The organism is Armatimonadota bacterium (assembly GCA_036504095.1).
GTDB lineage: Bacteria > Armatimonadota > DTGP01 > JAKQQT01 > JAKQQT01 > DASXUL01.
The window spans coordinates 1-57,671 of the sequence record DASXVS010000024.1 but is presented as its reverse complement, the minus strand read 5'-3'; the positions used below and the strand labels follow the sequence as shown (position 1 = coordinate 57,671).

The following is a 57,671-nucleotide window of genomic DNA, read 5'->3' as shown; positions in this document are numbered from 1 at the left end:
GTAGACCACGACTCCCGCGATGACGCAAAGGATCATGTTCGCCACGGTGTAATTCCGCAGGATGTGCGCGGAAGACCGCATGATGGCCAGGGCGTCCCGTCGCCATTTACGCGGCACAAGGCTCACGAACTCCCGCTTCAAACCCCGGGATTCGAGGATGAAGTAAAACGCCAGGACCGGGATCAGCAGCAGGTCGATGATCACCACGACCCACTGCGCGCTCGTCTCAACCACTCCCGTCAGAAAGCGCGGAACGTTGTTGGTGATATTGCTGATGTCCAGTTGGCGGATGGCATCCTGTGCGCCCTGCGGAAGGCGGTAGTACACTTCCCGGGCCGCGTCCACCCAACCCTTCGACCTCATCACGCCCCGTTGGACCGCGCCGTACATGCCGGCCGTGTCCGAAAGGAACGGCGCAACCAGCAAACGATACGACCAGTAAAGCGCGAGACCCAGAAAGACGAAGAGGACCAGTGCAGCGACCGTTCGCCGCGCGGGTTTGGTGAGGCCCCACAGGGGGGGCCTCGAAAGATGGGCCACCGCGGGGTACATCACCAACGCAAGGAGGCTGGATACCAGAACGGTAACCCACACGAAGCGCGCGTGGTAGGCCAGATAGCCCAGGCTGCCGATCACCAGAAACCGAATGAGGACGCCCCAGATAAGGGAGAAAACGTCACGCGATTTCGGCAGGCGATGCTCCGACGTGAATGCGCCCGGCTTCCGATGCCTGTCAAGATCCAGCGCAGGCGCCGGTCGCTTGCAGGCGCGGGGTCTCTTCGTGTCGCGCCGCTGCCGCGGATTGCCCATGCTAGGTCTCCAGGCCGAAATGTCGGAACAACGCCTCGCGGATGCGCTCGGCAGCGTGGCCGTCACCGTAAGGGTTGCGCGCCTGGCTCATCTGCGCGTACGCCGTGTTGTCCGTCAGCAGCTTCAATGCGGCATCGCGGACGTCGGCGCGTTCCACACCGACCAGCTTTACCGTGCCGGCCGTCACGCCCTCCGGGCGCTCCGTGGTCCGCCGGACCACAAGCACGGGCTTGCCGAGGCTGGGCGCTTCTTCCTGCACGCCGCCGCTGTCCGTGATGATGAGCGTCGCCGCCTTCATCATAGCCACAAACGGGGCGTAATCCGGCGGTTCGGTGAGCGTCACGCGCTCCAGCCCCCCGAATACCTCCATAGCCACCTCCCGCACCTGCGGGTTGCGGTGCATCGGGTAAACCAGATCCACGTCCGGCAGCTTTTCAAGCACGTCGCGCAGGGCCATGAAGACCTGGCGCATCGGTTCACCCAGGTTCTCCCGGCGATGCGCTGTAAGAAGGATGGTACGTCGGCTGGACGGCGGAGCGTCGGGCACTTTGGCGGCGACGCTCAGCAGTGCGTCGATAACCGTGTTTCCCGTCACGAAAATGCGCTCGTCCGACACCCCGCTCTGGAGCAGGTTCCACCGGCTCAAATCAGTGGGCGCGAAGTGGAGGTCCGCGATCTGGCCGGTTAGGCGGCGCATCATCTCCTCGGGGAATGGATCGTACTTGTTATTGGTGCGAAGCCCCGCTTCCACGTGTCCGACGGCGACTTTGTGGTAGAAGGCGGCGAGCGACGCCGCGAAGACTGTGGTGGTGTCGCCTTGAACGAGGATGATGTCCGGCTTTTCACGCTCGATAACGGGATCCAAACCACTCAGCGCCCGCGTCGTGATCTGGCTCAGGGTCTGGCCGTGCGCCATGATGTTGAGGTCCACAGCCGGAACGATGTTGAAGACCGCGAGAACCTGATCCAGCATTTCGCGATGCTGGGCCGTCACCACGGTTCGAACCCGAACTAGCTTGGGGTAGCGCAGCAGTTCGCGGATGACGGGCGCCATCTTCACGGCCTCGGGGCGAGTACCGAAGATAGGCATCACGGTGAGGAGGGGGGACGGGGGATGGGGCATGGCGGATGGCGGATGGGGGATGTGGGATGGAGCTAGCGGGTCCGTGCGCATTCTAGTGATGATTCCGTTTCAGAGAATTACGAAGTGCGGATCGTTGCCGCGCTATCCAGTACGCTTCCATTAGACAGCAATCCCCTACCGCGGCAGCTTGTTCAGAGCGTCGCCCAACACGTAGATGATGCGGCTGACTGCCAGGGCGGCGCGCGCGGTGATGGTGGACCCGAACATCGTGCCGAACGACAGCATCAGCAGCCATCGTCCCAATTTGGCGGTGCCCGTGATGAATCTGCCTTTGTGCTCGAAGCTGAAGAAGAAATACGTCATCACTGCCACGAGAGTGACGAAGAACACGACGTTGTTCGCCGCTTCGATGCGGTTTGTGATCACCGTGTTGACGATGTCCTTGTCCATCAGCTTTGCGTAGGCCGGAACCGCTTTCGGCAAGAGAGGGCGGAAGGAGTCCGTGACCTGCGGGAAATAGGTGATGGCTACCTGCTGAATCTGCAACCCGGCGGCGAGTCCCATCAAAGTGCCGATAAGCATGCGCGCCATCCACGCCAGTTTGCTGGAATAGATCGTGAGGTAAAGCAGGCCGAGCAGGAACGGCACCATCCACCACCACTCGCCGCGGGTCATGGGGACCCACCAGTCGTTGATCAGGCTGTCCTGGAACAGGCGGGTGGCGCCGTAAGCGGCGCCGATGCCGAGAAACAGGTACTCGAACAGCCGATACGCCGGGTTTTCGCGCCAGAGCAGGCTGTAAATGGCGACCGTGCAAATGGCGCCAAACGTCACCTCAATGTGGTTGAATTGTTGAAGCGTCAGGTTTCCCAGGTTCATTGCGCCGCCTCCTTCCGGGTACGGCTTCGGAAGTAAGCAACGTTGCCAATCACGATGAGCAGCATGATGTAGGCGTCCAGGGCCGCGACGGAAGTCATCTGGCGTGTTCCCTTGTACGTGGTCGGGGCAATGCCGCGTTCTTTCAGCAGGGCCTCGTATTCAGCTGCGCCGAGGATGCCGCGCAGCAGGCCGGCCACCTGCCCGGATTTCACGAACGGATAAATGTCCGGAACCATAACGGATGTAGGCGCGAGCAGAAGCGGCTTCCGGTATTTGTCCGTGATCGCCGGCATCAACCAGAGATACGTTGCCGATGGCGATACGTCGATCACCAGGCCGATGTCGTGGTAGTCCTTGATGCCCTTCATCACGGGGATGTCCGCTAGCAGCGTGCCGCGGGAATCGTGACCGAACCAGCCGGGGATATCGCGGGGAAGCGATTGCAGGATGGGCAGGGTTGCCGGCTTGTAGCCCAGATTCACCCAGTCCACCCCATACGTCAACTGCTTGCCGCCGGGGTTCTTCGCGTTCAACTCGTTTGCGACGTCCTGGACTTCCGTATTGGCCAGTTCCTGGCCTGCCGGAGTGCCGGAGTTGAACGTGAATATGGCGAACTTCTTCCCAACAGTAAGCATATGCCGGACGACGGAAGCGGCTTGCGGTATCGACTCACCTTTGGTGTCAGGCGAAAAATTCGCGCACAGAAGTATGATGTTCTTGCCGTTCGACTGGTCCAGGTTCTGGATTCTGTTGAAGAAATTCAGCGAGTTCGGGTTCTTCGCCACGGGCAGCGGCACATTCATAAAGAGCGGCAGCGCCATCACCAGTAAGGCGATCAGGTACAGTATTCGTCTGTCGATGTTTCCCATAGTTTTCGGGGTAAAGGGTCTAGGGTCCAGGGGTTAGGGTTAAGGGCCTCTCATAGACCCTAGACCCTGTACCCTAGACCCTACGTTTTACATTTCCGCGTCAAAGAACTGGCCGCGTTCGAGGCTGAGCCAGATGCGCAGACTCGTGGCCATCAGACCAACGGCGATGCCGAAGAGCAGCGCGCGCTGCGCCGCCCCATTCAGCACCAGCAGGATCCACTCCGAGATCCGCTCCAGCTTCAGGAACGAGTACGGACTGTCCAGCGGGATGCTGCCTGTGATGAAGTGTGTTCCCAATGGTGTGAGGCCCAGCATCATGATCAACGCCGAACCCAGCAGCAGGATGGATTCAAAACTGCGTACCCGGAACGCGCGATAGGCGGCGCTCACGATGAAGAACGCCAGCAGCGAGAACATCGTGGAACCCAGCGCGTTGAATCCGCCGTTGTACACCACGTTGTACCACCCGGAGTACTGACCCATTCTCCCCGGAACAAAGTGCTCGGTAGCGGTGGACGCCGTCTGCGCCACCTTTTCCGAGACTCCCGGGTGGTAGTAGGTCAGCGCCCAAACCGTCACCATCGCGAAGAAGCCGAAGAAGAAGGCCAGCGCATACCACGATCCGGCGCGGCGGCGGAACAACGTCCGGCCGTTCACCCGGAAGAGGTTCACGATGCCCAGCAACAGGGCCAGGGCGAGGAAGATGCGCAGTGCGCTGCCGAGGGGCGCCATGAACGGGGTGAAAGGGTTGCCTGTGTCCTGTACCGACAACCCCAGCTTTTCCGCCGTTACCGGTGGGACATTGTCTCCTTCGCCGGCGGCCGGCTTCGGGGCCGGCGGCATCGTGAACGTCACACTGGCCGGCGCGTTGTTGCGCAGCACGGTTACCGGGACAATCTGGCCGGCGGCGGCGTTAGCAATGGCGGCGTTGAGTGCGTCGTGGTCAGGCGTCGCGGCTTTTCCCCACTTCAGGAACGTGTCACCCGGCTGAAAAGCCGCGCCCGGAGTGTTCGGGCCGGCCGAGGTCACCACGGCGCTGTAGTCCTTGCCATCGACCTTATGAACCGTCCGGCCGATGTAAACGTTGGCTGGGACGATGAATTCCAGCAGGTACAACAACCCGCCGGCAAAGGCGAGGACCATTGTGATCCGCTTCTTTACAGCGTTGGCGGTCGGGTGAATGAGCGCCATGATCGCCACAAAGACGACGATGGTGCCGATAACACACAGGGCCAGCTTCCAACCGTGCTGTGGCGTACTAAAAAACTGTAACATAGGCTGTATTCGGTATCCGTGCGCGTCCTAGGGTTTCGGGAACCAGTTGATTATCTGCTGAACCGTTGCGGCCTGCGGCGCGAGCGTGAGCATGATCGTCCCGATGATGATGAGGCACAGGAGGAGGATCTTGCCGCGATCCTGCCCGATGACGCTGCCCAGCAGAGTCGGTTCGCGCGTGAGGTATGCCGTGGTGGCGTAGTATTCCTCCGCCATGATTGTATAGTCGCACGAGACGATAAAGAATGGAAGCTGGGTGGTCGCCGGCGTGCCCGCGACTTGCATGGCGCCGATGCTCTGCCCGGCTTCGGACAAGATGAGCGCTTCGGCGTAGTAGTAGCCGAAGAAGAAGTTGCTGGCGACATTCTCGCGATACATAATGCCGGCCGCGGCGGAGGCGAACGTGAACTGCTGATCGCTCAGGAACCGGACGTCCTCGGCCTGGAAGAGTTCCGGCCTGCCTGCGCGCTGGTACGCGTCACGCATCATTTCCTCGCCAATGGCGTATAACTGAGCGTCGGCCACGGTAAGGATCAGGCGGGTTGCGTATCTTGCGGCGATGCGGGCCACGTGGCCGCAAACGGCGAGGGCCTGCAGCCCGTCGATATCGAAGCCGGACAACCCCGTGGCAAACAGCATCGGCTTGCCCATCTCGGCGGCGCGCCCGACCGCTTCCTCAATCGCCGAGAGGCCGGGAATGCGCCGTATGAACAGGCTCTTGCCGGCTCTTGCCGCGAAGATCGCGTGCAGGATCAGCCCGGCGAGGGCTAACAGCATGACGAATACGGTCGTAGTTGCGTGTTGCATCAGATTGGTTCCGAATTTCGGGTTTCGAGATCCTGGCGCGGGGGTCCGGGCTTCGCGTCGGGACGCGCGGACCGGGAGTCGCGGGATTCTTCGAGGCGGTTGATCAAACTATCGAGGGCCGCTTTGTCGCCCAGAAGCGAGGCATAGCGTTCCGCGGTGTCCAGCCCGGTGAACGCCCCGAAGAGAGGCGTCACGCTGTGAGCGGCCAGTCCGGCCATGTCGGCAAGGGGCCGGTTTATCTCAAGGAAGAGGATGGCAGGCGTTTCGAGGTGGTAGCGGCGGATGCGTTCGGCGATGATTCCCAGCGCACGCTCGCGTTCCTCGGGACTGAGAGTTTCCTCTTTCATGTCGCTTCTCGCTTCAGATGGCGGCGAACGGCCTCGATCACAGCGCCGTTATTGCCATCGGAAAATCGCAGCGTTACCCCGCGCATGCGCCCAAGCCGGGTATCGCGGGTGAACGGGCTCAAATGGATGCCGTCGGCGCCCATCCACGCGCCCTTCACGGAATCCCATGACATCTGGCGCATCTGCCACGCACAGCGGGTGAAGACGCCGGATTCCGTGACGCGATGGTGAATCGGGAAAAGCGCCTCGGCCACGGAGCCAAGCAGCGCGATGCTGCCGACCATCGCCATGAGCGGGCTGCCAAATGCCAGGAGCGCAATCCACCACGTGAGGGAGACGGCGGCGAACGCCGCGAGCGCCTTAAGGGGGTGCAATCGGGCGGGGTGGGCAGTCCATGAAAGGGTCGCGTCCACGGATGAATCACGCACGACCGCGCCGGCGCCGCTGACCCCATTTCGGGAGGTACGGGAGGGCGCGGCGACGGTGGCCGAGGAACCGGGTGAGCGCCGTGAATGCATGCACGCATTCTATGGCCGGGTGGGGATTGGTGTCAAGGACCGACCGCAGAGCGGCGATGCCGGTAACGTGTGTACGGGTGCGCTGGAATCTCTGCTAAAAGATCTCGAGGCAGGCAGCGGTCTTCTCCAATTCGAAATCAGCGATAGCCCGGGCCTGATCGCGGATGAGCTTGCAATCAGCATCAGTCGGTTGGTTGCCACACCGCAGCCAGATGACTTTCGCTGGAGAGCCATACAGTGCGGCCATGTCCGCAAAGTCCGAATCCTGCGACCCGATCGTTAAGCCGTTTGATTTGGCGAACTCCCAGACAGCGCGGTCATCTGCCTCACCCAGTCCAAGGCTTCGGACTTGATCGGAACCCGGATACACGTCCGCCAATCGAGAGCAGAGTTTGCAACTGAGATTCTGGTCGAACAGAAGTTTCACGGTGTGGCGGTCACCAGGCGACGTTCTCGATCGGCGGCGTAAGCCAGGCAGGCGAAGATGCCGTCCTCAGTCAACTCCGGGAAGTCACTCAGAATTTGCGCATGGCTCATACCGTTGGAAAGCCAGCCAAGCACGTCTGAAACTGCGATACGCATCCCACGTACACATGGCCTCCCGCCACGCTTGCCGGGCTCAATGGTTATGGTGTCCTGATAGTTCATAGGAGTGTCGACTCCATCACGGATGGCGCGAGATCAGTCTCCGCGTTAATCATATATGTAAACGCAAGGCGCGAGCGACGATAATTCCGGATCAGCGCTGCAGACTTCCTCACTCTGCGCCAACGGCATCGCCTGAGTCGTAATATACATGTTCTAGATTTCGGGACTGGCTATGGCCAGCCGCATTCCCGCTCCCCAGGAGAACACCCGGCATGAAATCCGTTGTTTGCTCGCTTGCCTGTGCCATCGTGGCGGCGGCTTTCGCTTGGGCCGCCCCCAATACCGGCGACGCGTGGTCCGGGCCCGCGTTTCTCGATTAGCCGGACGAGATCACGGCTTGGGCGCCGAATGCAATTCACGCCGTTATGCTGTGCATAGCGCGGCCATGGGAACCTCGGCGCGTTAGGATGAGCCCAGGGATGAACTTTCCCGTTTCATCGTGTCGTCAATTGTTCTGCCGGTAATCCAACGCAACACCCGGAGGAGACTATGATGCGCCGATACCCGCTCGCCCTATTCATCGCATGCACGGTTCCATTGAGCCCGTCGCACGCGCAGCCGCCCGCGGTCCCCAAGCCACCCATTGCCGCGGACCGTGTCTATTTCCCGAACGCGTTGGAGCGATACGCCGCGGGAAAGCCGGTTCCACTGGTTGCCGTCTCCCTCGGACCGGCCATGGGGCGCCCGCGGCCCGCGTTGAAACTGGAGGGCAAGACCTTCAAGCAAGCGTTGTACGCCATTGCCGACGCCTACTCCGATCGCCTCGATCCGGACCCGCCGCCAACCGCAAAGGCAACATATGACGCCGGCCACGAGACACTGATTCCCGTTGCGCTGGGGGGCATCTGGACCATCGGCCGTGAACACCAGTGGCAGATCAACGAGCAGCCCAATGTGCCGGACGTGCTCGATGCCGTTACGCCCATGGTGCTCCTACCGCACTGGATGCGCACGCTCAGCGACGACCAACTTCGGAAGGCCACGGCGTCCGGCTTGCGCTTCGATGACCTCGGCAAGGAGCAGCAAACCGTCCTTCGCGCGGCGTTTCGCGCTCCGACAAGGCTTTTCACCGCCACTCCGCCCCCAACTTACGGTTCCGCACCGGGCCGTACGCGCGATTTCGACGGCATCCTACCCATCGAGAAGTGCTCCTTCTGGCTTCATCTCGCTTTCGACGACATCTACTTGCCGTCCGAAGCTGGGCACACACCCCCGGATGAGATCTACATCTATGGGCTGGATAGATCCGGCAAGATGATGAGTGTGCCGGAGTTCCCCACCGCGCCGAGTGGCTACACGTTTCCGATCCTGACATCCGTGCCCGCCAAGCTGAAAGCGGGCGACCTCGTTTTCGATGACAAGTCGCTCGACGCCCCCATTGGGGTGTCCGGGGTCCTGAAGCTGGACAAGGCCGTGGAGACCGCGGCCAAGGCGACCGGCCTGGCCCTGCGCGTGGATCCGCGCTTCGCCGGGTACAACGTGATGTTCATCGGCGATGCGAAATTGCGCTGCGGGGACGTGCTCCGCGTGATGGCGTTTGACGTTCAGGGGGCATGGCGGCGCGTGGGAGACGCTATCCTCCTGACCTTCGATCGCGAACCGCTTGCGCCAACGCTCGCCCGATGGAAAGAGCAGATAGACACGCTGAATAAGGACCGCGACGCGCTTCTCAACAAGATGCTGAGCCCAAAACCGGACGATTCCACGTTCGAGGAACGCCTCCTCCACCTTCTGCAGACGGACCCGGACGGACCGCCCGGACCCGACGCAGACCAGATAAACGGGATGGTGGAGAAAGCAAAAGGTCCCAATGGTCCGGCAGTGATTGAGCGGATGAAATTCGCGGACCTGACATCAGAACAACAGGCAGACGTTTTGCAAAGGATGCGGTCGGGCCGAAACGGCGATAGCCCGGATCCGGACTCGCCCATCGGGCAGCAGTTGCTACAAAAGGCCGAGGTGATGGACTTCGTGGTCCGGGCAACCGTGGAGGTTCCCAATCTGGGCCGCTACAAAGTGCAGAGCCTGTCTACGCGCGTTTCACCCTCCAGTATCGCCTTCGCGACTGCCAGGAAGGCTGGAGATTTCGATCCACCCGCGGTGAAGCCGGATGAGCCGATCGTCCTGACAGCGAAGACCCGCGCCGTGGCGGTTCCACCACTGTCGCGCTCGGAATGGCCACGGCTGTTCGCGCAGATGAAGCGCAAGGGCCTGAACACGCTCTATCTGCCGGTCCTGTGGGATGGATACACGCTGTACCCCAGCAAGCAGTTCCCGCTTTTGCCGACGGCAAAGGAAAAGGACGTACTGGCGGATGTCCTCTCCCAGGCGGCCGCTCAGAAGGTGCGCGTGGTAGCGGTATTGCACACGCTGGCTTGGCGGCACCCCGGCGGTGGCGACCTGCACTGGCTGCGCAAGCGGCCGGAGTTGGTTGACACGGACTGGAGCGGCCAGGGGCGGCGCGAATGGACGAACGCGCACCTGGCTCACCTCGCCGAGCACAACACATGGGACTATGGCCGGCTGTTCGGGGACGACGCTTTTCTCTTTTCGGACATGGTAAAGCCCTCCGACTCAACGGTCAGGGCTCGATTGCTTGGCGTCCTGGACGAGTTAAAGGGATATCGTGGGTTGTCGGGCGTTGCTTTCGCCGAGTGGTCGCGCGTCTCCGTGCCCCACTATTTTTCCTCCAGCCCTGGGATGTTGCTCTATGGTCCGCCGGCGCTCGGTTTTGGCGTGCCGCAACGGGCCGCCTTCATAAAGGAACATAGCACCGATCCCGGCGACTTCGGCACGTCATACTACTCGCCCATCCGCATTCCCACGTTCTCGGAGTACATCGATCTGAACGCTCTGGACAACGCCTGGTCCACGGTCCGCATGAAGGAGGACGGGTCGTTGCTGAAGGACCTGATAGCAGCGTCCAGGAAGTCGTGGCCGGGCAGGGTACATTTGTTTTCAGCGCTTGAAATCCAGCGACAGGAAGAGATGGACGCCATCCCCACGGCGGATGTCGCCATCTGCGCTGGATTCATTCCGATGCTGCAGAACCCCTCGGCCTACGCCTGGCTCGCGGCCCTTCCGGATCTGACAAGCGGCCTTCCTGACGCCGATGGCAAGGTGCCGGACCGCCTGAGCAGCCTGGTGAGGAGTCTGAATCAGTTGGCGGACGTACAAGAGCGATCCGGTCGCGGGCCGGGTGCCGGCGTGGTGCTGGATTTCCGCGCTGCCCCAAGCCTCCTCTGGGATGGTTTGGCTCGCCTGGAGAACGCCAAACTGGGGATGACGGAAGCGGCAATAATTACTGAAGCGGTTGTGAAGCATTAGTCTCGGCCGCCGCACCGTCATGGAAGCCGAAAGCCCTCATCGTTTTGCCTCTACGCGAGCCCTATCAAGGCTTTGGTTGCCGATCCAACCGCTGATTTCCGCATTCCCGCTCCCCAGGAGAAGACCCGGCATGAAATCCGTTGTTTGCTCGCTTGCCTGTGCCATCGTGGCGGCGCCTTTCGCGCAGGGCGCCGCAGTTGCGGCGGAACCGTGGTCCGGTCCGGCGTTCCTGGACAAGTTCGATGAGATCACCGTCTGGATTCCGCAGGCCGCGAAGGTTGGGGACGTTGCCGGTCGCATCCGGGTGCGCGTCGCCGGCAAGGAGGCCGCGGTCAAGGAAGTCGTCGGCGCGCAGAAGGCCGGCACGGGGCGCGATCCCAACAAGGTTGTGGTGGTGGGGACAATCCAGGCGGCGCTCGGCGGCACGGAATGGGATCCGACCGGCGCCACCGGAGGCATGTTCCACTCGAGCGACAACGTCTTCGAACTGGTAGTGAAACTTCGCGCGGGTCACTACGAGTACAAGGTCGCCCGCGGGGGGAGTTGGGACGAGAATTACGGGGCCGGCTTTGCGGACCACGGCGCCAACATCCCGATCGATGTGCCTTCGGAGCGCATTGTCCGGTTTGTCGTAGATTTTGAGCACAGGACGATCCGGGATTCCATTAACAACCCGGCGGAGGTGGCTGCTCCGGATTCGCTGCCCGTCCTGATCAATGTGCCCGCTTCCGCGCAGGAGGCGGCCTACGAGTCATTCCATGTGATTCTTGCCGATCCGCTCAAACCGCAGGACGTGGCTGAGACGATGACTGTGCAGGTTGGTGACGATCCGGTGCGGCCGGTTTTCGCGCGCGAGGTCCTGTCCAACCCAATTTTCGACTATCGAGGCACGGATCTGGGCTCGCGGTGGTCGGCGGCCTGTACCACATTCAAGGTCTGGAGCCCCGTTTCGAAGCGCGCCGACCTGCTGCTGTTCGGCTCGGCGAAATCGCCGACTGCCAGGACCATCGCGATGAAGCGCTCTCCCGCGTGCGTGTGGTACGCCACAGTGCGCGGGGACCTTCACGGCGCGTATTACCAGTACAGTTTCGAGTCGCGCGGTGGCGAGCGAATCGCAGCGGACATCAACGGCTACGCGGCCAGTCCCGACGCGAAACGGTCCATTGTCGTAGATCTTTCCCGGACGAATCCCCCGGGGTGGCCCGGGAAGCGGCCATTTGCCGGCCGGAAGGCAACGGACGCCGTTGTGTACGAAGTGCACGTCCGCGACTACACGATTGATCCCCAAAGCGGTGTCAAGCCGGAGTGGCGCGGCAAATACCTTGGTATGGTTGAGAAGGGGTCCCGAATTCCCGGCACGGCTTTCCCGACGGGCCTCGATTACCTGAAGGGCCTCGGCGTTACCCACGTCCAGATTCTACCCATGCAGGATTTCAACCCGGCGCATTCCGAAATGTACGGCTGGGGTTACGAGACGACGCTCTTCAACGTTCCGGAAGAGCAATACGCCGTCCGTCGCGAGGATCCGCTGGCCGCCATCCGCGAAGCCAAGAGCATGTTCATCGGCTTCCACCGCGCCGGCCTCGGGGCGATCATGGACGTGGTGTACAACCACACAGTTCCCAGCGAGGGCGACCAGTCGGCGTTTTGGCAGACTGTGCCGTATTACTACTTCCGGACCAATGACCGTGGTGACGTGCTGAACGAGTCCGGCGTGGGCAACGCGATGAACGACGACCACCCGATGGTCCGCAAGTTCGTGCGCGACAGCCTGGTCTATTGGGCGCGCGAGTACCGCGTGGACGGATTTCGCTTCGATCTGCTGGGGATGTTCACGCCGGAAACCGTTCGCGATCTTGCGAAAGCGATCCGCGCGGTGAACCCCGATGCCGTTATCACGGGCGAGCCGTGGACCGGAGGCGGCCCGACGCGCTTCGGGAAGGGCGCTCAGCGTGGCACGCCGGTCGCGGTGTTCAACGACAATTTCCGTGGGACGGTACGCGGCGAACTGGATGGTCCGGCGCCGGGCTTCGCGATGGGCGGGCCTGTGAATCGGCGGTCGCTGGAGAACGCCGTGACCGGCGCGATCGACGATTTCGCCGATGCCCCGGCGGAGTCGCTGAACTATGTTTCGGCGCACGATAATATGACTTTCCGCGACAAGGTGGCGCTCAGTATGCCCGATGCGGACGCCGGGACGAGGGAGTCCGCTGTTCGGCTGGCGTACGCGGCGGTGCTTTTGTCGCAGGGCATTCCCTTCCTTGAAGGCGGGGTTGAAATCGGGCGCACCAAGCGGATGAGCAACAACTCCTACAACGGCGGCGACGCGTTGAACCGGTACGATTGGTCGCGCGCCCCCGAGTACGCGGAGATGCACGACTACTTGCGCGGGCTCATCGCCCTGCGGCGCGCCCATCCCGCCTTTCGCCTGTGGAGCAAGACGCAGGTGAAGACTGCCCTCACGTTCCTGCCGGTCGAGACTACGCCGCCCGGGACCGTCGCGTTCCGCCTGGACGGCTCAAAGGTGGGCGACCCGTGGAAGGAAATCCTGGTGGTGCTCCACGGCAGCCGGCAGAGGGATGACATCGAACTGCCCAGCGGGCAATGGTCGGTCGCCTTGGGTGGAAGCGGAGCCGGCTCCGGCCAACCGGGGTCGGTGCAGGGCAAGCTGAAGCTGGAACCGCTGACGGCGTATGTGCTGCAACGGTAGTGTTGCGTCAAGGTAGCATCCCCTGGTAGTGTCGGCGTCCTCGCCGACAATCGGCCCGCAGGGCCCGCCAGCGAATGGGGAGGCGCTCCGCGCCCGCCAGCGAATAGGGAGGCGCTCCGCGCCCGCCAGCGAATCGGGAGGCACTCCGCGCCGTTGTCGGCGAGGACGCCGACACTACCGTGGCAGAAACATAGACCGTCCTTTGACGGGACACCGGGTTCAGAGCCGTATATTGACGGGCGTACAACAGCCGACGTCCCAGTCTTGCCCGATCAACGCAGGCACGGCATTGGCCATTCGCGCGGCGCATCCCCTACCATCCGGTTGAGTGCGGAACATCCGCGCGGCGGCGCGCGTCCCATTACCGTGCATACATCGATTCCACAAGGGGGGAAATGCCATGATCTGTCCACATTGTAACCAGGAAATCCCGGATGAAGGGTTCGCCTGTCCCAAATGCGGCAAGGCTTTACCGCGCGACCGGACGACGATGTCCGGCGCCCGGCCCGCGCCGCCCACCGTGACGCCGGTGACCGCTTCCCGCCGGCCGTACGCGCTCGCCGGAGTGCTCGCCGCCATCGTCCTTGTGCTGGGCATCGTGCTGTTCATGGCGCTCCGCAAGCCGGTGACACAGGCGAACACCGCGCTCCCTCCCCCCCCTGGCCCGCCGGTAACCGCAGCGCCGACCCCGGCCGCGCCGCTTCCGGGCCCTCCTGTCACAGAAGCTCCGCGCGCCCAGCCGCCGAAGCTCGCGCCCGAAGACCCGAACAAGAAAGCGGTGGAGGCGTACCTGCAGAAGGTCTCCTACATCGAGAAGGAGCGCCAGCGAGTGGTGAACGACCTCACCGTCGCGCTGTTCGCCATGGAGCTGCTGAAGGCGGGCGTCGGCAATCCGGTGCCGGAATCCATGAATTGGGTTTGGGGCGATGATCCCAGCGTGGAAGCCGCCGCCAAGGAAAAGAGCAAGACTGAGACGCCCGACCAGGCGCAGCAGGCGATCGGTTCCTACGTGGGCAAACTCAAGGCGCTGGACGACCAGCTCAAGGCCACGACCCCGATCCCCGCGCCGGCGATGCCGTTTGCCCAATCGTATAACAGCGCTTTCTACGAATACGCCGGCGCGATGATCCAGATCGGCCAGATCATGCAACAGGCGAAGGCGGATCCGGGCCAGGCGCAGGCGCTCGCGGGACAGTTGAGCGGCATGAAGGGCAGTCTGGGCTCGCGGAAAGACCGCGCGCTCGCCGCGGCGGACCAGCAGCTCACCGTTCTCTGCCAGAAATACGGTATCCAGAAGCCGTTCGACGTGACGGACACGCCCGCCGGCGGCGTGACGGGGATGTGATGACGAAGCGTGGCAGCGTATGGGAGACCGCCAGCCACCGGTTGAAGACGGTGCCTATGCGGGCGATGTCGGCTGAAGCCGACGCACGGAGACACCCGGCAGTCGGCTTCAGCCGACATTCAGGCGCCCAGCCACCGAATTCATTCGGTGGAGCGGTTCCGCTCGCGGGAGGCGGCTAAGGTGAGCTCTATCACCGGCGCTACGCGTGTCTATGGCGTCACAGGGTGGCCTGTGGAACACAGCTTGTCGCCCGCCATGCACAATGCCGCGTTCGCCGCGCTGGGCATGGATGCCGTCTACGTGCCATTCCCCATCGCCCTGGAGGAGTTGGATTCCGCTGTTCGCGGCCTCTTTGCCGCGGGCCTCGGCGGTTTAAACGTCACCGTGCCCCACAAGGAATCGATGCTGGCCGTCGTGGACGATCTCTCACCCGTCGCCGCCGCCGTGGGCGCGGTGAACACCGTCTGGATGGACCGCGGGGTGCTCCGCGGCGACAACACGGACGTCGCCGGGCTTCTCCGGGCCCTCGCGCGCGACGGCGTTCGCCTGGATGGCCTCACCGTCATTATCGGCGCGGGCGGCGCGGCCCGCGCCGCCGTTCAGGCGGTGATGCTGGAGGGCGGCGAGGCGATCATCCTCAATCGGACGGTGGATCGCGCGGAGTCCCTCGCCGCGGCGGTCAACACGATGTGGGAGCAGGAGCGCGTCCAGGCCCACGCGCTCTACGAGCAGGACGCCCGGGACGCGGTTGAAGACGCGAACGTTGTCATCAACTGCACCACAGTGGGCCTACGAGACGCCGATGCCACCCCTTTCCCTTGGACTGCGCACCTTCCCAACGACTGCTATGTGTTCGACACGATCTATGTCCCCGCCGAAACGCGCCTCGTGCGCGAAGTGCGCGCGCGCGGGTGCCGGGCGCGCAACGGCCTGGCGATGCTGGTGGAACAGGGCGCGGAGAGTTTCCGCATCTGGACCGGCGAGGAACCCGATGTAACCGAGATGGAGATCGCGGCCGGGGGAGCGTTGAACGCGGCGGGTTGAACACCGGATTTCGCCGCCGGACGTTTGCCTGGCAACTACCGCTTGTTCCGATGCGTTACAATTGGGTAAACGCATGAACGGCGCGGCGGCGCCTTGAGAGGAACACGGATCGATGATTGTCATTATGAATACGGGCGCCCGGCCCGAAGAAGTGGAAGCGGTAAAGCAGGAGATCACGAATCTCGGCCTGCGGCCTTTTGAAAACCCCGGCGTTGAGCGCAAGGTTATCGCGGTTCTCGGCGAAGTCGGGATGGACAAGGCCGAACTGGCGAATCACTTCAACGCGATGCCGGGCGTGGATCGCGCCGAACTGATCAGCAATCCCTGGAAGCTGGCCAGCCGCACCTATCATCCCGAAGACTCCATCGTAATGATCGGCGAGGCGAAATTCGGCGGGGGATATTCCTCGGTGGCCGCCGGGCCGTGCAGCGTGGAATCGCTCCCTCAGATGCGGCTGAGCGCCGACATCGTCAAAGCCGCCGGCGCGCGTGCCCTCCGGGGCGGCGCCTTCAAACCCCGAACGTCCCCCTACGCGTTCCAGGGGATGGGGGAGGAAGGGCTCAAGATTCTGGCGGAAGTGCGCGCCGAAACCGGTATGCCCGTCGTCACCGAAGTGATGTCGGAGACCGAGGTGGAGCTGGTGGACCGCTACGCGGACTGCCTGCAGATAGGGGCGCGAAACGTGCAGAATTACGCCCTGCTGAAAGCCGTGGGGCAGACGCGCACGCCGGTGATGCTGAAACGCGGCTTCGGCACCAAGATCAAGGATTTCGTGATGAGCGCAGAATACCTGATGGCCGGCGGCAACACGCAAGTGATCATGGTGGAGCGCGGCATCCAGACCTTCGAGGATTCCTGCCGCAACACCACGGACATCAACGCCATCCCGGTGCTGAAGAGCCTTACCCACCTTCCCATCGTCCTCGACCCGAGCCACGCGACCGGCAAATCGGCATACGTTCCGGCCATCGCCCGGGCCGGCCTGGCCGCCGGCTGTGATGGCCTGCTGATAGAGGTCCACCCGGACCCCGCGCACGCCGCCTCCGATGGCGCGCAAAGCCTCAACGGGCCGGCGTTCCAGACGCTGATGGACCAGCTGCGGCGGATCGCCGACGCCGTGGACCGCAAACTGTAGCCTGCCGGGGCGAGGGGCCCCCCGTTGCCCCGCTCCGCCTGGATAACACCGCCCCTCTCGCCATAACCGCGCCCGCTGATGGACGTGGCATCCCTTGTGGAACCCGCGTCCGGCGCCTGTCGCCGCGGCTTTGGCGTTCAACCGTTGAAAAGCGTGTCGTGACGCGATACCATGGGAGCTAGATGCAATACCGTTCGGTGAAGGGACCTGCCACGCCGAGCCCCGTGGGATACATCCCACGGACGTGAGAGCGCGAAATGGCCTTAACGGAACGTTATTGGAGCTAGACGCGGGGTTGTCCTGGAGGCACGAATCATGAACGCAGCGCGGATATTGGCGGCCGGCGCCATCGCGGGGTTGATGACAGGCGGCGCGGCACGCGCAGGCACCGTTGCCCTGACCGGCCCCGCCAATGCGTCGCCCGGCGGGACGGTGACCGTCTCAGTTACGCTGACGCCGGACCTCAACAATGTGTACGCGCTGCAGGCGGCGCTCACCTACGATCCGGTCGTCCTGACCCTGCTGCCCACCCAGGACACATCGGCCCCCCAATCCTATTGGACCGGCGCATCCACGCCGTTTCCGGGCGAGACGATTCCCAGGGACGCGGACCTCTTCCGGATGAACCCCTCGCAGCTGGGCGTTGTCGTTTTCGGATATGTGAAAAACCCGTCGAATCCGGCCGGATCATCGTCGAAAGTTGTGCCGGCCACTGCGCTCCGCCTGAGTTTCGCCGTGGCCCCCGGCGCGACAGGATCGACGACCGTGCGATTGGCGCCCTATACCGTGAACGGCCGGAGCATGCCGGAGCTCATCCTCGGCGCGTCGGATGGCGCCCCGATCGACGCCGGCGTGGGCGTCCCGCTGGTCATCACGTTCCGCATGCCGGGCGACGTCAACGGTGACGGCGTCGTGGGCCTCGGGGACGTGGTGATGGCGCTCCAGCTTTCGGGGGGCGTGCAGTTGGGCACGGGCGATCGGTCGAGCATCGTCAACGGCGACGTGTCTCCGGCCGGGGCGCCGGACGGCAAGGTGAAGGTGGACGATGCGATCCGCATCCTGCGCTTCATCCACGGTTTCGAGACGACGCTCAACTAGGCGCCAGGTGTCGGGTGTCGGGTGCCGGAATCCCGGACCCGCGCAAACACCCCACCATCCTCTCTCCCCCCCGGCCCTCAGCCCTCAGCCCTCAGCCCTCAGCCCTCAGCCCTCAGCCCTCAGCCCCCAACCCTCAGCCCCCGGCCCTCAGCCCTCGGCCCTCAGCCCTAATACTGGGAACGCGCCCGTCGGGCGGCGCGTCTCTACGCTGTGGCTGTGTGGGAAGACGGCCCGAAACGGGTACACTGTGGCCATTTGCCGGCCAGGGCCGGGAGGCCCATGGACGATAAGGAGAGTTCACGCGCGGTCCGAACCGGTTCAAGCATGAAGTTCATGTTTGAAATGCAGAAAAACCATGTAGGATTTGGCGTGTGACGCTTGTATATTTTACTGATAACACAAAAAGGGACTTGGCGCGCGCCTCGGAGGGGGTGGAACCTGGTGCAACGGCTTCAGCCAACGGGAGTCTGAGCAGGCCGGGGACGCAATGCCAAAGCCCTGGAAGAGATAGCGGCGTCCTCGCGGCCAACGGCGGGGAGCGGGCCGTCTATCACGTGTAATCCGTAGCATCACATCTTCCCTTTAAAGGAGAGAGCAACCAATGAGAAAGTATGTTGTGCCGATCGTTGCCCTGTTGGGCATCGCTCTGCTCACACCCCAGTCGAACGCGGCCAACTTGATTATTAAGAGCCGCGCGGCTTCGGCCGGAACTAACGTGATCTTGCCGGTCGCGGCGACAGCCATCGGCGGCACCACTCAGCTTTGGGGCCTGGACTTCACACTGAATTTCGACACCACCAAAGTCGGCGTCGGAACTGATCCGGGCGGCAATGGCTCGGCGTTCAGCCCGTTCCCCGTCGGCACCGAAGTGCCGGTTGTTGTTTCCGGCACCACGTTCGTGGGCACCGGCGCCACCAACCCGAACCTCTATGTCGGTATCGTCCGCGGGACCAGCCCGTTCGTCACCACGGCGAACGCGGTAGGCCAGCCGACGAGCTCCATCGGCCTTCTCCGCCTGACCCTGGCCGCAACCGGCCCGGTTGCCGGTGAAGTGATTGACCTGGCCGGCCCGGCGACCTACAACGTCGCGAACACGGGTGACGGCAGCACGACCAACAGCCGTGCGGGCAACACAGGCGCCACGTCCGATGCCACCGCCGGCTCAGCGGTCGTTGCCGAACCGGTGACGGTTCTGGCCACCATGCCGGTCTCCGGCACCGTAATGTCTGTTCCTCTGCACAAGATCGCCGTTGCCCCCGCGGGCCCTGGTGATGTTGTTGCCGGCGGCGGCATCGCGGTCGGCGACATCGCCAAGCTGGCCAACGGCCTGCTCGGCAAGTCGGCCATGACTGACTACAACAAGATCGCTGGCGACGTTGCACCGAACGGCGCGGGCTATGTGCCGCACACCAACTACGGTGGCACGGCCGGCCTGTCCTATGGGGACGGCACCATCTCTGTCGGCGACGTGGCGCTTCTGGCGAAGATGAAACTCGGCACCGCCACTAACGCCCCGGTGAACGAGTGACCTCGTGCACCTTATTATCCAGGAGAAGACAACAATGACAAGCATCAAGACCCTAGTAACGGCTGGCTTGTTGCTGGCCGGGGCCGCAGTGGCGTTTGCCGGCACGGATGCCTCCGTGAAGGTGCTCCCCGCGGCTACGCGAACGGGTACCGCCACCCTGCAGATTGTGGGTGACCTTGGTACGAACGGCGCTACCCAGCTGACGGGCGTGGAAGTACATCTGAAGTACGACACCACTAAGGTCACTTTCGGAGCGTTCACGCCTGCGGCGGGCTCTGACTGGGCCAACCAGGGCACGAGTAACACCGGTGGCGAGTTCGCCATCATCCTGACCAGCGGCGGCTCGGCCGCCGGCCCGGTTGGCACCATCGCCGTCACGCTGACTGGCGGAGCTTCCACCCTGACCAAGACAGTCGCTTCGGCGGTTTCTGATCAGGACTACAACACGTACTACACTCCGGCGGACACCAAGGTATCGGTGTTCACCGGCGCGCTCCGCACCGGCCTCGGCGCCATCGCGGGCGCTCCGTCCACGGGCCCCGGCAAAGTCGTTGCCGTCGCCGCGGGCACTTCCCTCAAGCTCCTCAACGCCGCTGACTTGACGGACGTTGCCGGATTCACGGCTCCCGCCGTGGGTTCCGTCACCGGCCGCCCCGTCTTCGGTATGGTTGGTACGCAGGCCGTCCTCGCCGTTGGTGATGACGCCGGCAAACTGACCATCGTTGACGCCGGAACCGGCGCCTCCGTTGCCGCCCTTGCGCTTGGCGCCAAGGTCAGCACCCCCGCTATCGCGGCCGACGGCATCTACGCCGCCGTAACCGCGGCAACCGGCCCGGCCTCGGTCGTGAAGGTTGTTAGCGGCGCATCCAACCCGTTCGCAACGCTCACGGGTACCTCCATTCTCGGCGCCCCGGCGGTCTTCGGCGGCTACGTAGCCGTCGGCACCGACGCCGGCCTTGAGATCCTGCGCCCGGACGGTGTCCATCAGGCCACCGTGGGCACATCCACAACCATCTCCCCGGTCATCGCCAATGGCGGCCTCGGCCTTTCCGCCAATGCCACCGATCTCCTTCCGTTCAACGCAGTGACCGGCAACGGGTCGGCAACGGTTGCCCATGGCGCCGGCGCCGTTTCCGAAGCGTGGTGGGACGGTAACTCCGTGATCTTCGGTACTTCTACCGGCAAGATCCTCACCGTAGACGTGACGACCGGCGTGCCGACGCTGAGTGGCACCCCGCTGACAAGCGGTTCCGCCATCACAGCTCAGCCGATCAGCCTGGGTGGCGTGACCTATGCCCAGGACGTCGCCGGCACCGTTGTTAGCAGCAGTGCCCTTGAAGTCGCCCTCGGCTCGCCCAGCGCCAAGGCGCTGGCCGCAACCGGCCGCACCGCCGGCACCGACAGCGTTATCGCTGCCACCGCCGATGGTACTGTTGGCGCAATCGCGTTCTAAACCCTTACGGGCTTGGAATCAAAACGGTAGAGGGGACTCGGTCAATGACCGAGTCCCCTCTACCGTTTTTTGACATGAGTCATCCCGATTTGTGCTGGACCGTGAATGAACGTGTACGCTCGGTCCGGTCCGTGCGGGTGGCTTTGAACCGCACGGACCGCTTCCGCGGGCTGGGTCGGCGTGCCCTGAAGCGCGTGAAGGGCGTCTATTGCACGTGTATGCCGGCGCCTGATGTATGAAGACTCGGACGAAGCCACTGAAAGGGCCGGAGCCTTGCGTTCAGAGTGTGTGGAAGGCGCGGCACTGCACAGTATGAAGCCCGCTTTCGCGGGCTATCTTCGTTGCGGCCGGCGTTACGGGAGTACGGTGATGAGGCCATCGCGAACGAGCGAGAGAACGTGATCGTAGGTCACGTCGTCGGATGCATCGAAATCGATGACCTCGAGGCGGCACTCGCCCGGCGCAAGCGCCTTGAAGTGGATGTTGGCCATGTTGCCCCGGGCGCGGAAGGATCGCGCGGTGTATTGCACGATGACGAAGGTGTTCTCAAGGGACGCGCGGTTCGGCTTGTCGTTGAAGACGACCGTGGAGTCCTTCCAGTCGGCTGGCGCCGCGCTCAGCGGCCTGGCGATGTTGAAAGGACACCGAATCCAGACGTTTTCACCGCTGATATGTGCGTCTGACTGCTTATAGAACGGGACATCGAATTCCTGGCCCACGTGAACGGTCATGATGGGGAGAGCAAAGACCGCTCTGTTCGTGAGCGTTATTCGGCTGGCCTTCACGTACTGGTCAAGCCCGTCCAGCGGATCGAAATCCCGGAACAGCGGGGTGGCCGGCGGCAGGGGCGTGATATCTCTGACACGGCTCACCGGGTTGTCGTCAAACGGTTCGAAGTAGGTGTCGTATTGGATTTCGGGCTGGGCAGCGCTCGGCGAGGTCGGCGCGGGCGGCACAGGGGGTACGGCGGCGGTTTGGGCCATCGCCGGCGCCAGGACGCTGAACAGCCCCGCAGCGAGTGCGATGCGGGCAGGGGTAGTCATACTGAAGATCTCCCGTGATAGATAAGGTTAATGGTTTCCCGTGTTCATGACGCGGAATCCGCCGGTCACGTTCCGCGATGCCGTACCGGAAGACGCAGGAGTCTGCTTTACCTGCGCGGGTTTCCTGCCTCTATGATAGACATGGCGGCGGCCTCCAATACGCCGGCCGCGCCATACCAAACCCCATCGAGAGCGGAGAACAATACTGTGAGCAAGACCATCAACGCAGCCGTCATCGGCTACGGCGGCGCCTTCAATATGGGTCGCCTGCACCTGAACTGGATGAAAGCGGCCGGATTCACCCCCTATGCCGTCTGCGACCTCGATCCCGCCCGAACGGCTTCCGCCGGCGAGGATTTCCCCGGCATCAAGACGTTCACCGACTACCATCAGCTTCTGGCTGATCCGGACGTGCACCTCGCGGTCTGCATTTTGCCGCACAACCTCCACGGCAAGGTGAACCTGGACATCGTGTCGGCGGGCAAGCACTGTGTGTGCGAAAAGCCGTTCACCATCACCGTCGCCGAGGCGGACGCATGCATCGAGATGGCGAAGGCGAAGGGCGTCACGCTCTCCGTGTTTCACAACCGGCGCTACGATGGCGACCACCTGGCCATGATGGAGATCATCCGCAAGGGCGAGATCGGAGAGGTGTTCCACATCGAGGCAGGGATGGGGGGCTTTCACTTTCCCGGCGACTGGTGGCGCGCCGACAAGCAGATCAGCGGCGGAAACCTGTACGACTGGGGCGTGCACTTCCTCGACTGGGTGCTGGATCTGATCCCGGACCCCATCGAAAACGTGACCGGCTTCTTCCATAAGCGCGTGTGGGACAAAGTGTCCAACGAGGACCAGACCCAGGCCATCATCCGCTTCAAGTCCGGCAAGTACGCTGACGTCCGCATTTCTTCCATCGATGCGGCGCCGCGGGACAAATTCCGCATCCTCGGAACGAAGGGCGCCATCCAGATGAGCCACGAGTGGACCGGCGAGTTCACTCTACGGCGATACCTGGACGGCGAGCTCTGGGAGAAGAAGGTCAACTTCGAACGCAAGCACTATAAGGACGCCGGACAGGCGTACTATGACATGCTCGGGGCGCATCTCTTCGAGGGCGCTCCGCTGGCGGTGACCGCGGAAAGCGCCCGCCGCAACATCGCGGTCATCGAAGCGGCCGAGGCGTCCAGCAAGTCCCACCAGGCCGAACCCGTGGCGCACGAATAGCGAACAGGCTAAAAGTGACGGGTGTCAGGTGTCGGGAGCAACCCCGATCCCGATACCCGTCACCCAACTAGTGGGCGAATCGGGTACGCCGGGAGTAAAATGTCCCTGGCCGCGGTTGGCGGTTGGAGGACAAGTCTATGGAGCGGCTCACAACGTTCAGCCTGAATGTTCAAAATGATGGCCACCAGACGGTGGCCGCCGTGAAGGGCGAGGTTGATATAAGCAATGCGACCGAACTCGCGTTGCGGCTCGAAGGCGCGGCGAGACAGACGGACGGCGGCCTGACTGTCGACCTTTCAGATGTCAAGTATATGGATAGCAGCGGCTTGCGCTCGCTGATGGCGATCCACAACGCGCATCCCGACACACGGCTGGTCGTTCGTGACGGGTCACTGGTGGCAAGGGTGATTCGCGTCGCCGGCCTGTCCGACGTGTTCGAGGTTCTGGGGCGCGCGTGAAACAGGATCGGGGGAGCCCTTACGATGAACACACTAAGCGCTGATGCGACCAAGCGGCTCCTGATGATCCAATGGCTGGCGATGCTGGCCGCCGTTGGCGCTTACTACGGGCTTACGTATCTGGTCACCGGTGTTGCGCCGCCCCGCAACCCCCAGATGAAGACCGTGCTCAGTACTCTGGAGATACTGGCGGCGGTCGCGTTTGTCAGCGGCATCGTGCTTGAGGGCCTGTTGTTAGCGCGCGCCGCCAACCCCCAGAACGTCGTCACAAGCGGTATGGTGTCGGCTGCGTTCGGCGAGTCGATCGCCGTCTTCGGCCTGGTCTGGTTCTTCATGAGCCATGAACGTGTCTGGGAGTTCACCGCGGTCAGCGTTCTCTATTTTGTGCGCCTGTTCCTCAAACTGCCGGATTTCAGTGCCAGAATAGACACCCTTTCGCGGTAGGATCGGCATTTCACGAGTGTCACGGTACGACCGGCGTCCCGCCGGTTCCCGTCCCCAAAACCGGCGGGACGCCGGTCGTACCGCTAGAATACCCGTCTGAGCGCCTAGTGTGAGAGGCGGTCTATCTCTTCGGACAGGCGCTTGCGGAACGTCTCCGCGTCCGACGCCGCGATTGCGTCCACCTCTTGGCACAGCCACCGCCGAAGCGTGCCCGGCAGCCGCCGGTGGCGTTGAATCTCGGATTTCACCTGCCGCTTCGCGGTTGCCACGTCGTCCGAGGTCGCCGCGGCCGCTGCGTCTCGCAGAACATTTTGCAGCAGCGTCAGGCTGCCGCGGAATACCATTTCCATCCACTGCGTCATCTCTGTTCCTCCTTACCCCGGTCCGGCATCTCGGCCGGCGCCAGCCCCTGTTCCGCCAGAATCGCCGATTCCAGCAGCCATCGCATCGCGGCGACGGTCCTCTGCGCGCCGGCCTCTCCAAACACGGCTACCCCCGCGGCGGCCGCCAGCTGTATCAGCCGGTCCACCTCCGGCCGCCGCACCAGCGCACCCCAGGATTGCCGCCGCATCAATGAGCGGTTCGCGACATCATTTCGCCGATGACGCGGACCATCACCCCCGAGAAGACCCCCGTCACGAGCGTCAGGGCCGTCCCGAACACCCACAGAGCCACTTTCATCGCGCCACGCGCCTGCTCCAGGTCCCGGCCGGCGCCCTCCAGCCGGGCGTCCGCCGCCGCCACCCGCCCCTCGATGCAATTCCGCCATGCTGTCACCTCCGCGGTCCAGTCCTTCATCCACTGAGTGAGCACGGCGTGCGCGGTTGCCTGTTCCGCCACGGCCCGCGCCAGTTCCGCCTGCCCATCCCGCGCTTTCACGGCGTCTCGCGCGGTGCTCTCCTGAAGCGCCCTTACACCTTCTTCGAGCGCCGACAGAGCATCCGCGACCGATGATCTTGCTGCCATTCCGCACCTCCCCTCACACCTACAGGCCCGGCGGGCCCATCAGCAGACGCCTCGCGTTGGCCTCAAGGTGGCGGATACCGGTGCCGTAGCGCCGGGGCGCCGCCGGTTCGACGAGGTAGAAGACGCCGTCGACCACGTCCTTGATCAGCCATCGGTATCCCACCTCGGGATGGGCGCCGTCCAGCCAGATTCGGGCGCCCTCCGCTCGCATGTCGGCGAAGAGGGTCTTCACCGCGCTGTCGCCAAGCGGTTCCACGAAGGCGCGCGTCTCGAACTTCAGGGTCCACGTGGCGAGCAGCGGATCGAAGACTCCCTCAACGCCGCCAACCGCCTGCCACACACGAACTGTCGTCGTGAAATGCATACCGGCCTCCCGTGGGCTGAGACCCGACCACGGTAGGTCGTCCTCTATGCCCGACTCCGCGTCTCGGGCCTCAGCCCCGTTGCTTCAACCCTTGCCCCTACACCGTCCACCTCCGGTACGGCAGCAGCAGCCGACCGGCGGTTGTCTGAAGATTGCGAATCGTGTCACCGAACGCCCCACAGTCCGGGAATTCCTCCCGGGCGAGGCCGGTCACCTGCGTCTTCACCCCGTCGGAACGGTCCGCCTGGATTCGCGTGAGTATCTCGGCGGCGGACAGGCAGGCGGTGGCGCGCGCTATGTCCTCAGGCACCGCGGGGCCGTAGCCCCACATCCCGGCGATGGACACATTGCCGGCGCCCTCGGGTATGCGCGCTCCCGTGGCGATCCACAGGTAGGGCGGCCCGTCCAGCGGATAGGCCGTCGCCGATGGAATCGGCGATCCGTCCACAGTCACACCGTCCAGCCGGACCAGATCCGGCACGCGCAGCAGCAACCCGCCGGTGCCATCGATGTGTCGTTCGCTCGCCTCCGATGGCGGGGCGAACGTGCGCCGGCACCTCACATCCACCTCGGATGTGGCGGATGCAATCGCGGACGAAATCGCGCCGCTCTGGGCGGCCGCGTCGCCCAGAACCGTCAGATCCACTCCGGGGATCAGCCCTTTCACCGAATCCGCCTGGCAATAAGCCATCAAATGCCTCCTTAGTCAGGTGCCGGGTGCCGGGTGTCGGGTTTCCGTCTCCCGGCACCCGACACCTGACACCCGAGACCTAGACCGTGATTCCCGTGGTCACGACCATCGCGTCCGCTTCCTCGATCTTCACGTCCGCCGCGAGGTCGATCTGGTAGTACCGGACGCCACGTGAGATGACGTCCTTGCTGCCAACGTCGCGGCTCACACGCACGTCCGTCGCGAGGCCGATGATGAGGTTCCGTGGGTCGGTGAACACCAGGGCGCCGATCGGAACCGCGGGATCCTCGAGGATCGGGTAGCCGTATGGCGCCTTGCCGCCGGCGCCCAGCAGGATGAGGTCGCCGGAAGAGGCGACGTGATCGACGAGGGAGTCGTAGAAAGCGAATGCGGTGCGCGGGTGCATGATCCAGCGCAGTCCGTTGGCGGATGCGGTGGTCAGGTACTTGGTGGGCATCGCGGCGATGGCAGCCTTGAACTGCCCTTTGTCCATCGCCCCGCCGCTGATGGTTGAGCCTTCGATAACGTGCGCTGTTGTGGACGACTGCTTCAGCCACCCGTTGAGGGCGATGGTCAGCCAGTCGGTCGCCATGCCGACCGTGGCGCTGTTGCTGTGATTGGCCGCCACTGTGCCGTCAAAGCCGCGGATGAGGCTGCCGAACGAGCCTGTCGACCGCGACGCATAGAAGATCCGCTCGCTATCGATTTCCAGGACGCCGGACTCGGGATATCCGGCCGTGCTGGCCACGGAGATGCTCGTCGCGCTGGAGCTCAGTGCGGCCGAAAGGGTGGTGAGCGACGGCGCCACGGTGTTGCCGTTCCAGGCCAGGTCGTTGAGGTCAACGCCCACCTGTCGCGTCATCAGCGAGATGACCGTCTCCTCAAAGCGCTCACCCTCCATGTTGAAGCGGATGGCGTCCTCCGTGATCTCCCACGGAAGGGAGAGGTTCACGGCGTCCAGTTGGACCTGCGCGGCGGCCAGCGTGGCCATTCCGGCGACGGTCGTGCCTTCGGGACGCTTGCGGAGCAGGCGCGAGCCCACACCGATCTTGTCCACGTTCATCTTCCGTGCGCCCATCAGAACGCGGCGTGCGGCGGTGAGCATCGGCGTCGCCTCGAAGACCTGCTGCACGAACGCCTGGGCCTGGTCGGGATTCAGCACTCCTGTTGAAATGGTGGTCGTGCTGATCGCCTTGGTAATGGCTTCATTGTTGTTCACGGATTCTCCCCTTTCCGTCGCGCGGGCGCCTCGCCCGCTTCCGACGCTCGAAATGACTCTCTCAGATCACGCCGGCCCACAGGCCGCGTGCGGCACTCGGTGTGTCCTGCGACTGTCGCGGCGCGAAACCGGCCTCCACCGCGGCGAGTCGGCGTTCCAGTTCGGTGGCGGCGTCTCGGACGGCTGCCAGCGCCTGCTCGGCGTCGGATGTCCGCTTCTCGAGTTCCTCCATCCGCCCGCCTTCACGGGAACAAATGTTCTCTGTGGTGGCGGGCGACGCGCGACGCAGCAAACCGCCACGCTTGAAAATCACGAAGCGCCTCCCCGTCGCCGGTCGATCCACCAGCGACACTTCGTCCACCTCGATCTCGCTCAGTTCGTTCGGCATCTTTCCTCCTTTCGTGCCCCATACCGCGCTCATGTCTGACTCCCTCCCTCGTTGACGGGCGACCGTATGGCCCGGCCGCCCACGGAAAAGCCGGTCCACGCGCCTTCCTGCACGCGGCGCCAGGCGTCTTCACCCAACTGAACGCCCAGAACCCACGCTCCGGGCGCGAAATCCGCATCGTCGTTTCGTGCGATGAAGCTCTCCACCACGCGGCCCACTCCGCTGAATTGCTCGTGCATCCCACCCACCACGGCGCTTTCGGCGAGGAACCGGTGAGCCGCGGCCTCGATCTCCGGCGCGCGCACCACGTCGCCCTGCCCATCCACCTCGTCCGGCACGAGCACCTCCCCATATACGATTTGCTTTGGCATTTCCGCTTTCTCCGGATCTACCGCAGAGGACGCGGAGGACGCTGAGGAACGCAGAGTGTCCGATTTTGTCATCCTGAGCGCAGCGAAGGATCTCGACGTCGCGTTGAGATGTTTCGCTGCGCTCAACATGACATACGTGCATCCCTCCGTGCACCTCGGTGATCCTCCGTTTCCTCTGTGGTTATTTCGCAGCCGGGTACCCCAGCATGGCGCGCGCTTCCTCCACCGTCAGCACCGGTTGGCCGCCCACGAGTTTACTGGCCGTTTCGGCCAGGCTCACCGTATCGCGGAGATCCAGTTCCCTGAATCGGAACCGCAGGTCGGGCGCCAGGAAGTCGTCGCGGAGCAGACAGTCGAATATATGTTCTATCATGGTCTGCTGCGGTTCCACCACCTCCGACTTGAACGTCTCAGTCTCCTCGCGCCCGGATGCGTCGCCGAGGCGGCCCGCCTGGTTGATGCCGGCCTTGCTCATCGGCACGCGAAATGCCCGCACCTTGTTCTCGATGGCGAAGCGGCGGTAAGCCAGGAACGGCATCTCCTTCGTCGCCTGCTGCATCGGGATGAGCTCCATGCTCACGTTTTCACCCATCGTGGACGGGAGCGCCTCCATCACAACCATACCGTGATGCCGGTCCGCGCCCCGGTGCGCATCGCGCAGGAACGCGCGGATTTCGTCCATCGTCCCCTCGCTCAGCGTTCCGCCCTTCACCGCCAGCACGTAGTCCGGCATCATGCCGTTCTGGAAGAACGCGATGTTGCTGTCCTTCACGCTGGCGTCCGCCAGGATGTCCTTCGCCGCCAGATACGCCGGCGGGAGGCCGTAGTATCGGCTGTTGGGATTCGGCAGGCGGAAGGCGACGACCTCGTTCGCCCAGGCGCCTCCGTCCGTGCGGTGCCACGCTCCGGAAGTCCGAAGGGCGGCGCGGTCCTCGGCGCGAGGCGTGTACGGGTTGAACAGCGTGTAGCGATCGGACGACGTCCGCTGGCAGAAGCCGTCTCCGTTCCGGCGGCAGCGCATCTCGCGCGCCGGGACCCACCAGATCGCGGCCGGGCGGTCGCGACCGTCTCTGGCGACTTCGAGGTACGCGTTTCCGAGGAGGTTCAGGTCCAGGAACGCGAGGCGTAAGGCCTCGATCAGGGGGCGCTCGCGTGATCCCGTTTCGAAGAATGCGCGGGCAGTCTCGGTGTTTGCGCCGTCGCCCGTGATCTCCCAGCCTGTACCGCACGCCTTCGATGCGATGGCGTTGCAGCACAGGTAGACGTCCGGGTCCTCCTCATAGGTGCGCGCCAGGGCGGCCAGGTCGTATGGCGGCGCTTCGCACTCCATCCGGTCATAGGCAAACGTATCGGTTTTCTGCTGGCTCCGCGGCGGCGCCGGGATGCGTTTGGCTACTATTTGCGGCATCGCGGGACTCCTTTCAGGTGGCGAAGTTTTTTCGCCTCTACTTACTAGCCCGCGAGAAGGCCCTTTTGTCTGAACTATTTTCGCAAAAACGGCCTTTGACGCTTGAAAATGATTTTCCGGAGGCCCGAATCAACAGAATACAGGGATAGAAACGGCCTGGTTGCCAACCGCGCTACCGACCGCCTCAAGATAGTCGTTCGCTCGCTTTGTTGCATGCATCGAAAGGGGTTCGCGATGCGCATATCTTCTACCGTCCGGTTGCTCGTTGGCCTGTCCCTCCTGTTGGCCGCCCCCGCCCGTGCGGCGGTTGTCTACGTCAACAAGAACGCCTCCGCAACCGTCCACGACGGCAAATCGTGGGGTACAGCTTTCACCACGGTCCAGGCGGCGGTCAGCGCCGCTGCTGCTGGTGACGAGGCGTGGGTGGCGACGGGGACATACACGGAGAATATCATCGTTCCCGCGGCAACGTCGGTCTCGCTTTACGGCGGATTTGTGGGGTCTGAGGTCAGCCGTTCAGGCCGGAGTCTCGGCCCGGAAGCAACAATCCTGGATGGCAACTCCAGTGGTTCGGTGGTCGCAATTCGTTCCCCAGGTGTGACCATCGACGGTTTCACTATCCGAAATGGTGCGGTGGTTGTGGGCAACGTCGAGCCGATACTCAACTTCGGAGGTGGAATATCGTGCAACGCCGACCGCGTGGTCATCACGAACAACGTAATCACCAGGAATGCCGTGTATTCGGCGGGCCGCAATTCGTTCTGGAATCAAGCCGCATCGGGCGGAGGCGTTAACTGCACTGGAAATGATGCACTCATTGCTAACAACACTATCACGACGAACACAGCTGAATACGGCGGCGGCATTGAGTGTACTGTGAACAACGCTGTAATTGCGAATAATAAGATAACGTGGAATCGGGCCACTGGATATACCACACCTAACCCTATGAACCTTCCACAGTGGGGGACGACCACGGCATATGGCGGAGGCATGGATCTGTGGGGGACCAACGTCACCGTCCGAGGCAACGCGATTACCGACAACTCGATAGACGTGAACTACAACACCACCGCCGTTTCCGCAAGCGGCAGTGGCGGTGGAGCACGGTGCTCTGGAGCGGGGCTCATCTTCGTGGGCAATATCGTCGCACGCAACTCCGTCAGGGTGCTCCTATACGAGTTTCGCAGCCATTTGCCATACCCCAGTGGTTCCGCTAATGGTGGCGGTGTCTACACTACTTCTCCAACGGCGCTAATTGGGAACAACCTCGTCTATGACAACCGCGTGGTTGGCAACCTCACGAGCGCTGGCGGCGGAATCGACGCTGCCCAGGCCACAGTGTCGAACAACACGATCGTGGGCAATTCAGCGACATATGATACCGGTGCAGGCGCTAGTGGGGGCGCTCTGCGGGCCGCCGCGGGATCTGTGTTGGCAAACAACATCATCGCTGCAAATGGTGGGCCTCTGTCGCTATCGGGTGTCACGACTTCACGCAACGACATATTCGGCGAGGCATCCGCGCCCGGATCAACGGACATCATCGCAGACCCGCTGTTCATGGATCGCGCTAACGGCGACTTCCACCTCAAGGCCGGTTCCCCTTGCATCGACGCTGGTGACGACTCCGCTGTGTCTGCGGGAGAGACGGACCTGGACGGCAACCCCAGGATCCGAGGCGCGCACGTGGACATCGGGGCATATGAAGTCGTAGCGTCAACGACCAGCATCTCTCTTGGCGCGAACGCGGCGGCGCCACCCACGGCAATCGACGGCGTGGTCTACGTTGCCGGGGAGAACGGCAAGTTATACGCGTTGACCAGCCCCGATCTGAACACGATATCCGGCTTCCCAGTGGACATAAGTGCGACGGTGGGTACTCTCGTGCGGCTCAACTCCCGCCCGGCAGTTTACTACGGCAAAGCGGGTAAAGCCATCTACATGACCACAAACCTCGGTCACGTGGTGAAGTTGTGGCCGGACGGGAAGGTCGCCTGGACCACCACGTCTCTTAACGGCCCAACCATGTCCACTCCGGCCGTCACGCCGGACGGAAGCGTCTACGTGGACCTGGGGCTCGGCACAACCAATGCTGCCAGCTATCTGTTCAAGTTGGACGAGGTCACCGGGGACACGAAGTACGTCTCACCTTGCCTCGGCTCGTCACCGGCGACTGCCATCATCGACCGTTCCGCCGCCATCGACCCACGCTACGCCTACGTCAACGCAAGTGGTAACGTGCTTGGGTCGTTGGCGGTACTCAACCAGGACACCCTGACGGTCCGCGCCTCCTTCGCACCGGGCGAGGACGCGCTGGCGCCGTTCCTGAACGGCCAGAATATCTATGTCGCCACCAAAGGCGGCACCGTCTACAAGGTGAACGGCATCACGATGAGCGCGGACATGGCGTTTGGCACGCTTGGCTCCGTGAAGATGGGAGAGGCCGTCACCGCCGGCCCGTTCCTGAACGCTGGCTCAGTGTACGTGGGTTCCGCGACAGGCAAGGTCTGGAAGCTGGACGCGGCCACCGGATCGAAGAGCCTGTTCCTCGACGGCGGAACGAACGCCTCCATCACCGGGCTGCTGGCGACGCGAGGAGTGATGGCCTTCGGCACGGCAAACGGAACGCTACAGCAGGTCTCTTTGGCCAACCCCTCAACCAGGAGCATTGAAACCCTCACCGGTCCCCCGGCCGGCGGTCCCGTCTACGACGCGGTCCAGAACCGCTTCATCATCGCCACCACCGCCGGACAGCTGTACTCCGTGCCGGCTATCTGAGAAGGCTACAAGCAAACGAGAATCCGATGCATCATTGGCCCGTTGTTTACGACCCAAGCGGAGTCGAAAAAGCCATTGTGCTTCGACTCCGCTTGGGTCAAACTCAGGACCGGCTCTTCGTCGGTGCGCTCAGCATGCCTCACGCTGATCTACAGCCGGAAAGTCCATCACGGTCCCTACATTAGGGGGCTCTGTTCTATCGTTCGCCACACCTGGCTCTTGTCCTTTCGCCTGGTGTCGAGAACGATGGCCGAATTGGTCTTGTCGGACGAGGTCGAGACGAACAGCGCGGTCCCCTTGAGGCGAATCAGGTACGTTCCGCCAGGCTGCTTGAGGAACTCCCACAGTTGGGGCGCACCCTTCTTCAGAGGCTGTTGTACTAGTGCAACCCCTGCCTTAGGCGTTGAAGTCGGCTGAATGGTCTTCGCCGTGAAGAGGTTCCTCAGTTGGAAGGTATCGGCCGAAACCTTCTCGAACTTCCACGTCATGCACTTCCAATTGCTGTGATCATACAGAACGATCTTGTTGCCGTCGCTCGAACCGGCATCAAAGGGCCGGAGGTTCTTACCGGTCAACACGTTCTGAATCGCGAAACCGGTTTCTGCTGCCCTGGCCTGGGCATACCCGGCAATCGATAGCGCTACAACAGCGCTGATAGAGATGAAAAGCTTCGGGGACATTCGTTTCTCCTTACCAGATCGTCAGTGATGAATATAACAACCGCGCCAGGTTACGGCGCTTTTCGAGGGCATCCTCTGCGCAATCGCCGTTAGCGATACCAGCGATACCGAGGGCGTCGGAGTCGGTCAGTTCGGTCTCCTTGAAACACAGTCTGAATCGATAGTAATCCGTGGAGTCGGCGGGCAACCGAGCGCAGGCTGTTACGTCCGTTTGGGTCGACTTACGATGAGTTGCGCTCAGGCAGACAGAGCGTTCTCCGCGCTGGGCGCCACTCTTACGAAATGGCTATGTTCCCGCCCCCAAGCCCTTCCAGAACCAGCTTCGCCACCAGTGCGTTGCCGCGTTCGTTGAGGTGGACGCCGTCCGTGGTGAGCCAAAGCCGGATCTCGCCGGTTTCGCGACGGTGGTTGGCGATCTCGTCCAGAAAGGCCTGCTGCAATGGGATGTAGCGGCTTTCGGTCACCGCGGCGATATGCTCCAGCACCCCGTTGTAGTCGCGCAGGATGAGGTTGCCCTTGCTGTTGGCTTCCTCCTCGATGATCGTGGTGGAGAGGATGACCGGCATCACGCGATCGCCTTGCGCGGCCTCGACGATTGCCTGTATGTTCTGACGGAACGCCGGAAGCGCGATACGCCGAGGACCGCTGCCATCGGGATGAAACGCGTCGAATCCGTGCCATACGTCGTTGATTCCGCAGGAGATAGTCACCAGGTCCGGCCGGTGGCGCAGCACATCACGCGTGAATCGCGCGCGCATTTCGTTGGAACGATGCCCGCCGATGCCGGCGTTCACGACGTCGATCCCGCGGTCCGTCAGGGCGCTTCGGATGAGGGAAACGTAACCGCCGGGCTCTTCACCCTGCTCGGTGATGCTGTCGCCGAGGCAAACGATGCGGTGCGCGCCGCGCAGAAGATCGGGAAGTGGCATGGCTCTGGGTTCCTCCGGGGTAAAATGGGTTCAAAGGCATGCTGACGCCGTGCGCGGAAGGTGGTCAAGCCGACCTCCGGGTGGCGGCTGCCAAAGAGTCCGCCGCCGGACCGGGCGGCGGACAGCCGATCGGGGATCAATAGGTTCCGCAGATGAGGTCGGTTTTGCCGTATTTGTTCGTGCGCCAGTCCGCGTAGCTTGAATACTGCTGAGCGTGACCATCAAGCATCACGGAGATGGGGCGGCCCTTGAGAGCGAGGGTGCCGGCGTCCTTGCCCGCGTCCGGGGTGTGCCAGAATCCGAGTTCATACGCGAGCGGAATGTCGGTCGCTGTGGTTTTGGATCCCATTGAATCCACACTGGGCGGGCCGATCTTGCCGGCGTCGTTGGCGGTGCCGTGCTGCACCCCCAGTCGCGTATTGAACCAGTAGCTGCCGCCGCCGTGATACAGGTACCACGGTTTTCGGGGTGGCACGGCCTTCTTTCCGCCGTTGTCGTCAATGGCGATGGTGTATGCGCTGAAATACCCGGTGTCGCTGGGGCAGCGCCAGTGTTGAAATGACCCGCCGTACGGCTTCATCACGTTCCACACCAGCGGGATGGCCGGCTTGCCGAACTTGCCTTCGAAATACGTTGAATCGGACGGATCCTTGGCGTAGGGCAATTTCTGGTCGTTATCGTCCGAGTACATCTTGAATTGGAGGCCAACCTGTTTGAAGTTGCTGAGGCACGTTGTCAGCTTTGCCCGTTCGCGCGCTCTGGCGAAAACCGGGAACAGGATGGCCGCCAGAATGGCGATGATGGCGATGACCACCAGCAACTCGATCAGCGTGAATGCTCGTTTCATCATGGTACCTCCGGATTACGGCTCGCCTGTGCGTGATTCATTATACCACCGCGTCAATCGGTGTGGGTAGGCGACGGCCTGTGGTCGCGCGGTTGGGCGGTCGCTATAATCTGTGTCATCCCTCTGGGCCGTATGCACACTCCGAAAGGATATCTTGATGAAAACAATACGCCTTGCGGTTATATTCGCCGCCGGCGCCGTCCTGGCGGCCGTGCCGAGCGGCGCCCAGGACTACCAGTTCAATTCCGGGAGTCCGGATGGTCTGATCGCCACGGCCTCGCGTCCTGACTCAACCGGCAGAATCGAGATCGAATCGGCGGATGACTTCATCATCGCGGCGCCGACTCGACTGACGCACAGCACATTCACCGGGCTGATCACCGGCGGCGCAACGTCCGCCGACATCGGCAATGTGCGGGTGGAGATATACCGCGTGTTCCCGAATGACTCTAACAACCCGCCCGACGGCCGCGTGACCACACGCGTCAACTCGCCCTCGGACGTCGCTTTGCTGAGCCGCGACGCGCTGACGGCGGGCCTGCATTTCCACGCATCGGCCCTCAGTGGCAATTTCGCCGCCGCCAACTCCGTCCTGAACGGCATCAACCCCATTCCCGGCGAGTTCACGGGCGGCGAGGGCCCGGTGACTGGCGTCGAGACGCTCTTCGATGTGTCCTTCGACGTGCCCGTTGATCTCCCAGCTGACCATTATTTCTTCGTCCCCCAGGTTCAAGTGAACAACCCGAACGGTGAGTTCATGTGGCTCTCGGCGCCGAAGCCCATTGTGCCGCCGGGAACGCCCTTCACCCCGGACCTCCAGACCTGGATTCGAAACGGCAACCTCGCCCCCGATTGGCTGCGGGTCGGCACGGACATTACGCATCAGGGCCCGTTCAACGGCGCCTTTTCCCTGACGGGCGCCACTACGCCCACCATCCCCGAGCCGTCGTCGCTCTTGCTGCTCCTCTCGGCCGGGCTCCCGGCCATCGGCACGCTCCGCCGCCGCAAGGCGTGACGAATATACGCCCAGACAAGAGGGCGTTCGTGGTTTCCACGAGCGCCCTCTTGCTACACTCATCTCCGTGGACATCGCCGCCTGGATATGGTTCCACCGGTTGGAACTACCGCCGTCCAAAGCCCACCGGCTGCTGGAAGACTTCGGTGCGCCGGAAGCCATACGCGATGCCAGTCCCTCCGACCTCAGGAACGCCGCCGCGGACCTCCATGCGGACACGCGCCAGCGCCTTCTGGCCGCACAGTCCCAGACCGACGTCTCCAGGGAACTCGAGGCCCTCGACCGCGTCGGTGCGATCGCCATCCCCTTCACCTCGCCGGCCTATCCGGCCCCGCTCAAAACCATCGCCGACCCGCCGGTGATGCTCTACGTGCGCGGCGAGCTGAGCCCGGACGATCGCATGGCGGTCGGCATCGTGGGAAGCCGGCGCTGCACGCACTACGGACGCGCCGTCGCCGCCCGCATCGCGAAGGACCTGGCGGACCGCGGCATCACAATCGTCAGCGGGCTGGCGCGTGGCGTCGATACCGAGGCCCATATCGGCGCCCTGAAGGCCGGTCGCACCATCGCCGTGCTGGGCAGCGGCGTCGACGTCATCTACCCGGGCGAGAACCGCCCGCTCGCGGACGAGATCGCCCTGAACGGCGCCGTCATCTCGGAGGCTCCGTTGGGCGCCCAGCCCGACGCGTGGCGCTTCCCGGCGCGCAACCGCATCATCAGCGGCCTCAGCCTGGGGATCGTGTGCATCGAGGTGCCGGTCGCCAGCGGCGCGCTCATCACCGCCACGTTCGCCTCCGAACAGGGACGCAGCATTATGGCCACGCCCGGCGACATCACCAACGGCAAGAACACCGGCTGCCATCAGCTCATCAAGGACGGCGCCGCGCTGGTGGAAACCTACGAGGACGTGCTGGTCGAACTCGGCGTTCCGACCCACGCTCTGCCCAGCGCCCCCGCCGAAACGCTGCCACTTCCGCTGGACCTGACCGACGACGAGACTCTGCTGATGAATACTCTGAGCCTCGCCCCGGTCCAGATGGAGGACCTCATCGCCCAAACCGGCCTCTCCGCCCCTCGCGCGTCCTCCGCGCTGATGATGCTGGAGATTAAAACACTGGTGAAGCGCCTGCCGGGCAACGCGTACGTCCGGGCAGGGTACGGGTGACATGCAATGCGCTAAGCTTGACCGACAACAAGGAGACACGGCTATGAAGACTGACTTGGCAACGAAGGTATTGTTGGGTTTTTTGGGGAGTGGCTTGTGGGCGCTCGCGGTGGCACATTGGCAGGTGCCCGTGGTCACGGCGAAGGTGGCGGCGCAACCGGCTGTGCCGAACGTGGTAAGGGCGCGGCGGTTTGAAGTCATCAATGCAAACGGGAAGAGAAGTGCTGTGCTTACCACAGACAAGCATGGTCCCCGCCTTAGCCTCATGGACGAAAATGGACAGACCAGAGCATTTCTTGACACAACCAAAGACGGCCCGAGCCTCAACTTCCTGGACGCGAAAGGCGCGTCCAGATGCGGCCTCTTCTTAGGCAAGGAAGGCCCCGTCCTTGGTCTCCTGGATGAAGATCCGAAGGGCGGAGCCAAGTTCGGTGCCAACGGTATCTTCCTCCGTGATGCGAACGGGACGGTCAGGGCGACGCTTGGCACAATTGCTACAGAGACCAGTATTCTCCTCTTCGACAGGAGTGGAAAGCTCGTATTTCGGGCGCCGCGGTAGGCGCTTCTTGGACTGCCTGACGGCAGAGCTTTGGCTAGCACGCAGTTCACGATAGCCCGAGCGCTCCGATTCCGGAGGTATGATGTTTCTCTATAAATACGCTAAGGCGAACCGGATCGCCGATCTCCATGCGCGGAAGATCCGCTTCACGCAATTGAGATTCCTCAACGATTATTGGGAAGGTAAAGCCCTCGTTCTCGCAGTACTCGATCGGGAGAAGCAAACCAGGGACTTCGAGGAAATGCGGGTAGGTACTCCTGCAGAACGAGCCGCCAAGCTAGGAACGTACTTTCAGGCGCTCGGGGAATCTCCAGCGGACGCAGAAGAGAGGGTCAAACTCTTTGACTGGTGCTTAGCCCATGATCCATCCGCCGTTGAGAAGTTCCTTGACGATAGCCTCGAGGCGATGTGGGTTGCGGCAACCGAGGCCCAAGAAGCACACTTGAAGCCCCTCATGGTCGATAGCATTCGTGCTAGCGTAGGGGTGCTTTCGTTAACCCAAAATCCAAGCGACAACCTGATGTGGAGCCACTATGGTGACGAAGGCCGCGGGATAGTATTCGAGTTTGACTCCGCCGATCCTTTTTTCACGTTTGGACTGGACACGGGCAATCCCCTTTATGGTTTGCGCCCAGTCGATTATATGAAAGGCAGGCCCGAAATTCCGCATATGGAAGATGAACAACAGACTTGGAAAAGGCTTCTTTTTACCAAACCTGAAGTCTGGCAATACGAGCAGGAATGGCGTCTTCCAAGGTTTCTGACCGATGGCAGCGCATCTGCAAGCGACCCGGATGTCGTCTTGTTCGATTTGCCGCCTACGACTGTTACGGGTGTGATATTGGGTCCGCGAATGACACAGGGGAAGCAGGCCGAGATCATCGATAGCCTCCGCATCGACAGTGACCTGAGCCACATTCGTATCTTGAGGGCCAAATTGAGCGAGACCACATACGACCTTGAAATTGGGCAAGTCGCATGAGTAGTCATTGACTGGCTCTGACCGACGATAAGTGCCTCCAGAGGAACACGCTCAGCCTAGCGCCGGTTCAGATGGAGGACCTCATCGCCCAAACCGGCCTGCCCGCCCCCCGCGCGTCCTCAGCGCTGATGATGCTGGAGATTAAAACACTGGTGAAACGCCTTCCCGGCAACGCGTACGTAAGGGCAGGGTACGGGTGAGTAGAATTATCCGCAGAGGCACGCAGAACGGCGCAGAATCTGAAATGTTCTGCGCCTTCCTCATGCCTAACGCGTGGCGAGCAGCCATTATTGGGATGTGAGTACGGTGATGAAGACCGGTGTAGTGATAACCTAGCACTAACTGAGCGCTAGGTTGATGGCTCAATTCCGGGGGGTGTTGGGATGGGGTGTCTACAGATTGTGGTCCTTGTTTTCGCCATGGGTGTCACCATTGGGGCGAGCGCTAGGGATTCCTGGCTTGAACCCGCTGTTATCGCCGGACTTGCTATTTTCGCTGCTGACACGGTGTCTCAAAAAGCGCATTTTCGCCGCACGGCAGCCGCGGCTGGACATCCAGAGCGCTCAGCCCCTGCGTTCATTGGCTACGCCATTGGTATGGTCCCTTTCGATGTCGTGGGTACATGCCTGTGCGCGTGGCTTGCGCACTACCTGGTCCAACATTATGGATTGCCGGCACCAAAGATCACCCCGCTCTTCGTTTTGATGCAAGCGTTCTTGGCCGCGCTGGTCTTTCTATCCGTTCTGAACGGGTTCCTGAGAGGCCGATCCAAGAGCCGTGTGGATGCGGTGCTGGGCATGATAGGCGTCGTGTATTTCATTTCCTGCTTCACGCTCTGCGGCATCCTGCAGGGGTTGGTCTCCATTGGTACTATGCTTGTCTACGGCTTGCTAGCTCGCCCTGTTGCTCAGAGTGTGTCGTTTCGCCTCTTGGGGTACCGAACCACTGTGCGCCAATCAGACAGATTCGGTGACATTTCGATGGTCTCGGGTAGGGGAGAGGTAATGGAAGATCTTTTCGGCCAGATGGACGCCAAGAGTGAGAAACAACGGAACTACATTGAAGCCGTCGCAATCAGCGAACCTATCGCGCACCTGTTGCAACAACACGGAAAGTCCGTCGATGACCTCTCAGACGACATGCACTATCTGCTTGCCGCCGGTTTGGGAGACCTATCGTACGATCTTATCAGCGAACCTGCGTCTCTCGTTCGTCTGTGGGAACTGCAGGCACAGGGACTCCCATCAATTGACGTAGCTTGGGCGCTTTCTTCACACCGCGGAGACTAGGCCATCTTGTACAATCGGGGCGCACCCATCCAGAACGGCCTGCCCCGCTCCGCGCGCGTCCAGCGCCCTGATTGGCTGGAGATCAAAATACTGGTGAAACGCCTTCCCGGCAACGCGTATGTTCGGGCAGGGTACGGGTGAGGGGCGTCATCGCACTGCTGACACGGGCAGGATTCGCCGCGGGACGGTATAATACGGTTGAGGTGATTTGATGAGTGTAGTCGGTCGATTCATCGTGTCGGACCCGGACGTCTGCCACGGAAAACCCACTTTCCGGGGTACGAGGATTATGGTTTCGCAGGTTCTGGACCAGTTGGCGGCCGGCATGGCATGGGAAACCATCGAGGAGGAATGGCGCGGGGCAATAAGCCGTGACGCCATCGCCGAAGCTGTACGCCTGGCGGGACAGGCATAGCGCTTCCGGTTGGGACTGATCACCGCTAGGTGCGTACGGTAGCGAAACCGGACAAAGCCGATTCCGGTCTCGCGAATCGGCTTCAGCCGACATTCCCCAGCGCAGCGACCGACTTCAGTCGGTCGGGCATGCCTCCCCCAATCCACTCGCAGGGAGCGCTCGTATCGCCGAACCCTGACGAACATGTTACAATTATGGATAGCAACGGTCTGTGCGCATCAGCGCATTGCGCCGGGCAACGGCGCGGGAGGCTTTCCATGTTCAGTTCCAGCAAAGCCGCGTTCTCACTGGCGGCCGCACTCATCTCGATCGCCGCCGTCGCGGCGCCTCCCAATGGGAACGAACAGGTTCCCGCCACCCCGGCGTTCTCCAAATCCATCGACCGCCCGTCTATCCGCGATTTCGAGCGTGCCCGCGAGAGACGCGCCGTTATCGAGGCGCAGGACAGTCTGGCCCGCACCGGCACTCCTCCCGCGGAGAGCTCTGCAAGATTGGCCGCGCGAGGGCGCATGCTGGCCAAAACAGGCACCGACAAGGTCCTCGTTATCCTGGTGGAATTCGACCCGGCGCACCCGGATACCTATACCTGGACGCCCGGAGTCTCCACATGGGACCCGCTCGGGAGAGCCAACGGAGCCGAATGGACCGGCAATGTCGCGGATGTCGGAAACGCCGCCGCCTCCAACAGGCTCGCCCAGGTGAACAACATCACGGGGCCCACCAACTACACCTATTCCGGACCCCTTCATAACCAGATCCCGGCGCCCAACCAGTACTCCACTTACATCTGGACCCCGGATTTTAACCCCCAGTGGTACAACGACCTCATCTTCGGGAACGGCGTGAAATTTCAGTACACGCGCCCCGACGGGTCTGCGATGAACGAGGACTTCACCGGCCTCAGCGTGCGCAATTATTACGAAGACCTTTCCGGCGGCCAGTACAACATCACCGGCACCGTGGTTGGATGGCTGAAGCTGCCGCATTCCGTTTACTGGTATGGCGCGGATCCCTGCCCCGGCGCGCGGAGTGGAATCCGCACATCGTGGGCCGGCGCTATCCCGGGAGCGGGCAACGCCCAGTCGCTGGTCACGGATGCCCTCGACGCCGTCAATCAGGCCTATCCCGGATTCGACTGGAAATCCTACGACCAGAACGGAGACGGCGTGATAGATCGCCTCTGGATCATCCATGCCGGAGTGGGCGAGGAGGATTCCACCGCGCTCCTGAACGCCACCCCGTATGGAGAAGGCGGGATGTGGTCCCACTCGTCCGCGGTTTACCCGCAGTACACCGTCTATTCGGACGCGACCTCGAAGGTCGTCGCCGGACCCTACATCATGATGCCCGAGAACTGCGGCATATCCGTGCTGGCCCACGAGTACGCCCACAACCTCGGCGCCGAGGATCTCTACGCCTATGACCGCGGCAACCCGTCGGCGGGATTCTGGACCGTGATGTGCAACAGTTGGACTGGATACCCCCTCGGGTTCCTGCCAACCGGGATGGACCCATGGCACCTGGACAACTGGGGCTGGCTGGATCCGGTGGTGGCGTCCGATCCCAATCGCGTGTACAAGGTCCAGTTGGGACAGGCCAGCGGCTTCCCCGGCGGTGCGGGCGTTTCCCGCGGCGTGCGCATCCCGCTTCCGGACGGGCGTTCACCGCTGCCGGTCACGCCCGAAGCTCAATACGAATGGTGGGGCGGGGCGCAGGATCTCGCCAACGGGATGATGACTCTGAATGCCCCGGTGGCCGTCCCCGCCGCCGGGGCCACGCTCACCGCCAGGATGGCCTGGGATATCGAACAATCGTGGGACTTCCTGTGGGTACAGGTATCATTGGATGGCAGCACGTGGACGACCCTCATCAACCCGTACACCTCCTCGGTCCACGACCCCAACTGGATCGGGGGCGCCTACGGTTTTCCGGACGACCTCGCAGCGGCCGGCATCGGTGGATTCACCGGGAGGTCGGGGGGTTGGCCTGCCTACACGGACCAGACTTTCGACCTCAGCGCCTTCGCCGGCAAGAGCATTCGCCTGAGATTCTGGTATATGACCGACTGGAGCACCACGGGCGCCGGGCCGTTTGTGGACTCCGTGCAAATCTCCTCCGGCCTCACCACGCTGCTGAATTCTCAACCTGATCCATCCTCCGCAACGTGGGCCTACAGCGCTCCGTGGGAAGTCAACGACGGGGGGCAGCGCTTCAGCCACAACTTCTATCTGCAATGGCGCAACGCCACCCTGTCGGGAGGGTACGACAGAAGCCTGGCCGAACCGCGATGGGACATGAGCCCCGTCAACTCCGGCCTGTTGGTCTGGTACAACGACAATTTCTACAGCGACAACGAAGTCGGCCATCACCTGACAGATCCACCCGGGTTTGGTCCTAAGGGCCGCGAGCTTGTTGTGGACGCCCATCCCCAGCCGTATCGCTGGTCCGCCTACGCGCCGCTGTATCCCAACGAGGCCGCGGACCTCTCCAGCTATGGCATGATGCGAGATGCGCCGTTCAGCTTGAACGACAGCGTGCCATTCACCTACGGCGGCGAGGCCTTTTCGGGCCGCCCGGCCGTGCCCGACTTCCGCGATGCCCAGGGGTACTATCCGGGCGCGGAGTTCGTCTCGCTGGGAGCGGGATATACTCCACCGAGGATGGCATGGTGTACCAGCCAGTGGGACGCTTCGGCTGTGATGCCCGGCAAAGTGGCGTACGGGCTCAAAGCCCCCGGATACGCTCCCACGGACCCGTTGTACTGGGGTCTCTACGCAAGAGGCGCCGGCACGGTGGGCGCGACGATCCAGAGCGGCTTGGGATACGCCGGTGGAACCGGTAACCCCGGCGATTCCGGCGCGGCGTATGGTTGGAACGCCAGGGTGCTCACCGATGCGCCGGCTGGAGGGACGGTGGTCGTCTGGAATACCGCTGTGCCGCCGGTGACAGCCTCGGACGACCGCTATGCGCGAGCCGTCTCATCCCCATTGACAGTGTCCGCGCCCGGCGTCCTCGCGAACGATTCCGGCCCGCAGGGGTGGCCCGATGTTGCCTCCGCAGAACTCGTCTACCAGGCTCTGAACGGGACGGTGGTTCTCTCACCGAGCGGCGCGTTCACCTACACTCCAAACGCCGGATACAACGGTGCGGATGTGTTCACATATCACATTCGAACGGCATACGGCGCCGTTTCCAACGAAGCGACCGTCTTCATCGGACGGCGCGGGGACGTGAATCTGGATGGAACGGTCAACCTCGCCGATGCGCGACAGGCGCTGCAAATAGCCGGAGGCCTGATGGCTCCACTGGCGCCGGACCGCGTGATGGTGGTGGGCGATCTCAGTGGTGACGGGCGCCTGGATGTGCTGGACGCGGTGCGCGTGCTGCGAATTGCGCTGGGAAAGGACCAATAGCGCGGGGTCGGCGCCTCGTGTACGTCCGCCCGTTTCCTCGGCGGACCAGACGTTAACGGCACTGCCCTTCCCGTGCCTTCGTCCTGGCAGAACGACAACACGGTTGGGACTTTGGCGTCGTCTCCGTCTTCCGCGCGGACCCTGGCAGAAGCCTTAGGAGTTCTCTACTCTTCAGGTTCGCCCGACGGTGCGAACCCCAGGCTAGCGGAGTTGATGCAATAACGCAGGCCCGTGGGCGCCGGTCCGTCCGGGAAGACGTGCCCCAGATGCCCCTTGCAGCGAGCGCAGACGACTTCGATCCGTTTCATCCCATGGCTCAGATCGGCGCGCTCCTCGATACGGGCCTTGTCCACCGCATCGTAAAAGCTGGGCCAGCCGCAACGGGAGTCGAACTTCTCGGCGGACGTGAACAGCACGGCGCCGCACCCCGCACACGTGTAGCTGCCGTCCGCGTGGTGGTTCCAGAACTCGCCCGTGAACGCAGGCTCCGTACCCGCTTCGCGGAGCACACGGTACTGCTCCGGCGTCAGTTCCTTCCGCCACTCTTTGTCCGTCTTCACAATCGCATCGTCCATTTTGTTAACCTCGGCAATCAACCACAAAGGCACAAAGACACAAAGATGGTTGTCCTTTGTGTCTTTGTGCCTTCGTGGTTATGCACGGTCAGATATGGCAGCTCGCCAGGCCTTTCTTCTCCAGATACTGCTGGTGGTATTCCTCCGCCGGCCAGAATTCGGGCGCGGGCTCAATCTTTGTGACAATGGGGCGCGCGAACCTGCCCTCAGCGGCCAGTTTTTCGCGCGAAGCCTGCGCCGCAGTTTCCTGCTCATCGGAGTGCGTGAAGATGGCGCTGCGATACTGGTCACCAACGTCCGGCCCCTGCCGGTTCAACGTCGTGGGGTCGTGATTGGACCAGAAGACCTCCAGCAGATCGTCATACGAGACGACCGCCGGGTCGAACTCCACGCGCACGACCTCGGCGTGTCCGGTCGTATGCGAGCACACGTCCTGATACGTCGGGTGTGGCACTCTGCCACCCTGGTAACCCACGGTTGTGTTCAACACACCCTTCACCCGGCGAAATGCCGCTTCCACGCCCCAGAAGCACCCCGCTGCAAACGTCGCGATTTCAGTCATATCCCTGCATCCCCTCTCCTTCGCCTCTTCATGGAAACGCGCGTGTGAGCCGGATGCGTTCCACGTATTCCACGGTATCGCGCAGCCGGGCTCCCTCAGATGGCGTCTTTCACAATCCTAGTGCGCGGCGCAGGAGGGCGGTCGCTTCCACGAGGTTGCCGGCGGAGTCCGGCGTGGATGGACAAAGCCCCCCGGCGACGCGGAGAGCCTGCTTGACGTCTCCGACCGGGTCGCTGAACGCATCGATCGACGTCAGGACGTTTCCGCCGAAATCGAAGGTGGCCAGGTTCTCCCACGCGGAACCGAATGAAGCGGTGGAGATCCAGTCGGGCTCCCAATACACCACGCCGGCTCCCTTTCCACCCGGCACGGCCCGGACGATGCTGAACACGGCGTCGAGGAATGCCCTTTGCCCCGCGGGCGTCGCGGGGTATCCGGTTGAAAGCTGGCTCGGCAGCCCGACGATGTTATTGGTGGCGTCCTGGTTGGCGAGGGTCCAGGGATAGGCGGCTTCAACCACCATGACCGGCTTGCCGTATCGCTGCGCGAGGTCTCCGAGATTCGCGGCCAGCGCCTGTGGGGTTCCGTGCCACCAGGGGTAGTAGGAAAGGCCGATCGTATCGAACGGCACGGCATTCCGGACAGCCGCGTCGTACCAGTCGCGGCACCAGGCATTGTTGCCGCCGGAATCGATGTGAAGCACGATGGACGTCGACCGCCCGGCGGGCATACCGTCCTTCACGCCCGCCACGCCTGCTTTGAGCAGCGAGGCAAAGCGCGGCCAGTTGGGGTCGGTGCCGCCGCTGACATATCCCGTTGGCCAGAGCATCCCTGCTCGGATCTCGTTGCCCACTTGCACGAAATCAGGCGGCGTGCCCTGCGCGGCCAGGCTGGATACGATGTCCTTCGTAAAGTCGTGCACAGCAGTGCGCAATGCATCGTCGGACAGGGTGGCCCACGCCGCCGGCTTCGTCTGGTGCGCCGGATCCGCCCATGTGTCCGAATAATGGAAATCGATCAGGAGGCGCATCCCCAGCGCGTGGCCCCGGCTGGCGAGACCCAGCACATCGGCTTTACCGCTGTAACCGTCGGCAGGGTTGTTCCACACCCTCAGTCTCAGCAGGTTCACGCCGTGGTTGCGGAAGATCGCCAGGGCATCCCTCTTGAGCCCGCCGTCGTAGTAGGCGCCCCCGTGGTCCTCAATCTGCCGGAGGAACGAGGCATCGACGCCCCTGACGAACGGAAATGGGCAATCCGCGCCCCGAGCCTGGATGCAAAGCGCTATGAGGCAGACCGCGAGGATCAGTTTCGGGAGTTCGCTCATTTCTTTACAGCCCCAACGCCTTTCGCATAACCATGGCGGCGTCAACGAGGTCAATGCCCGGGCCGCCGTTGAGATCCAGACGCGCGTCCTCCGCCGTCGCGGACGCCAGGCCTCCGGCAACCTGAAGCGCGTGAACCGCATCCGCTGCGACATACGGAGCCCCGACGGTAAACCTGGCAAACTGCATGCCCGGCACCCCGGTAAGGTCCGGCGCAATCCCGAGGTTTGCCGTGCCGCCTTCGATACCGGGCAGCCACTGATTGCTGACGGTCCCGTCGGACCCCAGGATGCACGAGGCGATGCGCATCGTCTTTCCCATCGGGGATGATACTCCGAGAGCGCTCCACGGGACGAATATCTCGAAGCCCGTGGTTGCCGTTGCGGCGGATGATGCAATGGTTCCCGTGACCCCGTTGGTATTCGTGTTGTCGAAAGCGGCCTGAATTCCATCCGCGTTGCTGCCACCGCTCAGCGTGCCCGAGTGGCCGTTCACCACGTTGTTTCCGCGGTAGGTCTTGATACCGGAGCCCGATGCCGGAAGTGCCACCTGGTCCAGGTAAAGCGTTCCGCCGTTCGTGTTCGCGAAGAACAACTGCGAGGGCGAGAATCCGGCGTCCATCTTGAGCGCGGTCAGCGCCTGCAATCCGCCCGGCGGCGGCGCCAGCGTCGAAGTGTCCAGAATATTCTGCCCTCCCGACCCTGTGTCCACAAACACGGCCAGGGCGGTGCCGTCGGTCGCGAGGTTCCCGGTTATTCCCACAAGCAGTCCGTCGGACTGACCCTTGGCGAACAACTGGTCGAGTTCGGAAACGTTGTCGCCGAAGTTGGTCGGGGTATCCTGCGTTACCGTGACCGCCGCCGCAGAGACGGACGCCGGGATATCGATGCCATCCACAACCGCGGGCGGCACCACCGGCGGTGTTGCGTTCAGTTCCATCACGCGATAGCCGTATGGCCCGACCGAGACCGGATAAGCGCCCTTGTTTGTGCCGGTCATCGCCGCCAGCGCCGCTCCCGTAACCACATCCTTGACGCCGGTCCCGCCGGTTGGGAGCGTGAACCCAGACATATCCACGGCGCCGTTCCATTGGGGTCCACCGAGGTTGATCGCCACGAGCAGCGTTTGCGGATCGCCGGCCGCCGGGGCGTAGCGCCGCACGAACGACCAGATATGCGAATCACTGTTGCTCACGGCCGTATAGCCGCCGCGTCGCAGCGCCGGCGTGTTCTTGCGCAGGGCGATAAGGCTGCGATACGTCTCCAGCAGCGATCCGGCGACGCCCTGCTGCTCCTCGACGGATTTGCCATCGTGATCGCGTTCGTACCGGTTGTTGTACGCTCCCGAGTTGAGCACGAAATAGTTGCTCATGGGGGCGCCGGCGTTCACCGCCGTCCATTTGAACGGCTCGCGGACCGGGATGTCGTTCGCGTCGCTGCCGTAGTTGCCCTTCACGCCGGTCATTCCCAGTTCGTCACCCATGTAGATGACGGGCGGGAACGGCTGGAGCATCAGCACCGCCGCGGCCGCCTTGGTGCGATCGGCATTCTCCGGGCCGGTCATATACAGCGCGGAGGCCAGCCGGTCGACGTCGTGATTGTTTATGATCCCGAGCAGGGTTCCCTGTCCCGCGCCTTTCAGCGCCGATAGCGTGCTCGCCATGCTGGGGTACAATTCGGTGGCGTTCTCGTGCATCACAGCGTCGCGAGCGGCGAACATGAACGGCATTGTGAAAGCTGCATCGTGAACGCTCAGGAACTCGTTTCCGAACGATCCCCAATCCGCCTGCTCGACAAAGGTGAACACATCGGGGTTGACCGTCTTCAGCGCCGCCTTCCACGGCGTCCAGAAGCCGGCCATCGTGTAGCCAAGCCCGGCAGGCTGCTGGTCGCCGTTCACAAGCACATGGTCGAGGCGGTAGCCCGCGATGCCGTCGCGCAGCGTGCCGTCGCCGTGCGGGTCCAGCCATTTCTTGCACCAATCGATGACCTGTTGCCTCGCGCCCGCGTTGCGCAGGTCCCAGTCGATGAATCCGACGGTGCTGCCGTTCCACGTTGTGTAGCTGTATCCCGTGAATTGAGTGTTCTGGGCGTTGGTGAACGCCAGCCACGCATCGTACGGGCTTGACGGGTTGTTGTACGCGCTTTGGTAAAACGTGGAGTTTGTGGAAATGCCGTAGCAGACGAGATCTATGTAGACCTTGATGCCGTGCAGTTTCGCTTGCGCGACGAAATTCAGGAACTCGGCTTCGGTTCCGAACCATGGATTCACCCGGTCGGCGGGTCCGTACTGATACCCGTGGTACGCGGGGGATGGGAAGATCGGGTTCATCCAGACGGAGGTTACGCCAAGGCCCTGCAGGTAGTCCAGCGAAGCCGTCATGCCGTTGAAATCGCCGAAGCGTGCGTTCGCCGGGCCGCCATTTGGACCCGAGTTGCGCCACGCGATGGGCATGAATTGGTAGAACACTTCGTCCGCGGCGGGGCTCTCGGTGAACGGTGCGCACCGTACACCGGGTGCGAAGAGCGCAGTTGCCGCGATGGCTATGAGCCGGAGCAGCCAGGATTGTCGTCGCATCCGCCACACCCCCATCCTGTGAATACGTATTCCTTATGAACTGAGTATACCACGCTGACCCCGTCCTGGATATCGGAGCCGTCAGGTTGACTTGGGAACCGGCAGATCGCCGATACGGCGAAGAAGCGGGGTGATCGTCAGGCCCTGCACGATTACCGAAAACGCGACAACCGCGAACGTCACCGTCTTCAGGACGGATGGGTTCGGAATTCCATCGGGCAGGCTCAGAACCAGGGCGAGCGCCAGCGCGCCGCGGAGCCCGCCCCAGAAGAGCACATGCTGATGACGCAGGCTGACGCTGTTGATCGACCGGGTGAACGCCGCGCAGCAGCCATACACCGCCAGCGCGCGTCCAGCCAGAATGAGTGGAATCGCTATCAGGATTGGCAGCCACGCCGCCGCGAAATTCTCGCGGGTGAGGCTCATCCCGATAAGCAGAAACACGAGCGAGTTCGCCGCGAAGGCCACGTACTCCCAGAACGATTCCACGGCTTCGCGGCCGCGATCCGTGAACGAGGCCACTGAACCCACGTTGCCCATCAGGATGCCGGCCGTCATCGTCGCCAGAACGCCGGACAAGTGGAAATGCTCGGCCAGCAGGAACGAAGCGTAGGCCGAGACAACCGTGAGCGTAATCTCCACCAGGTGGTCGTCCGTTTGGCCAGCCAGCAATAGAAGGCCGCCGGCAACCAGGCCGCCGCATAATACGCCGCCGAGCACCGTTGTGAGAAAGCCGAACCCAATGGACGCAGCGCTCACGGCGCCGCCGGCGATCGCTGCGAGGGCCACGGCGAAGAGCACGGCCGCTGTTCCGTCATTCAGCAGGCTCTCTGCCTCTACCAACAGGCGCAAACGGCCGCGCACGCCGGTGTCCTTGAATGTGGCGATGACCGATACGGGATCGGTCGCCGAAATGAGCACGCCGAAAACGATCGCCGAAGTCCAGGGCCAGTCAGCGAGTCCGTGCAGGCCGGCTGCGACAACGGCCGCCGATGCCGCCACGCCGGCTGTCACCAGCACGGCTAGTAACGCAAACTCGCGCCGGAGGCTTGGCCATTCGATCTGCAGCGCGGCTTCGAAGATGAGGGGCGGCAGGAACGCTGTGAAAATCAGTTGTCTCGTCAGCGCCACGTGGAAATGGGCGGGACCCAACGCCAGGGCCGCGCCCGTGAGCACGAGGGCGACAGTGTAGGGGAGGCGCAAGCGGCGAACAACCATCGCCACTACCGCGGCGACGAGCAGAAGGATTTCCATGCTCTCGATATTCAGCGCCACTTCTATCTCCTGACGTACTCTTTAGCCAAAGGGGGATCTAGCGTCGTCGTCTCCAGTGCGCGGTTGCCCGCATCACTCTGTCCGTCAGGCTACCCTCGCGCACGTGAAGGTCCCGCTGCCTGACGCTCCCAATCGTGACACCCAGCGTTACTTCGAGTCCGGCCGACTTCGACACGCCCAGCTTTTGGCTGGCATACACACTGCGATGGCCTACGATGAGGAACGCAGTGCAGGCAGACAACGCAGCGTAAACTGCCACGGGGGCGGGCAGCATCTCGACTGCCATCACAGACGCGGCCAACGGAGTGTTGGCGCCCGCTGCGACGAGGGCGACGAATCCAAAGGCCGCGAAAACCCCTTCGGGCAAGCCGAAGGTATGCGCGATCGCAGCGCCCCCCACGGCGCCGATGAAGAAGAGTGGCGTGACAATGCCACCGCTTCCACCGGTCTCCAAAGTGACGGCAGTGACTAAGATCTTCACGAAGAAGGCGAGAACAAAGAGCTTTGCCGTCCCGGCGAGCGACATAGCAATTGTCAGCGTTCCCAGCCCCGAATAGCGGTCGCCAGCGAATCGATAGACAAGGATGAGGACCAGTCCTCCCGCGAAAGCAAGCCAATATGGGTGGGAGTCAAACCGCCGCAGGGAGCGCTCGAGGAATCTCATTGTCTCGATGAGGAGAAGCGCCATCACCCCGAACACCGCGCCAGAGAGCAGCGAAAGCAGGACAATCTCGATCTGTCCAAGGCCCGCCAATCCTTCGTGCAGCATGGGCACAGGTGGCGCCGTGCCGCACACGAGATGAGCGACAATTCCGGCGACCATGCAGGGGAAGAGCACACTATACTCGATTTGCCCAAGATAGAGCACTTCTATCCCGAAGACGGCCCCGGAGATGGGGGTGCCGAATACCGCGGCGAAGCCCGCGCCGATCCCGCAGATGACTAAGCGGCGCCGATCGACGTCGCTGAGTTTCAGGATGTCTGCGAACAGGCTTGTGATGGAGGCGCCGATCTGCGCGCATGGCCCCTCTTTCCCGACCGATCCGCCGAATGCGAGCGTCAATACCGTGGCAAGCAGCTTAATGGGGGCGACGGCCCATCGTACGCGACCCCAGTCGTGGTGAACCGCCGCGATGACCGCTTCGGTTCCGTGCCCTTTAGCGTCTGGAGCGAACGTCCGGATGAGCCAGACGCATGCGATCAGGGCAAACGGCAGGAGATAGTAGTGCCGGAACACGGTTCCGTCCAACCGGTGCGCTTGTGCTGTTCCCTCATTGAGGCACCAGAGGAACGCACGAGTGCCCACCCCGACGCTCAATCCGGCGACGCCGCCCAGAAACGCCCACTTCACCGTGCTGATGATGAGGGCTGTGTGTTCCGCGTACCAGCGAGTCTCATCCGCGAGCCTGGGTATGGACGCTTCCGGGACGCGTGCCGTTTGCTCGGCGATCCGATCCGGAGCATCGTCTGGCATCATCCCGCTATGCTCCGGTCGGGCGGAGGCGGCGTGATGCCGTCTTCGGCATATCCCTCCAGACTATGGACGCTGCAGAATTCCTCGATGAGAGCCAGAATGCGGCCTACTCGCGGCCCGCGGAGACGATAGAATCGCAACGACCCGCGTTGATCAACGCTGAGCACGCCGGCGCGGGCCAGAATGGCGAGGTGCTGTGACGTTCCGGACTGCATCAGGCCGAGCGTCGCCGCGATGTCGCCAACGGTCTTTTCGCCGTCCTGGAGAAGCTCAACGATGCGAAGGCGCGTTGGATGCGAGAGTGCACCGAAAATTTCACTGGCACGAAGCCGAATTGGGTTATCCACTTGCTGCAGAACCTTTCCCGTTGTAGCGTATTATGATAACAGGATAGGCTCATTCGCAATTCTGCGGCGAATTTGCTACTGTTCGCACGCCGGTGGAAATTCGCGGAGGGGCCACGCGTGCAGAAGGGGCGCTGCAACTGGTTGCAGTGCCCCTTCGTAACACGGTGTTTGCCACCCCAAACCCTCTACTTGGTCATTGCGGACGTGGAACCGGAGAAGTGGTAACTCATGAAGTTCTCAACCGTGTCACCAACCGGGCTGACCCGGTCCCCATTTTCCACAACCAGACCGACAACCGTTCCGTCATCATTTAGCGCCCACCCGACGAGTGCGCGCGTATCACCCTTTGTCTTGGTTTCTTCGTCCCGGAACGCAGCGCTCCAGCCGACCGCGGGGATGGTCTGAATGATCTTGCTCATCGGCATCGTCTCCTCGTACCTCTCATTTCTGAGAACAAGCGGGATACTACGGATTCACGCCGCGACGGTGGCTGCCGGTCGGGACAATATAGAAATGCATGAGAGCCCTTGCTGTGCCCGGCTTCCCACAATGGCGGCGGCGCCTCCGGATGATGGAGGCTACTGCAATCATAGCATCAGATGCCCAACGTTCAGGCGGCGATCAACAGCGCCCCTGGGGACACGCCGCTCAGGTCCGGCGCGATCCAGTCTGCGCCGGTGAGTTGTTCCGGCGTGAAACTGGTGGTGAGCGCGAGGCATCGCATGCCGGCCGCCCTCGCCGCCGCCACTCCGTTTACCGCGTCTTCCACAACGACGCAATCGGCCGGGAGGATGCCCAGGCGCGCCGCGGCCGCGAGGAATATGTCCGGCGACGGCTTCTTGTGCACCACGTCCTCGCCGCTGACGATAGCGTCAAACGAAACGGGCGGAATGTCGATCTCGCGAAGGTTGATGCCGATCTTGATGCGGTCCGCGCTGCTGGCGACGGCGAGGCGCAAGCCGATTTCGCGGGCCGCCGCGATGAACTCCCGTGCGCCGTTCAGCGGCGTCAGGCGGCCACGGGTGATCTCGTCGTAGATGGCGTACGTTCGAGCCTTCGCCGCCGGGATGTCCAACGTTAGCCCGTACTTTTCAGCGGGGCCTCCCACGAACCGGTCCTCGCCCGCGCCTACAAATGGCTTGAAGTCCTCCGGCTGAACCGTCAACCCGTGCTCCGCCAGCATGCGGGTCGCGGCCTCCCGGATAAAAGGCTCGGAGTCCACCAGCACACCGTCCATGTCGAAGATGATCGCTTTTTGCATGCCATCAGGTTAGCACGGCGGACAGCGACGGCTTCACCGGCCAGTGGCGAGCGCCTCTTTCACGGGAGCGCCCCAATAAGGCGTCGGATGGTAATCCCAGTCCGCCAGCAGACGCGGGGAAGCATCGGGATGGAAGCACCACGCCGTCCAATTGAGACGGTGGCTCTGTATATACGCCAGCACTTTGGGCGCCCATGTGGCGGGATCTTCCTGTTCCGGGTCAGGCTCGCAGCCCACTTCCGAGACGATTACCGGATGCCCGGCAAGGGCAACGCCGACCTTCTGGTCCCACTGCGTCTTCCATGGATAGATATGCGTCGCGTAGACCACCCCGTTGCCGCGTCGGTCTGTTAGGGCGTAGCCGTTCACCACGCCGGTGAGGTCGTACGCCCAGTCCAGCCCGCCTGCCACAATGACGTTCCGCGCGCCCGTTGCGCGAACGACATCCAGAAGGCCCTGGAGGCCGGGAGTATTGTACGCCGATTTCGTTCCCTTGTCCTCTTCGTCCACGTGGCCTCCGTCGCGCCACACCTTCCAGTCAACATCGCGCGGTTCGTTGTAGAGATCGAAGAGAACGGCCGGATGGTTGGCATAACGCGCCGCAGCGTCTTTCCAGAAGGCTGTGCTGTTCGCGTCAGGCATTTTGTGCTGACCCAAATGGCTGCCCCAAACCCCGGCGTCCGACCAGTGGAGGTCCAGCAGGAGGTAGGCTTTGCGCCTTGAGACCGCCTGGATCAGGCTGTCCACAACCGCCCGATACGCTTTTCCGCCATCCGTTTGCCCGGCGGCCTTGCCAAACCATCGGTCCTGGCACACAGGCAGCCTGATAGCGTTCGAATGCCACTCCTCAGTCGCCACGCGCACTGACTCAAGTATTTTGCCATCACCCTCGTTTGACCATTCGAGGCTAGGGATGTTTACACCGGTAAGGCGTATGGTCTTTCCCTGCGCCGTCTGCAACAGATTCCCTTTCACGTGCAACGCCGGTGGTGTAGGGTAGGCTCGAGCAGGCGCCTTGGCTGTCGCGCTGGCCGGGTAGAGATTCATGAACGCGCTGATGAATGCGATGGTGGGCGCGCGAAAAACCATCAGATGGTTTCCACGCTGAACGTAGACCGGAACTGCCGGACTTCGTTTGGCTGTAGCACCGGGATCAGCCGGCCATCCTCCCAGCCTGGTTCTTTCAGGTGCTCGAAGGCGCCCAGTCCGCGCGTCCAGGGTTCGATGCAGAAGAACTCGGCGCCATCCGGCGCGTACGCGAAGAAGAGCTCGCACGTGTCGTCGAAATCCACGTGGATGGCGTGCTGGGCGCGCTCGTCGACGAGGGACATTCGTCGCCCGGTCGGTTCGCCGAACGCCTGGTCGTAGTAGAGGTCGGGCTCCAGGTGGAGGACCCCGTCGGTGGGCTCGGTCTCACCCGTGAACAGCACCGTGTCTTTGGTAAGGCCGAGGCGCCTTGCAACAGGCAGGCGCACCGTCACGCCCTCGCGCCGGGGGTTGGATATCCGGAAATACGGATGGTAGCCGAACGCGACCGGCGCGGGAATAGAGTCTTCGTTGGTGATGGTCGCTTCCAGTTCCACTGCGCCCGGCTTCAGCGTGAAGCGCTGGGTCAGGCCCACGCGAAACGGGTAGTTCTCGTCGTGAACCTTTTCCGGAACGCTCAACCGATAGAGGACGGAGGCCTCGTCGGCATCGACGGCTTCCTCCACTTTCTCGAATCGGGACAGGAACACGATCCCGTGCGACGGCATTGTGTACGGCTTGTCCGATCCCGCCAGCCTCCACGGGCCGGCCACCGGTCCACCCATCGAGTGGTCCCAGGTCCGGCCGACGGACGGGAACAGGATGGGGTTGCCGCCGCCGGTGATTTTGACCGCCGCCTCGGGGTATCCCTGTGGGACGTACATCAAGTCGCGACCGCCAACGATCCACGAGAAGAGGTTGCACCCCCAATCCGGTGCAATCCGGATGCTGTCTCCGCTGCTGATCTGATATGTGTCGAATGGCCTCATGATGCCATCAGGATAGCATCGCGCCCGCCCGTTCATGGTGCGTCGCCGAGTCGATGTCCCGAGCAACATAATACAGCAGCCTCCTATGAAGGGAATCCTGTACCATGACGACATTGCCTCTTGCCGGCGCTTCACTCCTGATGCTTATCGCCGCGTCCGTTCGTGCCGCGGATGACCATTTTGCGGACCTCATCCGGCAGCCCGATTCGGCGACGGTTGACACCGACACCGGAACCCTCGGTCTCCAGCCTGAGCGTGGCGCCTGGCGTGGCGGCGGCGTGATCGTGCGCGCAATCGCCGGTGCAGGCGGCCTGGCCGTTGATATGTCGGCGCCGGGGATCGCCGTCAGGACCGTCCGATTGCGCTGGATCACGCGCGCCCCGGAGGGTTGGAAGTATCTGGGTGACGCCTGGGAGCGCGCTTACGGTAACCTCCAGTGGCTTCCACTTGACGCCAACCGCGTGATGCCGTGGTATTTCCTGGCGAGCGACGGGAAAACCACGAACGGATACGGCGTGAAGACGCAGCCGGCGGCGATGTGCGGCTGGCAGATCGATCCCGGGAGCATTACGCTCACTGCCGACGTCCGGTGCGGCGGAAAGGGTGTGCTGTTGGGTGACCGCCGCCTCCCGGTCTGTACCGTGGTGACGCGTCCCGGGCTAAACGGCGAGACGCCGTTCGCCGCGGCGCGCGCGTTCTGCCGGCAGATGTGCGCCAAACCTCGCATGCCGAAGCAGCCGCTCTACGGGTTCAATGATTGGTATTGCGATTACGGCCGGAACAGCGCGGAGAGTGTACGGTTCTATGCCGCGTTTGTCGCCCGTCTGGCGCCGGCTGGCGGGAACCGGCCCTTCATGGTCGTCGACGACGGCTGGCAGCCAGGTGGCGGTTCCGGCAGCGGCGGCCCGTGGGATCGCAGCAACGGGAAGTTTCCATCCATGACGCAGTTGGCCGCCGACATCCGCGCGGCGGGCGCGCGTCCCGGGATATGGACCCGCCTTCTGCCGGCGCAGGAGGGCCAGCCCGAATCGTGGCGGATCGCCGGGAAGGCGAACGTTCTGGACATCTCCAAGCCCGAGGTTCGCGCGTACGTAAAGGAGACGGTGGCGAGGCTGCGCGGGTGGGGGTACGACCTCATCAAGCACGACTACTCGACGTTCGACATCTCCGATGCCTGGGGTCGAAGCGCGGGCGCCGCTCCGGACGCCAAGTGGGCCTTCGCCGACAGGTCCCGCACGACGGCCGAAATCCTGCTGGACCATTACCGCAGCATTCGCGAGGGCGCCGGAGATGCCGTGGTCATCGGCTGCAACACCGTCAGCCACCTCGCGGCGGGCATTTTCGAGGCGCAGCGGATCGGAGACGACACCAGCGGCAGGGAGTGGGCTCGCACGCTCAAGATGGGTGTCAACAGCCTGGCTTTCCGCGCGGCGCAGCAAGGTACGTTCTACGCCGCCGATGCCGATTGCGTGGGCCTCGCCCAGGCGGACGCCATCCCTTGGGAACTCAACCGCCAGTGGCTGGACCTGGTCGCGAAATCCGGCACGCCGCTGTTCATCTCGTTCAAGAGGGACTCCCTGAAGCCGGAGCAGGAGAAGGAGGTCGCGGCCGCCCTCGCGATCGCCGCAAGGCCGCAACCACTCGGTGAACCGTTGGACTGGTTCGACAACCCCCGCCCGGCCCGATGGAAGCTCCTTGGGCGTGAGGTGGACTACAACTGGGGCGGGTAAAGACCAGAGACTCGCGTTTGAGGAACGTGCCCTCGCCTTCCTACCATCCAGACGGTACACCAGTACAGCGCCGCCAGCACTGCGAAAGGATTTCAGAGTGAAGAAGATCGGATTTATCGATTACTACATCGATGAGTGGCACGCGAACAACTACCCGAAGTGGATTCGGGACAGCCGTCTGGGCAGTGAGTTTGAAGTGGCCCTCGCCTGGGAGGAAATGACGCCGGATGGCCGCATCAGCATCGACGAGTGGTGCAAGCGCGAAGGCGTGGCCAAAGCCGCCAGCATCGAGCAGGTTGTCCGGGAATGTGATGCGTTGGTTGTCCTCTCACCGGATAACGCCGAACGCCACGAGGACCTGGCGGACCTCCCGCTGCGAAGCGGTAAACCTGTCTACATCGACAAGCCGATCGCGCCGTCACTGGCCGCCGCCCAACGCCTGTTCGACAAGGCCGCCGCGCATGGCACGACCATGATGTCGTCGTCCGCGTTGCGCTTCAGCGAGCCACTGCAAACGGCGCTGAAAAGCACGCTGGCCGGCCAGAAGGCCAAATATGTGGCCACCGAAGGCCCCGGGGTGTTCCATATCTACGCGATCCACCAGATCGAAATGCTGGTCATGACGCTGGGTACAGGCGCCACACACGTGCTCCAGAATGGCGACGGCGCCGCGAAGCAGATGCTCATCCGCTATGCCGACGATCGCCGTGCATCCGTGACACTTGCCCCGGGCCTGGATTTCCGCGTTTACGCCGCATACGGCGAAGAGCGGGCGATCACCATCCCGACCATGGGCGACTTCTTCCCGCGCTTCATCGACGATATGCTGGAGTTCTTCAAGACCGGCGTGTCCCCGATCGATCCGCGCGAGACGCTGGAGATCGCCGCTCTCATCGAGGCCGGCCAGACCGCGTTGAACACCCCGGACAACTGGGTGCCGGTGCCTGCTGCCAAGGCCTGAGCTAGCCTCCATAGTTCGTGCCGCCATGACCGGTCGACCGGTCA

The 57,671-nt window shown here is 62.9% G+C and carries 55 protein-coding genes (1 of these 55 running past the window's edge); 21 read left to right on the top strand and 34 right to left on the bottom strand.

Annotated features, from left to right (window positions below; genetic code table 11):
- The 10 genes from VGM51_04250 to VGM51_04205 all read right to left on the bottom strand — a co-directional run.
- Nucleotides 1-810, bottom strand: the 5' portion of a protein-coding gene (locus tag VGM51_04250) for an AI-2E family transporter (protein HEY3412255.1). Its footprint begins 378 nt before the window's first position; the window shows 810 of its 1,188 coding nt (coding positions 1-810); the start codon lies at nt 808-810; its stop codon lies beyond the left edge, outside the window.
- A 1-nt stretch (nt 811) separates the two neighbouring features.
- Nucleotides 812-1,933: a UDP-N-acetylglucosamine 2-epimerase (non-hydrolyzing) gene (gene wecB, locus VGM51_04245; protein ID HEY3412254.1), complete on the bottom strand. Its 1,122-nt coding sequence runs from the start codon at nt 1,931-1,933 to the stop codon at nt 812-814.
- 135 nt (nt 1,934-2,068) lie between these two features.
- Complete coding sequence (locus VGM51_04240) at nt 2,069-2,773, bottom strand: hypothetical protein (GenBank protein ID HEY3412253.1); 705 nt, start codon at nt 2,771-2,773, stop codon at nt 2,069-2,071.
- Complete coding sequence (locus VGM51_04235; GenBank protein ID HEY3412252.1) at nt 2,770-3,642, bottom strand: hypothetical protein; 873 nt, start codon at nt 3,640-3,642, stop codon at nt 2,770-2,772. The genes VGM51_04240 and VGM51_04235 overlap by 4 nt, the downstream gene beginning before the upstream one ends.
- Before the next feature lie 87 nt (nt 3,643-3,729).
- Nucleotides 3,730-4,917, bottom strand: a complete 1,188-nt coding sequence (locus VGM51_04230; protein ID HEY3412251.1) for a hypothetical protein — start codon at nt 4,915-4,917, stop codon at nt 3,730-3,732.
- 27 nt (nt 4,918-4,944) lie between these two features.
- The gene (locus tag VGM51_04225; protein ID HEY3412250.1) at nt 4,945-5,724 is read right to left on the bottom strand and encodes a DUF6754 domain-containing protein; all 780 of its coding nucleotides are present in this window, start codon (nt 5,722-5,724) and stop codon (nt 4,945-4,947) included.
- Nucleotides 5,724-6,071, bottom strand: a complete 348-nt coding sequence (locus VGM51_04220; protein ID HEY3412249.1) for a hypothetical protein — start codon at nt 6,069-6,071, stop codon at nt 5,724-5,726. Before VGM51_04220 ends, VGM51_04225 begins: the two co-directional genes overlap by 1 nt.
- Nucleotides 6,068-6,589 (bottom strand): hypothetical protein, encoded by a 522-nt coding sequence (locus VGM51_04215; protein HEY3412248.1) that lies wholly within the window; start codon nt 6,587-6,589, stop codon nt 6,068-6,070. The genes VGM51_04220 and VGM51_04215 overlap by 4 nt, the downstream gene beginning before the upstream one ends.
- Nucleotides 6,590-6,683: 94 nt before the next feature.
- On the bottom strand, nt 6,684-7,016 hold the full coding sequence (locus VGM51_04210) for a DUF5615 family PIN-like protein (GenBank protein ID HEY3412247.1): 333 nt from the start codon (nt 7,014-7,016) through the stop codon (nt 6,684-6,686).
- A complete protein-coding gene (locus VGM51_04205; GenBank protein HEY3412246.1) occupies nt 7,013-7,237 on the bottom strand; it encodes a DUF433 domain-containing protein in 225 nt (74 codons plus the stop codon). Before VGM51_04205 ends, VGM51_04210 begins: the two co-directional genes overlap by 4 nt.
- Nucleotides 7,238-7,726: 489 nt before the next feature.
- On the opposite strand from VGM51_04205, the gene VGM51_04200 reads away from it, so the two are divergent.
- The 8 genes from VGM51_04200 to VGM51_04165 all read left to right on the top strand — a co-directional run bounded on the left by VGM51_04200 (nt 7,727) and on the right by VGM51_04165 (nt 20,877).
- Nucleotides 7,727-10,564 (top strand): hypothetical protein, encoded by a 2,838-nt coding sequence (locus tag VGM51_04200; protein HEY3412245.1) that lies wholly within the window; start codon nt 7,727-7,729, stop codon nt 10,562-10,564.
- Between the two features lie 130 nt (nt 10,565-10,694).
- Nucleotides 10,695-13,274: a type I pullulanase gene (pulA, locus tag VGM51_04195; protein ID HEY3412244.1), complete on the top strand. Its 2,580-nt coding sequence runs from the start codon at nt 10,695-10,697 to the stop codon at nt 13,272-13,274.
- 400 nt (nt 13,275-13,674) lie between these two features.
- Nucleotides 13,675-14,619, top strand: a complete 945-nt coding sequence (locus VGM51_04190) for a zinc ribbon domain-containing protein (GenBank protein ID HEY3412243.1) — start codon at nt 13,675-13,677, stop codon at nt 14,617-14,619.
- A gap of 180 nt (nt 14,620-14,799) precedes the next feature.
- Entirely contained in the window at nt 14,800-15,663 is an 864-nt protein-coding gene (locus VGM51_04185) for a shikimate dehydrogenase (GenBank protein HEY3412242.1), read from the top strand.
- Nucleotides 15,664-15,775: 112 nt separating this feature from the next.
- Complete coding sequence (gene aroF, locus VGM51_04180; protein HEY3412241.1) at nt 15,776-16,798, top strand: 3-deoxy-7-phosphoheptulonate synthase; 1,023 nt, start codon at nt 15,776-15,778, stop codon at nt 16,796-16,798.
- A 315-nt stretch (nt 16,799-17,113) separates the two neighbouring features.
- Nucleotides 17,114-17,896 (top strand): cohesin domain-containing protein, encoded by a 783-nt coding sequence (locus VGM51_04175; protein HEY3412240.1) that lies wholly within the window; start codon nt 17,114-17,116, stop codon nt 17,894-17,896.
- A 601-nt stretch (nt 17,897-18,497) separates the two neighbouring features.
- Nucleotides 18,498-19,424: a hypothetical protein gene (locus VGM51_04170; GenBank protein HEY3412239.1), complete on the top strand. Its 927-nt coding sequence runs from the start codon at nt 18,498-18,500 to the stop codon at nt 19,422-19,424.
- A 34-nt stretch (nt 19,425-19,458) separates the two neighbouring features.
- Nucleotides 19,459-20,877, top strand: coding sequence for a hypothetical protein (locus tag VGM51_04165; protein HEY3412238.1), 1,419 nt, complete (start codon nt 19,459-19,461; stop codon nt 20,875-20,877).
- 353 nt (nt 20,878-21,230) lie between these two features.
- Here the strand turns inward: VGM51_04165 and VGM51_04160 are convergent, their stop codons facing one another.
- A complete protein-coding gene (locus VGM51_04160; protein ID HEY3412237.1) occupies nt 21,231-21,920 on the bottom strand; it encodes a hypothetical protein in 690 nt (229 codons plus the stop codon).
- Between the two features lie 207 nt (nt 21,921-22,127).
- On the opposite strand from VGM51_04160, the gene VGM51_04155 reads away from it, so the two are divergent.
- The 3 genes from VGM51_04155 (at nt 22,128) to VGM51_04145 (ending at nt 24,046) form a co-directional block, all read left to right on the top strand.
- Nucleotides 22,128-23,144 (top strand): Gfo/Idh/MocA family oxidoreductase, encoded by a 1,017-nt coding sequence (locus VGM51_04155; protein ID HEY3412236.1) that lies wholly within the window; start codon nt 22,128-22,130, stop codon nt 23,142-23,144.
- A gap of 137 nt (nt 23,145-23,281) precedes the next feature.
- The gene (locus tag VGM51_04150; GenBank protein ID HEY3412235.1) at nt 23,282-23,602 is read left to right on the top strand and encodes an STAS domain-containing protein; all 321 of its coding nucleotides are present in this window, start codon (nt 23,282-23,284) and stop codon (nt 23,600-23,602) included.
- Between the two features lie 24 nt (nt 23,603-23,626).
- Nucleotides 23,627-24,046 (top strand): hypothetical protein, encoded by a 420-nt coding sequence (locus tag VGM51_04145; protein HEY3412234.1) that lies wholly within the window; start codon nt 23,627-23,629, stop codon nt 24,044-24,046.
- Between the two features lie 104 nt (nt 24,047-24,150).
- Here VGM51_04145 and VGM51_04140 read toward each other — a convergent pair whose 3' ends face one another.
- The 9 genes from VGM51_04140 to VGM51_04100 all read right to left on the bottom strand — a co-directional run bounded on the left by VGM51_04140 (nt 24,151) and on the right by VGM51_04100 (nt 29,453).
- Entirely contained in the window at nt 24,151-24,408 is a 258-nt protein-coding gene (locus VGM51_04140) for a hypothetical protein (GenBank protein ID HEY3412233.1), read from the bottom strand.
- The gene (locus VGM51_04135) at nt 24,405-24,617 is read right to left on the bottom strand and encodes a hypothetical protein (protein ID HEY3412232.1); all 213 of its coding nucleotides are present in this window, start codon (nt 24,615-24,617) and stop codon (nt 24,405-24,407) included. Before VGM51_04135 ends, VGM51_04140 begins: the two co-directional genes overlap by 4 nt.
- Complete coding sequence (locus VGM51_04130; GenBank protein HEY3412231.1) at nt 24,617-25,012, bottom strand: hypothetical protein; 396 nt, start codon at nt 25,010-25,012, stop codon at nt 24,617-24,619. Before VGM51_04130 ends, VGM51_04135 begins: the two co-directional genes overlap by 1 nt.
- Nucleotides 25,013-25,031: 19 nt before the next feature.
- Nucleotides 25,032-25,376, bottom strand: a complete 345-nt coding sequence (locus VGM51_04125) for a hypothetical protein (protein HEY3412230.1) — start codon at nt 25,374-25,376, stop codon at nt 25,032-25,034.
- Between the two features lie 97 nt (nt 25,377-25,473).
- Nucleotides 25,474-26,067 carry a hypothetical protein gene (locus tag VGM51_04120; GenBank protein ID HEY3412229.1) on the bottom strand — a complete coding sequence of 198 codons (594 nt, stop codon included), beginning with the start codon at nt 26,065-26,067 and terminating at the stop codon, nt 25,474-25,476.
- A gap of 79 nt (nt 26,068-26,146) precedes the next feature.
- Complete coding sequence (locus VGM51_04115) at nt 26,147-27,286, bottom strand: hypothetical protein (protein HEY3412228.1); 1,140 nt, start codon at nt 27,284-27,286, stop codon at nt 26,147-26,149.
- A 61-nt stretch (nt 27,287-27,347) separates the two neighbouring features.
- On the bottom strand, nt 27,348-27,674 hold the full coding sequence (locus tag VGM51_04110; GenBank protein HEY3412227.1) for a hypothetical protein: 327 nt from the start codon (nt 27,672-27,674) through the stop codon (nt 27,348-27,350).
- 29 nt (nt 27,675-27,703) lie between these two features.
- Complete coding sequence (locus VGM51_04105) at nt 27,704-28,045, bottom strand: XkdF-like putative serine protease domain-containing protein (GenBank protein ID HEY3412226.1); 342 nt, start codon at nt 28,043-28,045, stop codon at nt 27,704-27,706.
- A 181-nt stretch (nt 28,046-28,226) separates the two neighbouring features.
- Nucleotides 28,227-29,453 carry a phage portal protein gene (locus VGM51_04100; GenBank protein ID HEY3412225.1) on the bottom strand — a complete coding sequence of 409 codons (1,227 nt, stop codon included), beginning with the start codon at nt 29,451-29,453 and terminating at the stop codon, nt 28,227-28,229.
- Nucleotides 29,454-29,687: 234 nt separating this feature from the next.
- On the opposite strand from VGM51_04100, the gene VGM51_04095 reads away from it, so the two are divergent.
- Nucleotides 29,688-32,234, top strand: coding sequence for a choice-of-anchor Q domain-containing protein (locus tag VGM51_04095; GenBank protein ID HEY3412224.1), 2,547 nt, complete (start codon nt 29,688-29,690; stop codon nt 32,232-32,234).
- A gap of 176 nt (nt 32,235-32,410) precedes the next feature.
- On the opposite strand, the gene VGM51_04090 is transcribed toward VGM51_04095, so the two are convergent.
- From VGM51_04090 to VGM51_04080, 3 genes are all read right to left on the bottom strand, one after another.
- Nucleotides 32,411-32,914 (bottom strand): RICIN domain-containing protein, encoded by a 504-nt coding sequence (locus VGM51_04090; GenBank protein HEY3412223.1) that lies wholly within the window; start codon nt 32,912-32,914, stop codon nt 32,411-32,413.
- Between the two features lie 275 nt (nt 32,915-33,189).
- Complete coding sequence (locus VGM51_04085) at nt 33,190-33,843, bottom strand: GDSL-type esterase/lipase family protein (protein HEY3412222.1); 654 nt, start codon at nt 33,841-33,843, stop codon at nt 33,190-33,192.
- A gap of 136 nt (nt 33,844-33,979) precedes the next feature.
- The gene (locus VGM51_04080) at nt 33,980-34,690 is read right to left on the bottom strand and encodes a prepilin-type N-terminal cleavage/methylation domain-containing protein (GenBank protein ID HEY3412221.1); all 711 of its coding nucleotides are present in this window, start codon (nt 34,688-34,690) and stop codon (nt 33,980-33,982) included.
- A gap of 157 nt (nt 34,691-34,847) precedes the next feature.
- Between VGM51_04080 and VGM51_04075 the strand changes: the two genes are divergently transcribed.
- The 7 genes from VGM51_04075 (at nt 34,848) to VGM51_04045 (ending at nt 43,528) form a co-directional block, all read left to right on the top strand.
- A complete protein-coding gene (locus tag VGM51_04075) occupies nt 34,848-35,705 on the top strand; it encodes a PEP-CTERM sorting domain-containing protein (GenBank protein HEY3412220.1) in 858 nt (285 codons plus the stop codon).
- A 100-nt stretch (nt 35,706-35,805) separates the two neighbouring features.
- Nucleotides 35,806-36,870: a DNA-processing protein DprA gene (gene dprA, locus VGM51_04070; protein HEY3412219.1), complete on the top strand. Its 1,065-nt coding sequence runs from the start codon at nt 35,806-35,808 to the stop codon at nt 36,868-36,870.
- Nucleotides 36,871-36,913: 43 nt separating this feature from the next.
- Nucleotides 36,914-37,429 carry a hypothetical protein gene (locus tag VGM51_04065; GenBank protein ID HEY3412218.1) on the top strand — a complete coding sequence of 172 codons (516 nt, stop codon included), beginning with the start codon at nt 36,914-36,916 and terminating at the stop codon, nt 37,427-37,429.
- 79 nt (nt 37,430-37,508) lie between these two features.
- Entirely contained in the window at nt 37,509-38,411 is a 903-nt protein-coding gene (locus VGM51_04060; GenBank protein HEY3412217.1) for a DUF2971 domain-containing protein, read from the top strand.
- A gap of 419 nt (nt 38,412-38,830) precedes the next feature.
- The gene (locus tag VGM51_04055; protein HEY3412216.1) at nt 38,831-39,700 is read left to right on the top strand and encodes a hypothetical protein; all 870 of its coding nucleotides are present in this window, start codon (nt 38,831-38,833) and stop codon (nt 39,698-39,700) included.
- A 211-nt stretch (nt 39,701-39,911) separates the two neighbouring features.
- Nucleotides 39,912-40,115, top strand: a complete 204-nt coding sequence (locus tag VGM51_04050) for a DUF433 domain-containing protein (GenBank protein ID HEY3412215.1) — start codon at nt 39,912-39,914, stop codon at nt 40,113-40,115.
- A 257-nt stretch (nt 40,116-40,372) separates the two neighbouring features.
- Nucleotides 40,373-43,528: a M6 family metalloprotease domain-containing protein gene (locus VGM51_04045; GenBank protein HEY3412214.1), complete on the top strand. Its 3,156-nt coding sequence runs from the start codon at nt 40,373-40,375 to the stop codon at nt 43,526-43,528.
- 164 nt (nt 43,529-43,692) lie between these two features.
- Here VGM51_04045 and msrB read toward each other — a convergent pair whose 3' ends face one another.
- The 11 genes from msrB to VGM51_03990 all read right to left on the bottom strand — a co-directional run bounded on the left by msrB (nt 43,693) and on the right by VGM51_03990 (nt 54,936).
- Entirely contained in the window at nt 43,693-44,103 is a 411-nt protein-coding gene (msrB, locus tag VGM51_04040; GenBank protein ID HEY3412213.1) for a peptide-methionine (R)-S-oxide reductase MsrB, read from the bottom strand.
- Nucleotides 44,104-44,191: 88 nt separating this feature from the next.
- Nucleotides 44,192-44,665, bottom strand: coding sequence for a peptide-methionine (S)-S-oxide reductase MsrA (gene msrA / locus VGM51_04035; GenBank protein HEY3412212.1), 474 nt, complete (start codon nt 44,663-44,665; stop codon nt 44,192-44,194).
- Between the two features lie 109 nt (nt 44,666-44,774).
- Entirely contained in the window at nt 44,775-45,989 is a 1,215-nt protein-coding gene (locus VGM51_04030; GenBank protein HEY3412211.1) for an arabinogalactan endo-1,4-beta-galactosidase, read from the bottom strand.
- Nucleotides 45,990-45,993: 4 nt separating this feature from the next.
- Nucleotides 45,994-48,564 carry an alpha-amylase family glycosyl hydrolase gene (locus VGM51_04025; protein HEY3412210.1) on the bottom strand — a complete coding sequence of 857 codons (2,571 nt, stop codon included), beginning with the start codon at nt 48,562-48,564 and terminating at the stop codon, nt 45,994-45,996.
- An 81-nt stretch (nt 48,565-48,645) separates the two neighbouring features.
- Complete coding sequence (locus tag VGM51_04020; GenBank protein ID HEY3412209.1) at nt 48,646-49,839, bottom strand: cation:proton antiporter; 1,194 nt, start codon at nt 49,837-49,839, stop codon at nt 48,646-48,648.
- Nucleotides 49,840-49,876: 37 nt separating this feature from the next.
- Complete coding sequence (locus VGM51_04015; protein HEY3412208.1) at nt 49,877-51,316, bottom strand: chloride channel protein; 1,440 nt, start codon at nt 51,314-51,316, stop codon at nt 49,877-49,879.
- The gene (locus VGM51_04010; protein HEY3412207.1) at nt 51,313-51,660 is read right to left on the bottom strand and encodes a metalloregulator ArsR/SmtB family transcription factor; all 348 of its coding nucleotides are present in this window, start codon (nt 51,658-51,660) and stop codon (nt 51,313-51,315) included. Before VGM51_04010 ends, VGM51_04015 begins: the two co-directional genes overlap by 4 nt.
- 185 nt (nt 51,661-51,845) lie before the next feature.
- Nucleotides 51,846-52,079, bottom strand: a complete 234-nt coding sequence (locus tag VGM51_04005; protein HEY3412206.1) for a hypothetical protein — start codon at nt 52,077-52,079, stop codon at nt 51,846-51,848.
- 191 nt (nt 52,080-52,270) lie between these two features.
- Nucleotides 52,271-52,921, bottom strand: coding sequence for an HAD-IA family hydrolase (locus tag VGM51_04000; protein HEY3412205.1), 651 nt, complete (start codon nt 52,919-52,921; stop codon nt 52,271-52,273).
- A gap of 33 nt (nt 52,922-52,954) precedes the next feature.
- Nucleotides 52,955-54,010, bottom strand: a complete 1,056-nt coding sequence (locus VGM51_03995) for a cellulase family glycosylhydrolase (GenBank protein ID HEY3412204.1) — start codon at nt 54,008-54,010, stop codon at nt 52,955-52,957.
- On the bottom strand, nt 54,010-54,936 hold the full coding sequence (locus VGM51_03990; GenBank protein HEY3412203.1) for a hypothetical protein: 927 nt from the start codon (nt 54,934-54,936) through the stop codon (nt 54,010-54,012). Before VGM51_03990 ends, VGM51_03995 begins: the two co-directional genes overlap by 1 nt.
- A 104-nt stretch (nt 54,937-55,040) precedes the next feature.
- Here VGM51_03990 and VGM51_03985 point away from each other — a divergent pair, with 104 nt between their 5' ends.
- Together VGM51_03985 and VGM51_03980 are read left to right on the top strand one after the other, a co-directional pair.
- On the top strand, nt 55,041-56,666 hold the full coding sequence (locus tag VGM51_03985) for a hypothetical protein (GenBank protein HEY3412202.1): 1,626 nt from the start codon (nt 55,041-55,043) through the stop codon (nt 56,664-56,666).
- Between the two features lie 97 nt (nt 56,667-56,763).
- Complete coding sequence (locus VGM51_03980) at nt 56,764-57,627, top strand: Gfo/Idh/MocA family oxidoreductase (GenBank protein ID HEY3412201.1); 864 nt, start codon at nt 56,764-56,766, stop codon at nt 57,625-57,627.
- Nucleotides 57,628-57,671: the final 44 nt, after the last annotated feature.

Coding starts and splice junctions, on each gene's coding strand:
- VGM51_04165 (HEY3412238.1), top strand. CDS start 19,459: ATGACAAGCATCAAGACCCTAGTAACGGCTGGCTTGTTGCTGGCCGGG.
- VGM51_04135 (HEY3412232.1), bottom strand. CDS start 24,617: ATGCGGCGGCAATCCTGGGGTGCGCTGGTGCGGCGGCCGGAGGTGGAC.
- VGM51_04160 (HEY3412237.1), bottom strand. CDS start 21,920: ATGACTACCCCTGCCCGCATCGCACTCGCTGCGGGGCTGTTCAGCGTC.
- VGM51_03995 (HEY3412204.1), bottom strand. CDS start 54,010: ATGGTTTTTCGCGCGCCCACCATCGCATTCATCAGCGCGTTCATGAAT.
- pulA (HEY3412244.1), top strand. CDS start 10,695: ATGAAATCCGTTGTTTGCTCGCTTGCCTGTGCCATCGTGGCGGCGCCT.
- VGM51_04240 (HEY3412253.1), bottom strand. CDS start 2,773: ATGAACCTGGGAAACCTGACGCTTCAACAATTCAACCACATTGAGGTG.
- msrB (HEY3412213.1), bottom strand. CDS start 44,103: ATGGACGATGCGATTGTGAAGACGGACAAAGAGTGGCGGAAGGAACTG.
- VGM51_04215 (HEY3412248.1), bottom strand. CDS start 6,589: ATGCATTCACGGCGCTCACCCGGTTCCTCGGCCACCGTCGCCGCGCCC.
- msrA (HEY3412212.1), bottom strand. CDS start 44,665: ATGACTGAAATCGCGACGTTTGCAGCGGGGTGCTTCTGGGGCGTGGAA.
- VGM51_04225 (HEY3412250.1), bottom strand. CDS start 5,724: ATGCAACACGCAACTACGACCGTATTCGTCATGCTGTTAGCCCTCGCC.
- VGM51_04145 (HEY3412234.1), top strand. CDS start 23,627: ATGAACACACTAAGCGCTGATGCGACCAAGCGGCTCCTGATGATCCAA.
- VGM51_04025 (HEY3412210.1), bottom strand. CDS start 48,564: ATGCGACGACAATCCTGGCTGCTCCGGCTCATAGCCATCGCGGCAACT.
- aroF (HEY3412241.1), top strand. CDS start 15,776: ATGATTGTCATTATGAATACGGGCGCCCGGCCCGAAGAAGTGGAAGCG.
- VGM51_04125 (HEY3412230.1), bottom strand. CDS start 25,376: ATGCATTTCACGACGACAGTTCGTGTGTGGCAGGCGGTTGGCGGCGTT.
- VGM51_04065 (HEY3412218.1), top strand. CDS start 36,914: ATGAAGACTGACTTGGCAACGAAGGTATTGTTGGGTTTTTTGGGGAGT.
- VGM51_04100 (HEY3412225.1), bottom strand. CDS start 29,453: ATGCCGCAAATAGTAGCCAAACGCATCCCGGCGCCGCCGCGGAGCCAG.
- VGM51_04170 (HEY3412239.1), top strand. CDS start 18,498: ATGAGAAAGTATGTTGTGCCGATCGTTGCCCTGTTGGGCATCGCTCTG.
- VGM51_04175 (HEY3412240.1), top strand. CDS start 17,114: ATGAACGCAGCGCGGATATTGGCGGCCGGCGCCATCGCGGGGTTGATG.
- VGM51_04110 (HEY3412227.1), bottom strand. CDS start 27,674: ATGCCGAACGAACTGAGCGAGATCGAGGTGGACGAAGTGTCGCTGGTG.
- VGM51_04050 (HEY3412215.1), top strand. CDS start 39,912: ATGAGTGTAGTCGGTCGATTCATCGTGTCGGACCCGGACGTCTGCCAC.
- VGM51_03985 (HEY3412202.1), top strand. CDS start 55,041: ATGACGACATTGCCTCTTGCCGGCGCTTCACTCCTGATGCTTATCGCC.
- VGM51_04230 (HEY3412251.1), bottom strand. CDS start 4,917: ATGTTACAGTTTTTTAGTACGCCACAGCACGGTTGGAAGCTGGCCCTG.
- VGM51_04000 (HEY3412205.1), bottom strand. CDS start 52,921: ATGCAAAAAGCGATCATCTTCGACATGGACGGTGTGCTGGTGGACTCC.
- VGM51_04140 (HEY3412233.1), bottom strand. CDS start 24,408: ATGACGCAGTGGATGGAAATGGTATTCCGCGGCAGCCTGACGCTGCTG.
- VGM51_04200 (HEY3412245.1), top strand. CDS start 7,727: ATGATGCGCCGATACCCGCTCGCCCTATTCATCGCATGCACGGTTCCA.
- VGM51_04085 (HEY3412222.1), bottom strand. CDS start 33,843: ATGCCACTTCCCGATCTTCTGCGCGGCGCGCACCGCATCGTTTGCCTC.
- VGM51_04205 (HEY3412246.1), bottom strand. CDS start 7,237: ATGAACTATCAGGACACCATAACCATTGAGCCCGGCAAGCGTGGCGGG.
- VGM51_04105 (HEY3412226.1), bottom strand. CDS start 28,045: ATGCCAAAGCAAATCGTATATGGGGAGGTGCTCGTGCCGGACGAGGTG.
- VGM51_04130 (HEY3412231.1), bottom strand. CDS start 25,012: ATGGCAGCAAGATCATCGGTCGCGGATGCTCTGTCGGCGCTCGAAGAA.
- VGM51_04120 (HEY3412229.1), bottom strand. CDS start 26,067: ATGGCTTATTGCCAGGCGGATTCGGTGAAAGGGCTGATCCCCGGAGTG.
- VGM51_03990 (HEY3412203.1), bottom strand. CDS start 54,936: ATGAGGCCATTCGACACATATCAGATCAGCAGCGGAGACAGCATCCGG.
- VGM51_04080 (HEY3412221.1), bottom strand. CDS start 34,690: ATGAAACGAGCATTCACGCTGATCGAGTTGCTGGTGGTCATCGCCATC.
- VGM51_04150 (HEY3412235.1), top strand. CDS start 23,282: ATGGAGCGGCTCACAACGTTCAGCCTGAATGTTCAAAATGATGGCCAC.
- VGM51_04075 (HEY3412220.1), top strand. CDS start 34,848: ATGAAAACAATACGCCTTGCGGTTATATTCGCCGCCGGCGCCGTCCTG.
- VGM51_04030 (HEY3412211.1), bottom strand. CDS start 45,989: ATGAGCGAACTCCCGAAACTGATCCTCGCGGTCTGCCTCATAGCGCTT.
- wecB (HEY3412254.1), bottom strand. CDS start 1,933: ATGCCCCATCCCCCGTCCCCCCTCCTCACCGTGATGCCTATCTTCGGT.
- VGM51_04235 (HEY3412252.1), bottom strand. CDS start 3,642: ATGGGAAACATCGACAGACGAATACTGTACCTGATCGCCTTACTGGTG.
- VGM51_04045 (HEY3412214.1), top strand. CDS start 40,373: ATGTTCAGTTCCAGCAAAGCCGCGTTCTCACTGGCGGCCGCACTCATC.
- VGM51_04090 (HEY3412223.1), bottom strand. CDS start 32,914: ATGTCCCCGAAGCTTTTCATCTCTATCAGCGCTGTTGTAGCGCTATCG.
- VGM51_04015 (HEY3412208.1), bottom strand. CDS start 51,316: ATGATGCCAGACGATGCTCCGGATCGGATCGCCGAGCAAACGGCACGC.
- VGM51_04060 (HEY3412217.1), top strand. CDS start 37,509: ATGATGTTTCTCTATAAATACGCTAAGGCGAACCGGATCGCCGATCTC.
- VGM51_04190 (HEY3412243.1), top strand. CDS start 13,675: ATGATCTGTCCACATTGTAACCAGGAAATCCCGGATGAAGGGTTCGCC.
- VGM51_04220 (HEY3412249.1), bottom strand. CDS start 6,071: ATGAAAGAGGAAACTCTCAGTCCCGAGGAACGCGAGCGTGCGCTGGGA.
- VGM51_04095 (HEY3412224.1), top strand. CDS start 29,688: ATGCGCATATCTTCTACCGTCCGGTTGCTCGTTGGCCTGTCCCTCCTG.
- VGM51_04055 (HEY3412216.1), top strand. CDS start 38,831: ATGGGTGTCACCATTGGGGCGAGCGCTAGGGATTCCTGGCTTGAACCC.
- VGM51_04005 (HEY3412206.1), bottom strand. CDS start 52,079: ATGAGCAAGATCATTCAGACCATCCCCGCGGTCGGCTGGAGCGCTGCG.